The sequence below is a fragment of the Pseudomonas sp. ML2-2023-3 genome, from assembly GCF_037055275.1.
In the GTDB taxonomy this organism is placed as follows: domain Bacteria; phylum Pseudomonadota; class Gammaproteobacteria; order Pseudomonadales; family Pseudomonadaceae; genus Aquipseudomonas.
In genome coordinates this window covers 3057539-3115209 of record NZ_CP146343.1, presented here as the reverse complement: position 1 = coordinate 3115209, position 57671 = coordinate 3057539, and the positions used below count along the sequence as shown (strand labels likewise).

Sequence of the window (57671 nt, the reverse complement as noted above, 5' to 3'; positions counted from 1 at the left end):
TCATTTTCAGGCCTGTGGGCAGTCTTAAAAAACTGGAGTTTGCCGGATTACCGAGCAATAGTTCTATTTTCTTACCCAACAATGAACATTTTCGTACAAAGAGGCACATTCAAATGCTGGGCAAGGCTATCCTTGCTGCAGCGAGACCCACGCTTACATTTTTTATCGAGATCATGATTATGTCCGCTACACCCTCCACCATCCTGGTGGTCGAAGACGACGCCATTGTTCGGATGCTGATCGTAGACGTGCTCCAAGAACTGGACTTCAGCGTGCTTGAAGCAGACGGCAGCGAGCAGGCCATGGAACTGCTGGAGAATGCGGCCCAGCCCATTGACCTGCTGATGACCGACGTCGGGTTGCCGGGCATGGACGGCCGGGAGCTGGCAGCCAAGGCCCGCCAAATGCGCGAGAAAATGCCCATCCTGTTTGCCAGCGGCTATGCCGAAACCCTTGAGGTCGCAGAAGGCATGGCGGTGATTGGCAAACCTTTCTCCATTGATCAGTTGCGCGACAAAGTCAAAAGCCTGCTGACCGCCTGACGTGTAGTCGCTGCCGCAGGCTGCGAGGGCTGCGTAGCGGCCCCGCTTTTTGAAGGTCCTGCGGCCCTTATCGCAGCCTGCGGCAGCGACTACACCCCCCCCTTTAAATTGACGACTCTCCTGGGCTGTGGTTTCCTACACATCTTGTATCAGGTGCCCTTCACAGGGTGAAACGGGAAACCGGTGCGTCAGGCGTTAGTCCTGGCAAGTCCGGCGCTGCCCCCGCAACGGTAAGCGAGAGAAACATCAAATCCACTGTGCCGAGTGCATGGGAAGGAGATGTTTGCAGGCTCAACCCTTGAGCCCCTCGCAAGCCCGGAGACCGGCCTGGTTATTTTTCAATAACAAACCCGCGGTGGGCGGGCGCTGTTAAACCCTGCGGGCTTCGTTCGCGGGGTTTTCTTGCGCTTTGCTGCCCGTCGTCCGACCTGAGGCAAGCGCCATGTCTATCAGCACCAGCCGTACCCATTCCGCCGCGACCACTGCCACCCAAAGCCAACGCATTGTGGCGGCTGTCGGTGCTGCGGTACTGGGGGCTTTTCTCGTTTACTTCGCCGGGTTCTCCCATATCGATGCGGTTCACAATGCGGCCCATGACACCCGTCACAGCTCCGCCTTCCCGTGCCATTGAGACTGCCTGCCATGATTAAGCGTATCGCCCAAACCGCAGGCTTCACCGGCTTGCTGGCCGCCCTGCTGCTGACCCTGCTGCAAAGCCTGTGGGTGTCGCCACTCATTTTGCAGGCCGAAACCTACGAAAAACCTGCTGCCACTGAAGTGCACGAGCATGCCGACATGGCCATGCCAGCCCACGAGCACGACGCCGAGGCCTGGGAGCCGGAAGATGGCTGGCAGCGCGTGCTGTCTACCACGGGCGGCAATCTGGTGGTTGCTGTGGGTTTTGCCTTGATGCTGGCCGGCCTTTACACCTTGCGTGCCCCGACGCGCACTTCCCAGGGCCTGCTCTGGGGCCTTGCCGGTTATGCGGTGTTCTGCCTGGCGCCGACCCTGGGCCTGCCACCCGAGTTGCCGGGCACTGCAGCGGCAGATTTGCTGCAGCGTCAAATCTGGTGGGTCAGCACCGCAGCTTCGACCGCAGTGGCCATCGCACTGATGGTATTTGGCAAGCACTGGGCGCTGAAAGTGCTGGGCGTGGCGATTCTGGTGGTTCCGCATATTTTTGGCGCACCCCAGCCACTGGTGCATTCAAGCCTGGCCCCGGCCGAGCTGGAGTCGCAGTTCAAGATTGCTTCGCAACTGACCAACTTCGCCTTTTGGCTGGCCCTGGGCGTGATCAGCGCCTGGCTGTTTCGCCGCAAGTCTGAAGGCCAGTACTCGGCATGACGGCAACCGGCACAGCGCCAATCCTGGTGATTGGCCTGGGCTGTCGCCAGGATTGCACCGCGGCAGAGCTGTTGAGTCTGATCGAACGCTCTCTGGCCCGGGCCGGGATCCCGCTGAATGCGGTCCGTGCCCTGGCCAGTGTCGATCTCAAGCGCCAGGAACCCGGACTGCTGCAACTGGCAGCTCGACTGGAACTGGAGCTTGAGGTCTTCAGTGCGCAACAGCTTGCCCCGTACGCCCCTCAGCTGAGTCACCGGTCGAACCTTGTGTTCGAGAAAACCGGGTGTTTCGGGATTGCCGAAAGTGCTGCGCTGGCCCTGGCCGAGCGGTTCGCCGGCGCACCCGCTACCTTGCTGATTACGCGACAAAAATCACCCGGCGCCACCTTTGCGTTGGCCTGTTTCGAGCAAAACCCGCGATAATCCCCCGCCTCACTATGAGCGTTGTTCAAGAACAGCTCTATCTCAACCCCTTCAAGAGACTGCCATGACTGTTTATTTCATCGGCGCCGGACCCGGCGATCCTGAGCTGATTACCGTCAAGGGCCAGCGCCTGATTCGCAGTTGCCCGGTGATCATTTACGCGGGTTCGCTGGTCCCCGAGGCCGTGCTGCAAGGCCATCAGGCTGAGCAGGTGATCAACAGTGCGCAACTGCACCTTGAGCAGATCATCACCCTGATCAAGGCCGCCGACGCCAAAGGCCAGGACGTGGCCCGCGTACATTCCGGCGACCCCAGCTTGTACGGGGCCATTGGCGAACAGATCCGCTGCTTGCGTGAGCTGGGCATTGCCTTTGAGATCATTCCGGGAGTGACTGCCACCGCGGCCTGTGCGGCCATTCTGGGGGCCGAACTGACGTTGCCCGATATTTCGCAAACCGTGATTCTGACCCGTTACGCCGAAAAAACCGTTATGCCAGCCGGAGAAGAACTGGCCAGCCTGGCGCAGCACAAGGCGACCATGGCCATTCATCTGGGGGTCAAGAACCTTGAAAACATCGTTGCCGAACTGATCCCGCACTACGGCAGTGATTGCCCGATTGCCGTGATTCATCGCGCCAGCTGGCCTGACCAGGACTGGGTGCAAGGGACGCTTGCAGACATCGCGATCAAGGTCCAGGCCAAGGGATTCAGGCGTACGGCGCTGATCCTGGTGGGCCGGGTGCTGGCCAGTGACAGTTTTGGGGACTCGTCGCTGTACCGTGCGGGGCATGCGCATCTGTATCGGCCTTGAACGCTCTCCCCCTGTGGGAGCGGGCTTGCTCGCGATACGGACGGCGTGGCCTGTCAGGTAGATCCCATTAGGTTCTGCTGCGCCCGCACAATCCGAATCGCGCAGCCATAAAAAAACGGTGCTCACGGGGCACCGTTTTTTCTTCAGCTTCGCAGCGAACGCCCTGTTAGTAGTAGGCGTTTTCTTTCTGCGAGTGGTCGGTCACGTCACGTACGCCCTTGAGCTCCGGCACACGCTCAAGCAGGGTGCGCTCGATGCCTTCACGCAACGTCACGTCCGCCTGGCCGCAGCCCTGGCAACCGCCACCGAACTTGAGCACCGCGATACCGTCTTCAACCACTTCAATCAGGCTGACCTGACCGCCGTGGCTGGCCAAACCGGGATTGATCTCGGTTTGCAGGTAGTAGTTGATGCGCTCGTTGATCGGGCTGTCGGCATTGACCATCGGCACTTTGGCGTTTGGCGCCTTGATGGTCAGCTGACCACCCATGCGATCGGTGGCGTAGTCCACCACGGCATCGTCAAGGAAGGGTTCGCTGAACGAATCGATCCAGGCCGTGAAGCTTTTAAGGCCGATGGCGGTATCTTCAGATTTGACTTCAGCCGGCTTGCAGTAAGCAATGCAGGTTTCGGCGTACTGGGTACCGGGTTGGGTGATAAAGACGCGGATGCCGATACCCGGGGTGTTCTGCTTTGACAGCAGATCAGCCAGGTAATCGTGGGCAGCGTCGGTAATCGTTATGGCGCTCATGGAATCTCCTCGCAGACATGGGACGCAGTTTACGCCAATCGGCGCGCCTGACAAAGTCCTAGTGTTTTTGTCAGGAAAGCCACACCCCATGTATCAAATTCTAGTGGCTGATTACAGGTTTTCGTAGCGGTTCATATCCAGCACACCGGCCTCTACCGGGTCGGTTTCGCTGATGTACTGGCCAATATCGTGAAAGTACTGCCAGAACTGTGGATGGCTACGGCGAATCCCCCAGCGCTCGACAATGGTGTCAAAGGTCTCTTGATCCTTGCATTGCTCCATCGCTTCAACAAAGGCCTCAACCTGCCCCGTCGGGATATTGAACATGAAGTTCGGGTAGCTGCTGAGCACCCCGGGGTAGATGGCCAGGGTGTCCAGCCCAGGCTCCAGCCGGTATTCCTCGCCCAGCATGAAGGCCACGTTGGTGTGCGCGCGATTGCGCAGCATGCTGTACATCTCGCGCTTGCCGTCACGTCCCTCGATCCGCAGCATGCTGGCTTCTGGCAATTGACTGATGACCGACAGCCCCGCCGCAGGGCGCGAGGTCAGACGGCTCAGTGCCTGCTCGGCGTATTTGAACTCTTGCGGGATGTCGGGGCGTGAACAGTAAGCACCGACGCAACGGTTGATCGGGTCGGGCCGTGCATTCAGGGTGCCGGCGCGTTCAATCAGCTTGAGCGCAAAGTCACGCTTGGGGTCGGCCGGATCGAGCTTCATGCCGCTCGGCGTGCCGGTGTCGATCTTCTGGTAGTCCATCCACATCTTCAGCTTGCCGCTGTTCTGATACCAGCTGCTCAAGATGCCCGAACGGGCGTCGGCCGGCATCAAGCGCAGGAAGTTGACCTCGGCGCCGTTGCGGATCAAGTCAAAGTACAAGCGTGTCTGGGCCTGATGGGAAACGTTGCCGAACACATCGAAGTTGACCGCCAACTGGTAGTAGGTGCGCTCCAGCAACGGGTAGTCGAACAGCCACAGGGTTTGCGGGATTTCGCCGATCAGGCCCTTGCTGACACTGGCGCTGTCGAAGTGACGGAAAACGGTCAACAAGGCGTTGTCGTTGCCTGCCCACAGGGTCGACCAGCTCGGTGGCGGCATGTCGGCATAGGCTTGCTGGCGCAACTTCTCATAGTCATTGCGCTTGTTGCGATAGCGGTGCCACAACGAAATAACACTGCCAACGTCGTCGATCTGGCCGGGCATTGCCAGCAACGGCGTCGCTTCGCCACGATAGGCGGCGTCGGTGACATAGCGGTCATGGGCAGGCTCCTGGAACACGGTCCAGAAGTTGTCGCGAATCACGTCAGTCGCAATCTGCCCACGGCACACCGGCCCACGAATAAAGGTGCGTACGAAATACTCGGCGTTGTCGAGCATGAACTGGTAACGCGCCACCGCCGGAATCGCTTCAAAGACTTCGAACGGGTTGGCCCGACCTCGAGGCCCGTAGCCCGGCAAGCTGGTGGCATGCCAGTCACCGCTGTAGAACAGCTCTTTGACCCGCGCCAGCTTGTGCTCGCCCATCGGATAGATGATATGGGTTTTGTGCACGATCACGCCCTGAACGGGTATCAACCGATAGTAAAACGTGGTGCCGGGGTCGTCGTTCGGGCGGCGGGTAGCAATCAGGTCAACCGGCTGACCGCTTGGGGTGCGCGAACGCACCCACTGGAAGAAGTGCCCTGGCACGCCGTTGTCGAAGTAGGTATGGGCCAGAAACAAATGCTCGTACAACCAGCGCGCCACCAGGGCTTCGGTTGAACCTGGACGGTTGAGCAATTCTTCCCATTCGCTGATCTGTGCCGCTTCGACCGCAGTCGGCTTGATTGCGTGCTGGTCAACCTTCGCGCCCTGGGCCAGCCAGGTTTGTACGGTGTGGTATTGCTGGTTGGTCAATCCGGTCACGGCCAGCGGCATGCCTTCTTTTGGATGGCGTTGGGCGTAAGCGTCGAACTCCCCCGGCGCCGGACAGACGTTTTCGCGGTTGATGCCCAGGACAATTTCCTCGGGCAATTTGGCATTTGGGGTCAACGGGGTGCTGTGGCCCAGCTCCAGCATGCGCGCCATCAAGGACGCCTGCGCGCCCTGGGCATCGACTACCGGGTAGAACCCTTTAAGCCTCCACTCCTGCGGGCCATCGGCATCGAAGAAAATCCGCGTCGGGGCAACGGCATCGACACGATCTCCTTTATAGACCGGCACCTTGCTGGCACCGCGGGTCGCACCCTCCGCGCTGCCCAGGTTCAACTGGCAGGCTGCGTCGTTGCACGCGTGGCAGGCAACGCACTTTTCGGTGAGGATCGGCTGAATATCCCTGGTGTAGGAAATGACCGGACTAACCAACGGGGCCTGTGCCAACGCTGTACTGCACGCCACCAGCGTCACGGCGCTGGCGAGTAGGCGAAAAAACATGTGCCAGTGTCCTGATATCAAAAATATGTCGCGATTCTACCTGTCGCCGCCCTGCCACAACATGAATGAAATTCATGTAAATCAGCGGGCGCTCAAATCCCACGCAGGTTTGTTATGATTTCCCATCTTTTGCATGGCTCTAACAGGTAGTCCTATGTCTGACCGCAGCGCTCGTCTCCAAGCACTTCAGCAAGCCCTCAAAGAGCGCATTCTGATTCTCGATGGCGGCATGGGCACTATGATCCAAAGCTACCGCCTAGAGGAACACGACTATCGTGGCACACGCTTCGCCGACTGGCCGAGCGACGTCAAAGGCAACAACGACCTTTTGATCCTCAGCCGCCCCGATGTGATCGGAGCCATTGAAAAGGCGTATCTGGACTCTGGTGCCGACATTCTCGAAACCAACACGTTCAACGCCACCCAGGTTTCACAGGCCGACTACGGCATGCAGGCGCTGGCCTACGAACTAAACGTAGAAGGCGCACGCCTTGCGCGCAAGGTGGCCGACGCCAAGACCCTGGAGACCCCGGACAAACCACGCTTTGTTGCAGGCGTGCTCGGCCCTACCAGCCGTACCTGCTCGCTGTCGCCGGATGTCAACAACCCGGGTTATCGCAACGTCACCTTCGATGAACTGGTGGAGAACTACACCGAGGCCACCAGAGGCCTGATCGAAGGCGGCTGCGACCTGATCCTGATCGAGACCATTTTCGACACGCTCAATGCCAAAGCCGCGATTTTCGCCGTACAGGGCGTGTTCGAAGAGCTGGGAGTCGAGTTGCCGATCATGATTTCCGGCACCATCACCGACGCCTCTGGCCGTACCCTGTCGGGCCAGACCACCGAAGCGTTCTGGAACTCCGTGAGCCATGCCAAACCGATCTCGGTCGGTTTGAACTGCGCCCTGGGCGCCAGCGAGTTGCGTCCTTATCTCGAAGAGCTGTCGAACAAGGCCAGCACCTACGTCTCGGCTCACCCGAACGCGGGCCTGCCCAACGAGTTCGGCGAGTACGACGAACTGCCGAGCGAAACAGCCAAGGTCATTGAAGAGTTCGCTCAAAGCGGCTTCCTGAACATTGTCGGCGGTTGCTGCGGCACCACGCCGGGCCATATCCAGGCCATCGCCAATGCCGTGGCCGGTTACGCCCCGCGCCAGATTCCGGACATTCCCAAGGCCTGCCGCCTCTCCGGGCTGGAGCCGTTCACCATCGACCGCAGCTCGTTGTTCGTCAACGTCGGTGAACGTACCAACATCACAGGTTCCGCCCGCTTCGCCCGCCTGATCCGCGAAGACAACTACACCGAAGCCCTGGAAGTGGCGCTGCAACAGGTTGAGGCCGGTGCGCAGATCATCGACATCAACATGGACGAGGGCATGCTGGATTCGAAGAAGGCCATGGTGACCTTCCTCAACCTGATCGCTGGCGAGCCGGACATCTCTCGCGTACCGATCATGATCGATTCTTCCAAGTGGGAAGTGATCGAGGCGGGCCTCAAGTGCATCCAGGGCAAGGGCATCGTCAACTCGATCAGCATGAAAGAAGGCGTCGAGCAGTTCAAACATCACGCCAAACTGTGCAAGCGCTATGGCGCCGCCGTGGTGGTGATGGCCTTCGACGAAGCGGGCCAGGCCGACACCGAAGCCCGTAAAAAGGAAATCTGCAAACGTTCCTACGACATTCTGGTCAATGAAGTGGGCTTCCCGCCGGAAGACATCATCTTCGACCCGAACATCTTCGCCGTGGCCACCGGCATTGAAGAACACAACAACTACGCTGTGGACTTCATCAACGCGTGCGCCTATATCCGCGACGAGCTGCCCTATGCACTGACGTCGGGCGGCGTGTCCAACGTGTCGTTCTCGTTCCGTGGCAACAACCCGGTACGTGAAGCGATCCACTCGGTGTTTTTGCTGTACGCGATCCGTAATGGCCTGACCATGGGTATCGTCAACGCCGGCCAACTGGAGATCTACGACCAGATCCCGACTGAACTGCGCGACGCGGTAGAAGACGTGGTGCTCAACCGCACCCCCGATGCCACCGACAACCTGCTGGCCATTGCCGACAAGTACAAGGGCGATGGCAGCGTCAAGGAAGCCGAAACTGAAGAGTGGCGCAGCTGGGACGTGAACAAGCGTCTGGAGCACGCACTGGTCAAGGGCATCACCACCCATATCGTTGAAGACACTGAAGAGTCGCGCCTGTCCTTCAAGCGCCCGATCGAAGTGATCGAAGGCCCGTTGATGTCGGGCATGAACATCGTCGGCGACCTGTTTGGCGCGGGCAAGATGTTCCTGCCCCAGGTGGTTAAATCCGCCCGCGTGATGAAACAGGCCGTGGCGCATTTGATCCCGTTTATCGAGCTGGAAAAAGGCGACAAGCCGGAAGCCAAGGGCAAGATCCTGATGGCGACCGTGAAAGGTGACGTACACGATATCGGCAAGAACATCGTCGGCGTGGTGCTGGGCTGCAACGGCTACGACATCGTTGACCTTGGCGTGATGGTGCCCGCGGAGAAAATCCTTCAGGTGGCCAAGGAGCAGAAGTGCGACATCATCGGTCTCTCGGGACTGATCACGCCGTCACTGGACGAGATGGTGCATGTTGCCCGTGAAATGCAGCGCCAGAACTTCCATCTGCCCCTGATGATCGGCGGCGCCACGACGTCCAAGGCACACACCGCGGTCAAGATCGAACCCAAGTATCAGAACGATGCGGTGATCTATGTCACTGACGCCTCCCGCGCCGTGGGTGTGGCCACGCAGTTGCTGTCCAAAGAGCTGAAACCGGCCTTTGTCCAGAAGACCCGCGAAGAGTACGTTGAAGTGCGCGAGCGCACCGCCAACCGCAGCGCCCGCACCGAGCGCTTGAGCTACCCCGCCGCCATCGCCAAGAAACCACAGTTCGACTGGGCTGGCTACCAGCCGGTCAAGCCGACCTTTACCGGTGCCAAGGTGCTGGACAACATCGATCTCAAGGTCTTGGCCGAGTACATCGACTGGACGCCGTTCTTCATCTCCTGGGACCTGGCGGGCAAGTTCCCGCGCATTCTGACCGACGATGTGGTCGGCGAAGCGGCAACGGCACTATACGCCGACGCCCAGGAAATGCTTGCCAAGCTGATCGACGAAAAGCTGATCAGCGCCCGTGCTGTGTTCGGTTTCTGGCCGGCCAATCAGGTCAACGATGACGACCTGGAGCTGTACGGCGACGATGGCCAGCCATTGGCCAAACTCCATCACCTGCGCCAGCAGATCATCAAGACCGACGGCAAGCCGAACTTCTCCCTGGCCGACTTCGTCGCACCCAAAGACAGCGGCGTGACCGACTACGTGGGCGGCTTTATCACCACCGCCGGGATCGGCGCCGAAGAGGTGGCCAAGGCTTACCAGGACGCGGGCGACGATTACAACTCGATCATGGTCAAGGCCCTGGCCGACCGTCTGGCCGAAGCCTGCGCCGAGTGGCTGCACCAGCAGGTGCGGACAAACTACTGGGGCTACGCCAAGGATGAAAAGCTCGGCAATGAAGAGCTGATCAAGGAGCAATACAGCGGTATCCGCCCTGCCCCCGGCTACCCGGCGTGCCCGGATCACACCGAAAAAGGCACCTTGTTCCAGTTGCTCGACCCCGAAGCCGAAGAAATGCGCGCAGGCAAAAGCGGGGTGTTCCTCACCGAACACTACGCCATGTTCCCGGCGGCAGCGGTCAGTGGCTGGTACTTCGCTCACCCGCAAGCGCAATACTTTGCCGTGGGCAAGGTCGACAAGGACCAGATCGCCAGCTACACGGCACGCAAGGGTCAGGACCTGAGCGTGACCGAACGCTGGCTGGCACCCAACCTGGGCTATGACAACTGAGTCACCCGGCGACAGACAGCTCCCGCCGGGGCTGTCTGTCACATCGGCACACTCTCGCCGCGCTCACGCTGCGACAGGCGCATCAGTAACGCCCGTCGCTCGCTCGCCTTCTTATGCCCCATGGCTTCGATTTCGCGACTGTAGGCTTCGCCCAATTCCGGGTGAAGATCCTGCAGGGCTTCGGCCTCCAGCTCAAAGCGCTGCTCCAGCGCCGAGAAGTCCGCTTCGTAGGTGCGCTTCAGGTAGTTGACCCAGTAATCCTGGGCGATCAGTTGCTCCATATAGGCCGGACTGTCCTGGGCGGCAAGCACCCTGGTGAACGCCGTTTCGATATCGTCTGCAGTCACCTGCGCCGCGTTCCTGTACAGCATGTCCCTGGGCTGGCTGGGCAGGTCCAGGCGACCGGCCAGGCTGATGCGATAGGCCAGGCGAATTTCCGCAGGATCAATATCAGGATGCAGGCTGATGGCCGCAGCGGCTATTTCTTCCACTTGCCCCAAGCGGAACAGGCTGGTGGCCAGGCGCAGCAGCACCTTGCCTTCTTCGCCCGGCAGCACGGCATGCAGCGCATTGAACTCATGGACTTTCACTTCCAGATCGCTGAACAGCAGAATGCGTCCATCCCCGCAGGTCATGGGTGAATGGGCGATGACAAACACGTCGCGGCACAGAGCCGGATCGGAATCGGCCGCCTGTAAAACATCCCAGACCCGTCGCGTCAGATCAGCCTTGTCCTGAATAAAGTCGCGGGTGTACTTCAACTGCGCGAGCAAATGAAACAACCCTTCGCTGCCCTCCCGGGCACGCAGGTCGGCCCAGATGGCATGCTTTGGCGAAAGATCGGGCACAGTGTCAAACCAGCGTTCCTTTTGCAGATTCTCTGGCTCCGAGCCCGGGTGCACCAGATCCTCATCCGACACATCGGAGGAGCTGGCCGCTGTGTCCGTGTCCTCCAGCGCCAGCTCAATGTCCTCACGGGTAAAACCAAGGCTGTTGCCCGAAAACTCCATGTAGTCCCTCAGCGTGCTGTAACTGACGCTGGACAGCAGGTTATCGGACAGGTTGGTGTGGGCCATCAGCCCGTCGTTATTGCCTTCGAACAGCTCCGAGGGGATGTAGTCAATGTGGTTATTGCTCAGGTCCAGGGCGCCAAGGGCTGGGCTGGTGAGCGCACACACAGGCCAGCGCTCCAGGTTATTGCCGCGCAAATTGAGGGTTTGCAGTTGGTTCAGGCCGGTAAGGTCAAAACTGTCGAGGCCGTTATAACTCAGGTCCAGCCACTGCAAATGGGCCAGCGATTGCAATTGGCGCTGCAGGTGCTCGCCGCTTTCAAGCAGGTTGTAGGAAGCCTCAAGGCGGGTCAGGTTGTCCAGTGAACCCAGTGCTTCGGGCAAGCGGGTCAGCCTGTTGTTGTTAAGCCGCAAGGTATTCAAGGCCGGGAACTCACTGATAAACCCGGAACTGCCGTGTGCACCAAGCCTTACGCCACTGAGGTCAAGGGTGGTGACATGATCCAGCGAGGCATTCAACGGTGCGATATCACCCAGGCACAGATCCGAGAAATCCAGGCTATGGATATTGCCCACGTCATCCGTGGCAGAAGCACCCCGCACATGACGCCACGCATGCAGCACCCTGTCAGCCGCCCGCCTGCGGTCGATCGCACTCACCCAGCGCCCTCCCTCTCGACGACCAGGGACATCAATCCAGGTGTTGAGACGCTGGATCAGCCCATCGTACTGATGATTCCACTGTGCCAGCCGAGCCTCGATGTCCAGCGCACCCAGCCCTTGGGTTCGCCATTGCTCGATGCACGCGATGGCGTCCGCAAGCCCCATGTCAGGATGGATCCTGAGCAGCAAGGCACCAGGATCGGTCAGCGGCTGATCAGGGTCGAGCGCCGGAGCGGCCACGAGCAACAGATCCGGGTTGTCGGATACGTCCTCGGGAAAAAACTCGGGCGTGCCACCGGTTTTGCCTGATGCCAGCAAAAAGGGGCTGATATCCCCGGCGCTCTCGCGCCCGGTACGGCGTGCATAGGCCAGCAAATCGGCACAGCTGGCAGGGGTTAACCGGCATCCGCGCAGGTGTGTGCCGAGCATCAATTGATCATGCCCCTGCAATGCCGCTCGAGGGACTTCGCTGATGGCGCTGCGGTTCAGGTTCAATTGGCGCAACAGCGGTAACTGCAACGCCCCCGTGGGCCGCAACCTGATCCCCGAGTCACTGAGGTCAAGTGACTCGAGCCGGGTCAGGGTACTGACGTCCAGGGCTATGATGCGATTGCCCTGCAAGTTCAGTTTCTGCAACTCGGTCAAATGGTTCAGCCGGCCCTGCATCGTGGGGCTGAGCGTCAATTCGTTAAACGCCAGGTTGAGGTCAGTGATCTGCCTCAGTTCACCGAGGGCCGCGGGCAATGAGGTCAGATTGCTGCGGCTCAGGGTCAAGGTCTTGACGTGGGGGAACACGCCCAGAAAGCGGTCCAGCTCATCGTGGGGAACTCTCAGGTTACTCATGTCCAGACTATGCACATGACCAAAACCGTTCGCGGGCAGTGCTGGCAAGTCATGCACCCCGCCTCCCGACAGATCAAGAGAACCGCTTCTTGAAGCCTGCCGCCACGAGGGGCCCGGGCTGGCTTCTTGTACCTCCAGACGGGCAGCAACACCCTGGCTCCAGCACTGCTGAAGCCTGTCGGCCACTTGCCTGCGAAAAAACATGTCGGCGGTGGGTGGCTGCTTGTCTATCCACCGGTCTATCGCCACAGTGAGTGCATCCTGCTCTGCATGCAGCGCATTCACTCGCACCAGCAGGTCAGGCAACGCCTGGTACCGGCCTGCGTATTGAGTCAGCACCGTGTCGCGAAAATGCACATCCTGGGGTACAAAACGCTTGATACATCCCCGGCAGTAATCCGCTATCCACTGCTGCGCATCCATCGGATGCGCCGGGTTGTCACGCACGTACTCGTAGGCCCTCATCACCGTCGCCGGGTCAATGCCAGGCCAGTTCAGGTGCATACCCCGCCAGAGCCGCAAATGCCCGGAAAATAAAGGCTCAGGCAAGGTCTTGAGGGTGGTGCCTGACAGATCAAGGGTTTCGAGATGCTCAAGGTCGAGCAGGCCGCCGGGCCAGTGTCCGAGGTTCCCGTGTACCCGCAATGCCCTCAACCCGGGCCAGCCACTGACGTCCAGGGTATCCAGCGCCCCCACCAGGGACAGGCGCTCGATCTGGGTGACAGCGCGCAGTTGTTCGATAAAGGCCCGGGAGAAACCCTGCCATCGGGCCTCAAGGGAAAGATCCGTGATCCAGGACAGTTGCGCCAAGCCTTGGGGCACCGCCAACAGTTCTGCATGCTCAACATTCACCTCAAGGCGCTGCACGCCGGGAAAACGCCGCACAAAGCCCATGCCGGGCTCACTCATCAGCAAGTCGGCATCCAGCTTCAGCGTCCTGACATGGGAGAAATCGGCTTGCAGTGCCGGCAGGCCAGTGATCCAGTCCAGGTCGAATTCCAGATTGAGGTAAGACGAAGGCTCACCGTTGCGGTAGAGCCCCTCGCGCCAACACGCGACCAGGCGGTCGCTGACGTGCTGGCGCATGGCCTGATGGAGCGGCTCTCTGGCAGCAACCTTCCATTGCTGCAGTGTCTGGCGCAACCCGTCCAGTTCGCGCTGCCGGGTCATGAGAAAGTGATATACCTGCTGATCTGACTGACCTTCTCGCAGGCGGTTACTGACATAGCTGATCACCTCCTCATCGGTCATGTTCGGATAAACCTCGCGCATGCGGGCAATCAGCGACGCTGACACCTCCCCCGCTTGAGCCCTGCCCGACAGGGGGTAGCCGATCCGGCTGTTGATTTTTTGCAGCCGGGGCCTGGACCTCGGGACGTGGAGATTCAGACAGCGGGCCATTTCATCGCGGTGCGCGGTCCCATAGTCCCCCAGTGCTCGTTGCAGTTCGGCGCCCTGAGTCGCCAGGGGTATGGCCGACAAATGCTCCCGGCAATACAGGGCCAGCCGGGCCGTGTCCCGTGTCGCCTGAGCCGGTAAGTACAGGCCCGCCAATGCCCGGTTAAGACGGCTTTGCTGGGCCAGGGTGCGCGCCAGATCGTCCATTGCCGGTGGCACCTGACGGGTCTCGCCCATACGGGCCAACTCGCGATACCCGGTCTGTTCCAGCAGTTCCTGGGCCACCCGCTCGGAAAGCATGGGATAGCGACGGCGCAGCCAGTCGACATCCGGATTGTGCTGCTTGCCCGGGCCGCCCATTTGGGCCCCGCCGGCAAACTGCTCCAGGGTGTCCATCAACATGGCCGGGACAGGCAGGCCATCGACATGGATCTTGCGCAGCGCATCGTCACTGATGCCGCATACATCGCCAATCTGGCCTAGGGTCCGGTCATCAAACCTGTCAGTCTCGTGCCCCAGCCGACGCAGCAAAGTTTCGCGCGACCACTGCAAGGGCCGCTCATGATGGTGCCGCCAGGCACCGCCATGGTTATGTTCGAGCAACGGTTGATAGGCCGCGTTGTCCGCCGGGTGCTTGACCCGCCAGGCATTGAGCGCCGGGTCGAACACCTGCTCATAGAAGTACCGGTCGATCTGCACATAGGTCTTGCCATCGACCCGATACTGGCCCAACGCATTGGGCCTGACGTGTGGCTGAAACAACGGATCACATCGATAAGGCACAAGGTCCGGATTCCACAGCCTGGCCTCACCCCCGGGCAGGACGATTTGCGTGAGATGGTCGACCCACTTCGCCAGGCTACCGTCTGCCACCTTGCCGAACGCATAACCGCCGCCGCTCATGGTCGCGGCCAGCGCCACGTTGATGGCCACTGCCTGCAGGCTCGCCCAGGCACCGTCAACATCGCCAGCTGTCCAGGCTTCGACGCCGTGATAGACCTGCGCGCCCATTTGCAACGCCATGACCGCCATCATCACCTCGCCTGCGCCGGGGATAAAAAACGCGGCCACATTCACTGCATCCATCCCCAGGCCCAGCCAGTAATCCAGACGCTCTTGCAGCAGCTTGCTGTCGGCATCGGCGGTTGGCACCGCGAGCTTGCGCGCATTGGCTTTCAACCGTTCCAGGTGCAGGCTGTACAGCCCGTTAAACAACTGGCCGGGGGGCGTATCCAGGTAGACCTGGCCAAGCTTGAGGTCGACTTCATCCACATAGACCGCAGGCTCAATCCCCTTGGGGTCAGCCGCGCGCTTGTACAGCTGGTGGTTGAGCCGCGAGAGAAATGCCTGGGCCTCGCCCTGGGGCATCAGGTTGGCAAACAACCGCTGATACTGCGGTGTGCGCAGGTTCAGGCCCAGCTCATACTGGAAGGCTTCCAGGGACGGGTATTGCTTGAGTGGCGCCACCGGATCACCGGGGATATAGACCACCAGGGGTTCCATATCGGGTTTTTTCATCACCGGCACCTGGAACCCAAAGCCGCTGTCCTGCCACTCGGTCACCGGTAGAGTTGAGCGCCAGGGACCGATCAGCAACACCTCGGCCACGGTCAATCCATACAACTGCAATTGACTGAAGACCACCGGCTTGCCATTTAGCCTGGGCTGCGGGTCGTCTTCGAGCACGCCGCGCAACATGTCATAGGCCGTTGCTGACACCTGCTTTTGCATCAAAGCGGTATGCAAGCGCACAGCCAGCAGCTCTTTTTGTGCGCGGATCATCTGGCGCCGCACCAAAGGTGCCCGACCAGGGACATCAAACACCGCGCCCAGATGCGCCTGATACTGCTGCCCCAGATCCAGGGCCCGGCAGATCTGCGAGAACACCTGGGGGGACATGTCCAGTTTTTCCCGATAGCTGAAGCCAGGCACGGGCTTGAGATTGTCCAGCGTCTCCTCAAACAGGCTGACCACAGGCCCGGTACCGTGCAGTAACCCGTCAGCGACCGTGGCATAGATGTCCGGGGGTTGCGCCGCATTCGTCATGCCCAGGGGCAAAGCCCCTGCCGGGGCCAGTGCACTGACCTGCCCTTTGACCACCAGGGAAAACGCCTCATTGCCTTCAAAGTTCATCAACGCGGCTTGCAACAGGCTTTGATGTTGCACCGGCTGATTGCGTCGCAGATAAAACAGCCGGTTCCTGTTGATATCCATCCCCTGGCTGGAGGCACTGTGACTGTGCAGCGCCTCCTTGAGCCTGGGCTCGGCAAACTGGGTGATGCCTTGCAGGTCCTTGAGGGTTTTGGCCAATTCGACATAGGCCCGTTGGCTGCGGTCCTGACTGACCATCAGCGCCTGGCGCAACCAGGACGGTGCATTCGTGAACCAGGGCGGTGGCTCGACCGCAGACACCTGGCCCTTCCACAAACCCGGTTCAAGACGCTTGATATCGGCCACATGGCTGTGTTTGATCCAGCCCGGCAGCTGGCGTTTGATAAAAGCCGCGTGCGGCCCCAGCCCATTGCGTATGTATAGATTGTCCATAGTGGGAACTTCCAGAGACTCGTTTGAATGAGCCTCACTACTACGAAAGTTCCAAATCGGCGGGTGGTAGTCCGTTAGCGCACCGGGAAATACCCGCTCCCAGCCCCAGGTCTTGGCTACGCTGTATCGAGCGGGTGCGAACAACAGAGGAGAGGCAAATGGACGATCCTGCGGACAACAAGCCACCGACCTTCTGGCAAATGCTGCACAGCGTGATGGCCGCTGCGTTTGGCGTACAGAGCGGAAAAAACCGGACCCGGGATTTCACCCACGGCAAACCCGCCCATTTTTTGCTGTTGGGCCTGTTATTTACCGCGGTGTTTGCCTTGATCCTGTTCGGGATCGTCAAGCTGGTGCTGCATCTGGCGGGGGTATAACGAACCCGGACTTCATCACCCATCCCGCGTGTAGTCGCTGACGAGTGGAACGAGGCTGCGATCGATCGCGAAGCGGTCGCAAAACCGGTACACGCGGTTTGCCTGATTAACCGTGGAAGCTGATTTAAAACTGCTACGTCGGGGTGCCGCCTCACGCCGATCGCAGCCTCGCACGGCTCGTCAGCGACTACAGGGCGGCTACTGATGACTCACCCAAAACACCGCCGTGGCAACCACCAGAATGATCAGGAAAAAAATAGCCCACGCATCAACCTTGCTGTCGTTTTTGCGCGCTTTCACGGGAGTACTCATCGCATCGCCTCTTTTCGGTTTTATGGGTGATTGCTTGAAGACTTCTGCTCAGTTAAGTCCAGCAATGCCCCGACCACAAGTAAGGGATTGAGAATCAACCTCTTATAGTCGTTTTGGTTCTTTGCATATGCTTAAACATCACTTTTGCGCATAACTACAAACTGGTATCGTGCCCCGCTCCGTGGGGAGTGCGCGGCCGTGCGCGCAGATAAGCTGTTAGCAGCCTGAGAACAGGACCTATATGTACGTATATGACGAGTACGATCAGCGGATCATCGAGGACCGCGTAAAGCAGTTCCGGGATCAGACCCGACGCTATCTGGCAGGTGAGCTGAGCGAAGAAGAGTTCCGCCCCCTGCGCCTGCAAAATGGCCTTTATGTTCAACGTTTTGCCCCGATGCTGCGAGTTGCGGTGCCGTATGGTCAACTGACTTCGCGCCAGGCGCGAATGATGGCCAAAATCGCTCGCGACTATGACAAGGGCTATGCCCACATCAGTACCCGCCAGAACGTGCAGTTCAACTGGCCCGCGCTGGAAGATATTCCGGACATTCTGGAAGAGCTGGCAACCGTGCAGATGCACGCCATTCAGACCAGCGGTAACTGCCTGCGCAACGTCACCACCGACCAGTTCGCCGGTGTCGCTGCCGATGAACTGATCGATTCGCGCCCTTGGTGCGAAATCGTGCGTCAGTGGACGACCTTCCACCCGGAATTCGCCTACCTGCCACGCAAATTCAAAATTGCAATCAACGGCTCGACATCCGACCGTGCTGCAATCGAAGTCCATGACATTGGTCTTGAGCCCGTATTCAACGAAGCCGGCGATCTGGGCTTTCGCGTACTCGTGGGTGGCGGCCTGGGCCGTACGCCGGTCATCGGCGCGTTCATCAACGAGTTCTTGCCGTGGCAAGACCTGCTGAGCTACCTCGAAGCCATCCTGCGGGTTTACAACCGCTATGGCCGTCGTGACAACAAGTACAAGGCGCGGATCAAGATTCTGGTCAAGGCCCTGACGCCTGAAGTGTTTGCAGAGCGCGTTGAAGCCGAAATGGTTCACCTGCGCGGTGGCTCGAATACCCTGACCGAAGCTGAAGTACAGCGTATCGCCAAGCACTTCGTGGACCCGGACTACAAAGCCCTGCCTGACTTCGGCGCTGAACTGGCCGAACTCGACAAGCAGCACCCGGGCTTCGCCCGTTGGCGTACCCGCAATACCCTGGCCCATAAAAAGCCGGGTTATGTCGCTGTTACCCTGTCGCTGAAGCCTACCGGCGTCGCACCGGGCGATGTGACCGACAAACAGTGGGACGCAATCGCCGACATGGCCGACCGCTTCAGCTTTGGCCAGCTGCGCACCTCCCACGAACAGAACATCATTCTTGCCGATGTGGAAGAGAACCAGTTGTTCACCATGTGGGGCGAGTTGCGCGAAAATGGCTTTGCCACGCCGAACATTGGCTTGCTGACCGACATGATCTGCTGCCCGGGCGGCGATTTCTGCTCCCTGGCCAACGCCAAGTCGATCCCGATCGCCGAATCGATCCAGCGTCGTTTCGAAGACCTGGACTACCTGTTCGACATCGGCGAGCTGGACCTGAACATCTCCGGTTGCATGAACGCCTGTGGTCACCACCACGTCGGTCACATCGGGATTCTGGGTGTCGACAAGAAAGGCGCCGAGTTCTATCAGGTGTCCCTGGGTGGCAGCGCCAGCCGTGACGCAAGTCTGGGCAAAATCCTCGGTCCTTCGTTCGCACAAGACGCCATGCCGGATGTGATTGAAAAGCTGATCGACGTCTATGTTGAAAAACGTACCGAAGACGAGCGCTTCATCGACACCTATCAACGTATCGGCATTGACCCTTTCAAGGAGCGCGTCTATGCAGCGAATCATTAAGAACAATCAGGTCATCGACGAAACCTGGCACTTGCTGCCCAAGGAAACCACCTTTGACGAAATCTCCAACTGCGACGATCTCATCGTCCCGTTGGTGATGTGGCGCGAGCACGGCCATGCACTCAAGGCCCGTGATGGCGGCCTGGGTGTGTGGCTGGACAGCGATGAAGAAGCCGAGGAACTGGGCGAAGACGTGGCGCATTTTCAGGTCATTGCCCTGAACTTCCCGGCCTTCACCGATGGTCGCAGCTACTCCAATGCCCGCTTGCTGCGTGACCGTTATGGTTACAAAGGCGAATTGCGCGCCATTGGCGATGTGCTGCGCGACCAGTTGTTCTATCTGCATCGCTGCGGTTTTGACGCGTTCGCCATTCGCGCCGATAAAGACCCGTACGAAGCACTGGAAGGCTTGAAGGATTTTTCGGTGACCTACCAGTCGTCGAGCGACGAGCCGATGCCGCTGTTCCGCCGTCGTTAAGTGTGTGGCTGGCCTTGGGTTCACCCAAGGCCAGCCCATCTTCAAGGTTTATTCAGGCGCCGCGCCAGGCTAAACCTGCATAAACGGATGTTCTGCTATTTCTTCCCGGGTCAATCGGCTGATGATGACCTCTCTCGCTTGGCGACGACTTTCCCCTACCTCCCCTGTTTGCTCAACATAGTCCTGACTGGACATGCTCTCGCGCCCGACATATAGCGACTGCATGCGCTCATGCAATGGAGAATCCGCTGACTGAAACACCGCAGGGTACTTCTTCTCCAGAAACGCTTCCCAGAACGCCTGTTTTTCAATGAAGGCAATCCGCTTGGCCAGCGTGTCCTCACTCAACACATAGTATTTTGCAGCCTCCAGTTCCTCCGGGGTTACGTTGGCCAACCGTTCAAAGATCATGCTCCTGGGCCGTGCGGGCAAACCAAGTTCCTCGGCTAACCTGACCTGATAAAACATCTGTACTTCCAACGGTTCGATCCGTTCGAGCCGAAGCTGCAAGTCAACAGGGCTGAGCCTCTGCGCCAACTGCATGGCTTGCGGCGTTGCCAGCCGATAAGCAATACCTTGCTGCTCCTGCGGGGTCATGTCCGCCAGGGGCTGATCCAGCTCAACCGTACCCGCAGCATCAACCAGGCGCTGCAACTGCTGGACGTAATTTCGCTGATCGGTATGGACCTGGGCAATTCGCGATTCAATGACCCCTTGCACATGGGTGTCCAGCAACTCGATGCGAAACAGCCCATAACTCAGTCGCAGGAGTTTTTCTTCGGCATTGGCTGCGCCTTGAGCCGTCATGATCTGGTGTCGAAGTTCCAGGTCCGCAAAGATCATCGGAATGCCATCGGCACAGGTATTCGGATTGGCCGATACGTCAAATAACTGCTCTCGCAACTCACTGTTGCCGTGCATTCCGTCAAGCATGCTCCAAACGCGCGTCGTTAAATTTTCACGCCCGCGCAAATACTGGGATGACGCGCTGAGGTCCTCCAGGACGCGGAAAAAATCAGTCGAGCGACCAATGCCTCTCAGATCACTCCAGACGCCAAGTTGTTCGGCCGTAGGCTCTGGCGCCCAATGAAAAATCCCGCGTACGGGTTCGACATGTTGACGACGTGGCCTGATGCCAAAGGTGATGCCGTGCTCGCGCCGGTAATTTTCCAGGCGGCGCAAAGAGTCCGCACTCAACGGGTTGTCATGCAAGAACGTGACTCGATTAACCGCAGCCCTGCCGGCAGTCAGCACCTCTGGCGGTATGCGACTGATGCTGTTGTCACGCAGATCAAGGGTTTGCAGGCGCCTGAGTGACAGCACACCCTCAGGCCAGGTTTGCAGGCCGGTATAGCGCAGCTTGAGTTGTTCAAGATCCACCATGCGCTGAACAGAGATGCGCCTGCCCAGAGGGTTGCCCACCAGATCAAGGGATTTGAGCCTGGTCAGCCCCGACAGCAGGGTGGCTGCACTCTCGTTTAACACAATCTGATTGCCACGCAGATTCAGTTCGAGCAGTTCAGGCATGCTGGAAAGCGCCGCAGGCAGTTCGGCAAGCTGGCTGTTGACCAGGGACACTATTCGCAGATGAGGGAACTGCTCCAGAAACCTGTCGGGGAATTGACCGTTTGGCGAGTTGTGCAAGCGCAATGAGCTGACATGGCTGAAATCCGCCGACAGATCCGGCAGGCAATCAACCGGCCATGCATTGAGATCCAGGACATACCCGCTGTGCCCTTCCAGATGCACACTCTCGCCCAGCCTGCGCCAGGTGCGAATCAGGGTCTGGCTGATCCCGCGCTTGACCTGGGCCGATACCTGCACCCGCGGCCCCACCGTCGGCTGGCTCCACACCGTGCTGCCCACCCAATGGTCAAGATCGTTGCGCAGTGTCTGCAACTGCGCCTTGAGCTGGGTCAGGGCCTGGGCAGCCAATTGCGGACTAAGCCTCAATCGGTACAAAAACTGCCCCACCTGTGCCTCGCTCATGGTCGGGAACAGTTCTCTGGCCAGGTCCTTGAGCTGCCTGGGGCTTTGCTCTTCCAGCAAGCGTCCCGAGCGCCCGCCCAGGGTGTATCCCACACGGCCATCAGCCAGGCGCAACGGAGATCTGAACCAGGGTTTAATGGGTTGCATACCCATCAACTGGGCACTGCGCGCCCGATTGCGTGCCGCCGCGTCGGCAATCTTGCGACCAAGCACTGCCCCGGCATCGACCACGGGAAGGCCCAGTACGCTGCGCTCCGCAGGCGTCAGCGTATAAGCCACACAGTTCAACAGATCGGCACTGCGATAAGCCCTTCTCTGAACAGTTCCAGAAATCTCGTACTCGCCATCACCCTTGAGAAACTCCCGGGTATTCGTGGCCGTGGCATTGCCCACGGAGTGCAGCACTTCACCGGTACGCTTGTCACGAATCACAAGGCGCAAATACGCGGGCCAGCCCGGAAAATCCGCCAGGGCCAACAAGGCCAGCGAGTTGCTGTCGGCGTTGCGCAAGGCTTCAAAGTAGAGCCCCTCTATCGAGCGATTCAAGCGCACAACCTGGGCGTAACGGCGCGCCTCCTCCAGAACATGCAGCTGCAGACGTTCGCCACTGCCGAGGGCATCAAGTTCTTCAGGGGACAAGTGGCTGATCAACTCTTCCAGCACGGGCACCGGCAAGCCGGGAAACTGTCTTCTAAGCCTGTGTGCCAGCCTTGGCACAACCTCGCCACCGCTGTACAGCCGCGAGAGCAGCTCGGCTTTGCTCACCTGGGCAAGCTCACCCAACATGCGCGAAAGAGCTTGAACCTGCGCCTCCAGCCCCCTGACAGGCTGCCCCAGCAATCTGTCGACTTGACGGGATGACAGGCATTCCAGGGTCACTTTCAACAGATCGCCGTTCCTGACCTGGCTTTCAGCAATTTGCAGTCGCGGATGGGTTTCCACCCGATCAGGGCCATATTCCTCCAGCACCACCCCCTCCCTGTCGACCAGGCGCAGCACTCGATCCGCAGGCCAACCCGGCAATCGGGTCAGCAGTTGCAGTTGCAACGACGCATTGTCTACGGAGCGATTGATGCCCTGTTTCATCTGCTCGATAAAACTCTCGATCATTTCACTTAACCGTACGCGCTTGATGCTGTCCGCCAGCATGGCCGGTGGCGGCAGGTGATCCATGTACAGCTTGCGCAGCAGCCCCTCACCGGTATTGGTCACCTTCAAAATCAGCTCGGCCGTTGCCTGTGACACCCCTTTCACCTCAGGACCGAGGCGGCTGAACAACTGCGCACGCGACCATTGCATGGGGGTCTCCAGTTCATGCACCCATGCCCCGCAACCGTTATGTTCGAGCCGGGGCGTATAGGCCCCGGCGTCCGTGGGATGCTGGATAAAGCCCTGCCGCGCGCCGGCAACCGGCATCACCCGGAACACACGACCTTCAAGCTGGATAAATTGCCTGCCGCCCACGCTGTGCAGCCCTTGCGCATCGGGGACGACTCCGGTCAACGAGACGTCCTTGAACACATAGGGCTCAAGGTCCGGGCGCCACAAACGCAACTGGCCTGTGACCGTGCGCACAGGCACCAGCGCATCCACCACGGGCAATGGACGCAATGTGGATGCAGCCCCGGCAGAACCGGCCGCCAGGGCAACGTTTTGTGCGATATCGAACAAGTGCTCCAGGGCCGCGACGCGATCATTGCGTTGCCAGGCCTTGATCCCGTCATACACATCGACACCCAGCTGAATCACACTGGTTACCAGCAAAATCTCACCCAGAACAGGCACAAACCCCAGCGCCAATGTGAGCAGGCTGAGCCCGGTATTCAGAAAGGTTGCCTGACCTTCCAGGCGGGTCTTGGAATCTTCGTCTTCAGTGGGCACGACCAGCAATCTGGCATCGTCCTTGATTTTCGCCAGTTGCAAACGCCAGGCCACGACACAGGGGGCTTCTGTCTGGGGCAGATGCACGCTCTCGGACATCAGGGCCGGCTCATTGATAATGGGCGGGCGGCGCAGCAACAGCGAATCCCAGGTCACATGCTTCATGTCCGTACGCCGCATGAACTCGGCGCGGTGACGCAGCGGCACCCGTTCAAAGAAGTAACGAGCAAACACCTGGCCCTTCAACCACTCGCGCAATGTCGCCTTGAGCATTTCAAAAGATTCAAATGCGTGAAAAGCCCGATCAGGACTGTTCGGCAGATAAAGTACGCACGCCTGTACTTGCTGCACGGGCTGTTGCTCGGGCCAAAAGACCATCACCCCCGGCACTTCAAAGCCCATGATCTGCAACGTGCTATGGCCAGGCAGCATGCCCGCCAATCGATTCCCGGGGGCCGACAACAGATTGAGCACAAAAGCGTAATGCGCCGTCATGACCTCCCTCTTCATATGCGCCATGTGCAGGGCCGACAAGACTTCGCAGCGTATGTTCCGGCTGAACAACCGATTTAATTTGGAAACTCTGGAATTGACATTCTCCGGCGCCAAGTTGCCATCGACCGGTTCAAACACATCAGCCAAATGCCTCTGGTACTGCATACCCAGGTTCAAGTCGCGGCATATAAGTGCAAAGTGTTGCGGCTTCAGGGTCGCGTGTTCAACCTGCCTTCGGCCAACAACTTCATAAATACAACTATCCGAATCAAAGCCGTCACTGCGGGTTTCTGAAACTTCAAAGTTCTGCAACGCCGCTTGCAAAAAACTGTGGTCAGTGGTGCTGGCTACCAGATCAAGCTCCAGTGACTCGGGGTGCAGGATATCGGGCAAGGTTAACCTGATCAGCGTGTCCACCAGCTTGACTTGCTGACGGGCAAAGAACAGCGTCAGGTTACTCAACAGACGAACATGCTTGATCCCGTAGGCTCTGGGGTTCACCTGGCCCCAGCCGCGACCCGCCAGCGCGGCCTTGAGCAGCGGTTCAGCAAACTGTTCGATGGGTTGCAACCCGGCCAGGACAGCGCCTACCGCGCGCTGGGCCTCCTGGCCCTGGATAAAGCTGTTGCGCAATGCCTCACGCAAGCCGGGGTCTGCCTGAATAAACCAGGGCGCCAACAAGGCAGCTATATAATCACCATGTTGATTATCGGCCCGCGTATTGGCCAGTTGGCTGGCGCGTTCAATAACGGAGTGTTCTGTCTGTGATGCACTAGTGTGTGTCATGGCTCAAGCTCGGCATAGGTGTGATACCGCCAGCTTATAGAGCGCACATTAATAAAGTCCGTTAATTACTTGATCACACTGTTAGCAACTCAGTTAAAAACAGGTTTAAAACAATTAATAATTACCGCACTTAAAAACCAGAACAAGTTCCAAACAAATGGCACTGCTGCAACTGCAACAGTGCCGGGGGTTATTACCAGAAACGCTGTTGAGTCAAACGTGCCCAGAGTGAATCAACCACCTTTTCAGCCGACGTGCTGGCCGCCAGCCCCACTCGCTCCTGCAAGCTTTTACGCTGGGCATAGTGCAGGTGATAAAGCTGGGCATCCCTGGCCCGCTCGGACAGGTACTCGTCGCTGGTCTTGAGCTCATCGACCAGTTGCATGTCGACCGCGGCAACACCCAACCAGACTTCGCCGGTGGCCACTTCATCGATTGCCAGTTGCGGACGATACTTGGCCACAAAGTTCTTGAACAACTGATGGGTAATGTCCAGGTCCTGCTGGAACTTCTCGCGGCCTTTTTCGGTGTTTTCACCAAACACCGTCAGCGTGCGCTTGTACTCGCCTGCCGTCAGCACTTCGTAGTCGATGTCGTGCTTTTTCAACAGACGGTTGACGTTGGGTAACTGCGCAACGACGCCAATGGAGCCGAGAATCGCAAACGGTGCGCTGATAATTTTCTGCCCGATGCACGCCATCATATAACCGCCACTGGCGGCGACTTTATCGATGCAGACAGTCAGCGGGATGCCTGCCTGGCGAATACGCGCCAGTTGCGACGATGCCAGGCCATAGCTGTGCACCATGCCGCCACCGCTTTCCAGGCGCACGACCACTTCATCAGTCGGCTTTGCGAGGGTCAGCAACGCAGTGATTTCGTGACGCAGGCTTTCAGTGGCAGAAGCCTTGATGTCACCGACAAAGTCCAGAACAAAGACCCGAGGTTTGTCATCCGGCTGTTTTTTCTGCTTTTTGTCCGCTTTACCGGTCTGCTTGTGCAGTGCCTTGAGCTGGCTCTTGGACAACAACGACTGCTCAAGACGCTCACGCAGGCCTTTGTAAAAGTCATTGAGCTTGATCACCTGTAATTGCCCGGTGGCCCGGCGCCCCTTGCCACGCAATGCCGCAAGGGTCACGAGGACCACCACTATGGCAACCACCAGGGTCACGGTCTTGGCCAGAAAACTGGCGTACTCGGCAAGAAATTCCACAGCCTCTCCTTAAAACGTCTGCAGCCCTCGGGTCAGGGCTGCGCAATGGCAACCAGCATACCGGCGCCAACCGGGGCCTGCCAGCCGTGAAACGCCTCGCATTCAGTCTCAGGAGGAATTCAAACAAGCGTATGTTTTTTCATTGACAGCCACTTGCCATCCTCCTAACCTCGCCTGACTTTCAGCGGACCGGAATGACGCGGACGTGGGCAGCATCTATTTGATACGACATGGCCAGGCCTCCTTCGGTGCAGACGACTACGACGTGCTGTCACCCCTGGGCGTGCTGCAGGCACAAATTGCCGGTCGGCATCTGGCCGACCTGGGCCTGCGCTTTGACCGTTGCCTGTCAGGCGACCTGTCACGCCAGCAGGACACCGCGCGCCATGCCCTGGCACAGATCAATGCAGCCGGGCTGCCCATCCCTGAACTTGAAACCGACGCCTCATTCAACGAATTCGATGCATTCGCCATACTCGAAGCCCTGCTTCCCGGCTTGCTGCCAGAGGAGCCTGAGGCGCTGGCGATCATGAGCGATGCCGCGTGCAACCCGGCCGAGTTCCAGCGCATCTTTGAACGGATCATCGACCGCTGGCTCAGCGGTAGCTGGGACACCCCCGGTCTGGAAACCTGGATGGGGTTTGTCGAGCGGGTTCAAGCGGGGCTCAACCGCATTCTTGAACTTGCCAAAAGCCAGCAGAACATTGTCGTGTTCACGTCTGCCGGCACCATTACCGCCCTGATCCACAGCCTGACCCGCATTGCGCCCACCGATGCTTTCAAGCTCGGCTGGCAAATTGTCAATACCTCGCTCAGCCAGCTCAAGTTCCATGGCAACGAGGCAACCCTGGCTTCCTTCAACAGTCATGTGCATTTGCAACTGTTGAAGACGCCGTCACTCATCACCTATCGATGAGCGTCGGCAACCGCGGCCCTCGGGCCGCTGTAAACCACCCTATATAAGGATCGAACCATGACTTCTGTAGCTGATGCCGTTCAAGCAATGAAAGCCAAATTCAACCCAGCCGCTGCTGCAGGCCTGGACCTGGTATTTGGTTTTCGCATTGATGAAGACAAACACTTCTCGCTGATCGTCAAAGACAGCACCTGTGAACTGAAGGAAGGCGAAAACCCGGACGCCCAGGTCACTCTGGTCATGGACGGCGAAACCCTGGAAGGCATCGTCAGCGGCGAAACCGACGGCATGCAAGCTTTCATGGGCGGCAAGCTGCGCGCTGAAGGCGACATGATGCTGGCCATGAAGCTGAGCGAACTGTTCCCGGCCTAAGCCACCGGCAACACCCAGAACCGAAGCCCACGCGCTTCGGTTTTTTTTGTCCTGTGCTTCACTCAGGCAATGGTTATCAAGGGAGCTGATCCCCCATTAACACCCGTGCCTATTAAGGCTGCGCCTGCCCTGGTTGCCCATTAAATTAACGAATGTTGTCAGGCCACAAATATAAGCAGAAGAGATAAACATGGCGCTTACCGACTCGTCCACCCGCATCCGCCCTGGCGAAGAACTCGACGCCAACCGCATTGATCCTTACCTCAAGGCCCAGATCCCGGACCTTGAGGGGACACCCACGATCAGCCAGTTCCCCGGCGGTGCTTCCAACCTGACCTACCTGATTGACTACCCGGGCAAAGAGCTGGTGCTGCGCCGCCCGCCCTTTGGGCACAAAGCCAAGTCTGCCCACGACATGGGCCGCGAGTTTCGCATCCTTATTCAGCTCAAGGACGCCTTCCCCTACTGCCCCAAGGCCTATGCCCATTGCACCGACGAAAACCTGATCGGCTCCGAGTTCTATGTCATGGAGCGGGTCAAGGGCATCATCCTGCGCTCTGATCTGCCCCAGGAACTGGCATTGGATGCCGACGCCACCCGAACACTGTGCAAGCGTTTTATCGACACGCTGGTCGAATTGCATCGCGTTGATTACAACGCCTGTGGCCTGGGTGATCTGGGTAAGCCCCAGGGCTACGTGCAACGTCAGATCAGCGGCTGGAGCGAGCGCTACGAAAAAGCCCTGACCCCCGATGCGCCGCGCTGGGAGGCGGTCAAGGACTGGTTGCAGACCAACATGCCAGCCGATCACCCGACCCCAGGCATCATCCACAACGACTACCGCTTCGATAACGTGATCCTCGATCCCGCCGACCCGATGCAGATCATCGGCGTGCTGGACTGGGAACTGACCACCCTGGGTGATCCGCTGATGGACCTGGGCAACACCCTCGCCTACTGGATTGAAGCCGACGACCCGGCCCCGATCCAACAAATGCGGCGCCAGCCGAGCAACGCCCCCGGTATGTTGACCCGCCGCGAGTTCGTTGATTACTACGCTGAGCGCTCGGGAATCGAGATCGACAACTACGATTTCTACTACACCTACGGCCTGTTCCGTCTGGCGGGTATCGTCCAGCAGATCTACTACCGCTACTTCCACGGCCAGACCCGGGACAAACGTTTCGCGCAATTCGTACAGATGAACGCCCTGCTTGAGCACATGAGCCTCAACGTCATTGGCCGCTCCAGCCTCTAAGCCCGAGATCACAAGGAATCAGCATGTCCAGGACTCAACTGTTCGACCTTGATGGAAAAATCGCTTTTGTTTCCGGTGCCAGCCGCGGTATCGGCGAGGCCATTGCCCGGCTGCTGGCCCAGCAAGGTGCCCACGTCATTGTCTCCAGCCGCAAACTCGAAGGCTGCCAGCCTGTAGCCGACGGAATCATCGCCGATGGCGGCAAGGCAACAGCCATTGCCTGCCATATCGGCGAAATGGAACACATCACCCGCACCTTTGCGCGCATCCGCGAAGATTTTGGGCGCATCGATATCCTGGTCAACAACGCCGCCACCAACCCGCAGTTCTGCCACGTACTGGACACCGACCCGGTGGCCTTCCAGAAAACCGTCGACGTGAACATTCGGGGTTATTTCTTCATGTCGGTCGAGGCCGGCAAGCTGATGCGCGAGCACGGCGGTGGCAGCATCATCAACGTGGCCTCGATCAACGGCGTCACACCGGGTGAGTTCCAGGGGGTGTACTCGATGACCAAGGCCGCGGTGATCAACATGACCAAAGTGTTTGCCAAGGAATGTGCCGCCTACGGTATCCGCTGCAACGCACTGCTGCCGGGCCTGACCGACACCAAATTTGCTTCGGCACTGGTCAGCAATGACGCCATCCTCAAGTCAGTCCTGCAACATATCCCGCTCAAACGCGTTGCCGCCCCCAGTGAAATGGCCGGTGCAGTGCTGTACCTGGCCAGCGATGCCTCGAGCTACACCACCGGGGTTTCGCTGAATGTGGATGGCGGGTTTCTGTCCTGACCCCTGTGGGAGCCGGCTTGCTCGCGATGGCATCCACCCAGCTTGCCTGCCAGAACGCAGCGCCTGCATCGCAGGCAAGCCAGGCTCCCACAGGTTGTGTCACTCAACGCTGATACCGGTCGCCCAATCCCTTATGACGCATGTTTACCGCCATCAGGCAGCGCTCCGCCTCTTGCACCATCTCGTCGATCAGGTCCTGGCAGCTTTTCAGATCGCCAATCGCCGCCGCCACTTGCCCGCACGGCAGAATCCCTTCATCCGGTACGCCATCCACCATCGAGCGCTGCAGCAGTACCGGCTGGTTGGCCGCCATCACGGTTTGCGACAGGGCACCGGGGTCTTCCTTCACCGACTGGACGAACACGCCAAGCATATGCCCCAGGCTCATGCCGGTCTGTTGCTTCCAGTGCCAGGCACTGCCCAGGGCAATTCGAAGACGGCCAAAGGCGCTGGCCTTTTCCAGACGATTGATGAACGCGTTCTCGATCATCCGGTGGCGCATGCCGTCCACCGCGGTGGTGACGCGGATACGTTGGGGATCGGCGACTTTTACATAGCGCTCCAGGGTGGCAAGGGGCGTGGGCGATTCCTGGGTCATCAGGAAGCGCGTGCCCATTGCAATCCCGGCCGCACCGCTGGCCAGGGCGCCTGCCAGTCCGCGCCCGGTGGAGTAGCCACCCGCCGCAATCACCGGTACCCGCACCGCATCCAGCACTTGCGGCAGCAAAATGGTGCTCGGCACGCCTCCGGTATGCCCGCCGCCTTCGCCGCCCTGCACGGTGATCATGTCCGCGCCCAATTCAACGGCTTTGATCGCGTGCTTGAGCGCGCCCACGGTCGGGATACACAGCACCCCGGCCTTTTTGAAACGGTCGATGGTCTGGCGGTCCGGACCACGCCCATAACTGACAGCGCGCAAGCGGTACTCAATGGCCAGGTCCACGCACTGCGCGGCGTTTTCCTGGAACATATGGAAATTGAGACCGAAGTTACTGCCCCCGGTGGCCTCGATCACCCGCTTGATTTCAGCCTCCAGCTGATCCGCAGCAAGGGTCGCACCCGCCAAAAACCCGAAGGCTCCGGCCCGGGTACTGGCGATCACCAGATTGGCGTCTGCCACCCAGCCCATCGCGGTTTGCACGATGGGGTAGCGACAGCCCAACCCATCGGTCAACGCCGTTTTCAGGTACTCGCTCATCGACCCTCTCCCGCAGCCGTCTTGTTCGCTTCGATCATGGCCTTGGCGTCGTAGCCCCCAAGCTTGTCACCCGACAGCAACTCGTTATGACTATGGGCAAAGTGATGCCAGGCAAACACCGCATCCATCGCCGTGCGCTTGCCTTGCAAATCTTCAACGTGATTGATCGCCTGCTTGGTCAGCGCCAGGCCCATGCGCGGCTGCCTGGCAATCGCCGCTGCCAGCGCATAGGTGCCCGTTTCCAGTGCTTCGCGGGCAAAGAGGCGATTGACCATGCCCATCTGATAGGCACGCTCGGCGCTCATGCGATCCCCGGTGAACAAAAATTCCTTGGCTATTCGCGGATTGAGTTCGTAGGGATGGGCAAAATACTCCACCCCCGGAATGCCCATGCGCACCACCGGATCCTGAAAGAAGGCATCGTCACTGGCCACGATCAAATCGCAGACCCACGCCAGCATCAAACCACCGGCAATGCACGCACCCTGGACCATGGCGATGGTCGGCTTGGGCAATTCGCGCCAGCGCCGACACATGCCCAGGTACACCTCCTGCTCCCGGGCATACAGGTACTCGCCACCCGGTTTGTTGGTGTGATCCCACCACAGGCTGGCGCGGTCGAACTGTTTGTTGATATCGCGCCCGGGGGTGCCGATGTCATGCCCCGCCGAGAAGTGCTTGCCATTGCCGCGCAGCACGATGACCTTCACCGCGTCGTCATTCACGGCGCGGCGAAAGGCATCGTCCAGGGCATAGGTCATCTGCGAGTTTTGCGCATTGTTCACGGTGGGCCGGTTCATGGTCAGCGTGGCAATACCATCGGCCACTCCATAAAGCACCGGCTCTTCGGTTTCATACACAGCGGTATCAGCCCGCTGTACAAATTCGCTGTCGCGGCTCATGTGAGTTCCTTGCCTTCAGGCCTGACGAATGCCGGGCGGATTGCCCTTGAGCGCGGCTGCGCGATAGTCATGGGGGTCCAGGCGGCGGATCAGGGCCAGTTGCTCCGTCGTGGGCGCCACGGTTTGCTTGATATCGGCGGCCTTGAGCAGCGGGAAACCGGTTTTTTCCTGCACTTCTTCAAAGCTCACACCCGGGTGCAGGGAGCGCACCTGCACGGCGCGATCCGGTCCGCCGAAGTCCATCACGCACAGATCGGTCACGATCAGGCGAATGTCCATCAGGTCGCGGCGCATGCCCTCTTCCCAGCGTTCAGGCTTGAAGCCGACACCCGAGACCATGTCCACTTCACCCGACACAAATGCCCGGGTGTTATGGGCCGGAACAAAAAACGAGTTGATATGGTTGATGCTGTTGCCCGGCAAGCCGCGCACCCCCAGCATCGCCACCTTGGGCTTCTGATAGTCGCCAATGCACGACAGGTTGGTCTGGCCCCAGCGATCGATCTGGGTCGGGCCGATCATGGCGTGGCGGCGTCCGCCCCATACGCATTCGAACACCCGCTCAAACGACAGGTAGCCCGAGTAGCGCGGTACATAATCACCACGCGGCCCCAGCGGGATAGGCTCTTCCACCAGGAATGCCTCGCTGTCGGTCATCAACAGTTCAGGGCTGTGGGTCAGTTTGGCCAGGCTCGCCCCCAGGCGCGGAATCACGCCCAGGCCCGAAGCAATCACTTCGCCGTTGCCACGCCAGGCTTCACAGGCAGCCACGATCAACAATTCAGCCAGGGTAAATTCGTTAGTAGCAGTCATGTCCAAGCTCCTTAAAACACGGGCAGCGGCAAAGCGCTCAATCGATCGACACCGCCATTGCTGGCCTGATAGGCACTTTCGCCCGGGGTCACAAACTCGGCTACATAGCCTTCCCAGCCACCTTCCTCGGCGGCACTGGCGCTGTAGCGTTTCAAATGGCTCATGTCCCAGCCGTAATCGGACGGGCACGACGTCGGGTGCGCACCAAAGGGTGCATGCACCACACCGCTGACCAGATAGCGTTCGAAGGTATTGAAGCGGGCCAGGGCAGCATCCAGGCTCAAGCGCTGCTCAATCCGCTCGCACGACACAAAGCACTGCTTGGCGGCACGGGCGAACAGATGGTCGAAATACGGATCGGGACCGGTGACCAGGGTATTGCCCAGGCGGTCGGCAACGTTGACATGCAAGAAGGCGATGTCCAGATTCAGCGCCGGCATCGCCAGCAGCACCTCACCATCGTCATACGGCGACTGCACCTGTTTGATCTCGGGGTTCAGGCGGCTGACATCGGTGGCCAGACCGCATCGGGTCGGCAAAAACGGCAAGCGCATGCCGGCGGCGCGCAGGCCCCATTGCAGCATGCCCTCGTCCAGCTCCATCAGCTCCAGCTCACCGGCCTCGCGAGCCTTGCGAAAATAGGCTTCGAGGGGGATCGCATCGAGGGTGGCAAAGCCGAAAACCAGTTTCTTGACCTTACCGGCAGCGCAGAGCATGCCGACTTCCGGGCCGCCATAGGCCACCACGGTCAGGTCCTTGACGTCCGAGCGCAGGATCTCGCGCACAATCGCCATGGGTTTGCGTCGTGGCCCCCAGCCGCCAAAGCCGATGGTCATGCCGTCACGCAATTGGCCGACCACGTCTGCCGCTGTCATTTGCTTGTTCATCTAGTGCTCCTTACTGCTGCTGGCCGACGGAAAAGTCATGGCCCCACAGACTGACCCGGGTGAATTCAAAAGCGCTGTGTTCCTGCCAATCCACCAGCAAGCCCCCATAGCCGTATTCCAGGTCAAAACCTGAAGGGGTCTTCATGTAAAACGACGTCATGCGGTCGTTCAGATGCTGGCCAAGGGTGGCCGACATCTGCACGTCGTGGGCCAGATGCCGGTCGTGGGCGCGGCCCACTTCGGTCATGGACTCGACCTCGACCATCACATGCACGCAGCCTGATGGCACCGGGTATTCGGCCAGGGCCAGGCTGTGGTGGCGGCTGTTTTTGCAATGCAGAAAGTGAATGCGAATCGGCGGTGCCGAAGGGTCGGGGCGAAAATTGAAAATATCCGACAACTCAAAGCCCAGCACATCCTTGGCAAACGCCAGGGTGGCGTCGAAATTCGGCGCGGGCAGCACCGTGTGCCCCAGGCCCATGTCGCCGGTGATAAAGCCCGGCACGCCTTGAGGCGAGACAAAGGGTTGGCAATCTGAGCGATGGCCCCAGCTCAATTCGTGGCGATTGCCCGAAGGGTCGGTCACGTGCAGCAGCGCTTGTACCCCGCGCTGATCACACTGCTCGACCGTACCGTGGCGCCAGCTCACGTCGGCCTGATCCAGTACCTGGATGGCCGCATTGAATGCCTTTTCGCTGGCCAGTTCCCAACCGGAGGCCAGATAGCGCGACTCGCCGCCAGGCACGATCAGCATGCGAAACGGACGCTCATCCATTTTCACGTACATGCCGCCGCCGGGGGCTTCGCTGACCATCATCCCGAGCACGTCCTCGGCGTAACGCTGCCATTGAACGGGATCTGCAGACTCTGCAACGAAGTAGCTCAAACCACGAATGTCGATCATGTGCCTGCTCCTCAATGCCTGTATTTATTGGCTGAGGGCAGTATGGGAAGGAAGGGGGCGGGGCTCATCGTCCGTTGAGACTAAAGCGTGTCACCACCGAAATGCTGTAGATACTCTGTTGCCAGCCGGACTGTTTAAAGAAATGAGCTTCGCTAAAAAGGTCGGCCTGTAGGCCGCCTCGGCGGGAAGTTGATCTTGTTTTTGCAGTGGTTTTTGATCTACCCGCCCCTCGGGAGGCCGAGAGGAGGTTCTGCGTAGTGGGTCGACCGGCATGGATGCCGGGAGAGCCGTGTTGGGCCATGGATGGCCCGTCACGGCGTGCCCACGGAGCGGGACCGGAACGAGGGACACCTGAGCGAAGCGAGGGCCGTACGCTGGGGCAAGGCCTTTTTGGGTACTTTTGTGGCTGTTTGACAAAAGTGCCTCGCTGTAAGAGCGAAACCAATATTTCAGTTAACCGCGAATGCCGGATATGTACCCCGTGTGCCAGTTGTTTTGCGATGAGCCCGCAGCGATGCCGAGTACATATCCATTCGATGTGTCACGGTTCTCTACGGGTTCCGCCCTTACGGCGGGTCACTTTTTCCAAACGCCGAAAAAGTAACCAAAAAGGCTTGCCCTACCATACGGCCGCCTCGCCCCGGCTCGGTGGTTCCCTCACTCCGGCACTGTCATGGAGGCACGCCGCGACGGGCCATCCATGGCCCATCGCGGCTGGCGCGGCGTCCTGCCGCGCCCCCCCATAACAGCACCTGCGTTCGGCCTTCTGTGATGGGCATTCGCGTGGTCTGGACATACGTGTGGCTCCAGCAAAAGCAAAATGCATCGCAGACGCCACAGGACCTTGCACAAAACGTTTTAGCGCCAAGATACAGGCCGCTGACGAGGAACGAAGGCTGCGACCGCTTCGCAGTCGGTCGCAGCCTCGCGTCGCTCCTCAGCGGCTACAGGTGCCAGCAATCATTACATGTACAAAATCACCAGCTCATTGATCACCGACGGCCGCTCGCTGCCCAGGACATGGGTATTGAGCTCAAGGGTCAGTTGCGTGCCGCTCTTGACCCGCTCCACCCGCTTGACCCGCGCCCGGGCATGAATGGTCGAGCCTGCCGGAACCGGCGCCGGAAAACGCAGTCGGTCAGATCCATAGTTGATCATGTTGCTGAAACCGGTGATCTCGTATCCCAGATTCAGTTTCATCCGCGACTGCAGGATCTGCACCAGCGCACCGTGGGCAATGGTGCCGCCAAACGGGCTTTGCTTGCGCGCACGCTCAGGGTCGGTGTGGATCCAGTAGTCATCCCCGGACAACTGGGCAAACGTGTCAATCAGGGCCTGATCGACCACCACCTGATTGCTCCACGGGCTGAACGTCTCGCTAACCAGCCCCTGCAGCGCCGCCTCGTCATCCAGCGCAATCTGGCGCACGGTGGCGACCGGCTCTTGCGCCGGTTGCTCAACCGCTCGCAACGCCTTGAGGGCATCAGCATCCTTATCGACACCCGTGAAGCGCAGTAGCCGATTACCCTTGCCGTCTATCTCGGCAAACACCGGTTGCAGGCGCATGCCGATCTTCACTTCGGATTCGTCCAGCCCCACCAGATTGGTGTTGATTCGTACACCCTGATCCAGTTCGACCACCGCCAGCATTTGCGGCATCTCATCAGCAAAATCCGGCAAGGTTGCGATACGCGTCACGGTGAAGCTGTACAGCGTCGCCCCACCACTGACTTCACGCCAGGCCAGCGAGTGGGCAAAACACGCCGGGCAATGCCGACGCGGATAAAACACCCAGTCACTGCATTCGTTGCATTGCTGAATCAACAGGCGCTCAGCTTTAAGGCCTTCCCAGAACGGTGCAGAAATTTCGGTCGGAACCGGCAATGGTTTGTTGTTCGACATTGGGTTCATGCTCCCTGAAGTATCAATGCGCCCTGCTCACTCATCACCCCACCGGTGCCTGAGACATACACCGTGTCGCATCGTTCGAGCTGGCGCTCACCCGCCTCGCCCGCAATTTGCGTCACGGCCTCGATCACCTGGCTCATGCCGCCCGCCGAACCGGCCTGGCCAAAGCTGAGCTGACCACCGTGGGTGTTCATCGGGAAATCACCGCGCCAGGTCAAGTCGTGCTCACGCACAAAACTCATGCCTTCACCCTTGGCGCAAAAACCGGCGTCTTCCAGGGTCAGCAAGGCGGTGATGGTGTAGCAATCGTAAATTTGCGCCGCATCCACATCCGCAGGCTTGAGCCCCGCCATGTCGAAAGCCCGGCGCGAGGCCGGCCCGATCGGGGTGTGCAGCATGTCCTGGGCATAGGAAGGCGACTTGAACGCCAGGTGCTCGCCAAAGCCGGTGATCCAGGACGGCCGTTTACGGGCACGGGCAGCCACTTCCCTGGAAGCGATGATCATTGCCGCACCACCCGCCACGGGCATGACGATTTCCAGCACGTGCAACGGGTCGGCGACCTTTTTGCTGGCCAGCACTTGCTCGATGGTCAGCGGCTGACCGTAAAACATGGCCTGGGGGTTGAACTGCGCATTGGTGCGCTGATCCACCGCGATTTTGGCCATCGCCCGAGGGTCGTAGCCATATTGCGCGGCATACCGTTGAGCGATCATCGCGTAACCGGTGTTCTGGCCCATGTGACCGTAAGGCAGATCGAACTCGGCTTCGGGAGCACCAAACGCGGTGCTGTGGCCACCAAAGCGCATGGCCCGGGCCATCCAGCTCGCGTCTTCATCCGGCCCCATTGGCGCCATGCGTGCAGGCAATACACACAGCACCGCCTGGCACAGACCCAGTTCGATGGCTGCTGCTGCCCGCCAGACCATGCCGACCGAAGTACAGCCGCCAAGGTCGACAACTTCGGCAAAGTTGAGGCGCAAGCCCAGGTATTCAGCGGCCATGGCCGGGACAAATACCGAAGCTTCATGAAATTGCGGGCCATTGATCACCAGCCCGTCGAGGTCCGATGCCTGCAATCCGGCATCGCGTAACGCCTGGGCCGCCAGATCGGCAACCTGCTCCAGGTGGAACATGCGCGGCGCCGTGGCGTATTTCTCAGGTTTGTACTGTGCGCTGCCCACAATGGCCGCGTGACCTTTAAGACCCATGGTTATCTCTCTTTAGTCAGTTCATCCAACTTTGTAGTCGCTGCCGAAGGCTGCGATGAGGACCTAAGGGCCTTCAAGGAAACGGGTTGCAAGGCAACCCTTCGCAGCCTGCGGCAGCGACTACAGGGGCGTGTTTTAGAAGGTGTATTTCATCGAGAACGTGGCGTAGTCACGGTCTGCCAGCGGGCGGTACATCGGGTCTGGCGAGCCCAGGTAGCCGATGTACTTGAGCGACACTTCCAGGTTGCTCAGGTACTTGAAGGTCGTGCCTGCGCTCAGGCGACGATCCCCGGCCACCCCGGAAATAGTCCCCGACATCGGTGCAGCACCGCTGAATACATCCGAGTAGGTAAACGGAACCTCAAGGTCCCAGCCCTGGAACACCCCCGGATAACTGAACGAGGCGCCCACGGTGTATGCGCTCGATGAGCGGGTGCGCCATGCAGTACCGGCCTTGTAGGTGTAATCATTGGACGGCTGAACAGACGGCACCAAAGACGGCAACAGCCCCACACCTTCTAGGTTCGGCGCGGCCGAGGTCGCATCGGCGTGGTCAGCACGCACGGTGACGATTTCACCGGTCAACGTGGTTTGGCTGGCCCAGGGACGGTCACCCAGAATTCGCATCGCCGACAACTGGAATTGTTGCCCCTTGCCCTTGGCAGGCACCGGCCCCAGCCCGGTATTGACCATCACCGGCGCACCGTCTCGATACGACCACTCCGCCCCCAGCTGCACGTCGCCCAGCTTGGTGGTGGCACTGATACCGGTCAGCTTGATGTCTTCAAAGTATTTGACCCGGTAGCCGCTGGCCCTGTAGGCCAGAGCACCAGGACCTACTGGAGTCGGGTCCCAGCCAATCAGCGCGGTGGCCGGGTTTTTGTCGTGGTACACCACATGGAACAGTGACAGTTCAAGGTCAGTGACCGGGCGGTAACGGACCTGAGCGCCCCACTGACCGCTGTTACGGGGCTCATCAGTCCCCTGATAAAGCACCTTGTTGTTGCCCATGAACAAAAATTCGCGGCCCGGGCCAATCACATCGGAGGTCGACAGGAAGCTGCCCACCGGCGGCAATTCAGTCCCCTTCCACTCGTACTGCACATAGCCGCCCAGGGTAAATTGCGGGTTGATCCGGTAGGACGCCGAGAACTGCCCCACCGGCAGCAACACCTCTTTGACCTCAACCCCCGGCTGCGCCGCCTTGACCGCATCGGACGGGTTTTGCACGCCGTTCACGCCCGGGTAGTAAAGGCTCTCGCCCCACGACTCGATGTGCCGACCGGCCTTGACGTCGAGCATGGTGTCATTCTCAAAACGCCAGCCGCCGAACACGTAGGCGTCGAGTAATTTAGTGCGACCGCCGCTGTAGTAACGGGTGTCGCTGGTGAACTCGTCATTGCTGCCGAACTTGTTGACGGTGGCCGGTGAGTCGTTGTCGTTTTTACGGTGGTACACATCGTCATAAAAGGTACTGGCCCGCACGACCGCACCGTAGTTGTCCTTGCGCAGAATCATCTCGCCCAGCGCGCCCACACGGTTGGTGGTGAGGCTGTGCTGCTCGAAGTTGCGGTTCGGGTCATCGACGTTACTCCCCATAAGCCTGTCGCTGGGATTAGCCAGGCGCATGCCGATGCCGTAGCTGGTGGTCACCGTCCAGTCAATCGTGGTGCCGTCATCGAACTCAATGGTTTCCCCAGCCCACAAGGGGCTGGACACCAGTGCCACGGCGACGGCCAGGCCACTGACCTGATAGCGGTGCGGGCGCAGCCCTTGACATTTATTGTTGTTTTTATTGATCACTCTGCCTCTCCTGGTTGACGACTCGTTGGCCGCCTCGATGGGTTCAAGCGTCATTGCGTTGTGCTCAAAGCAACTCAAGCGGGTCGAACTTCACGACTCCTGTCCGGGCCTGTCGATAACGATGCAGCCCTCCTTGCTCCTCACGAACGAGCGCCCCCTCGGCCATAAGGTAATTGGCGTGAGCCAACGTCTCTCCAAGCGCCATCAGCTCGTCAAAACGACCTGACAGCTTTTTAAACAACACCGCCATCATCTCCAGCGCCGTACGCGGTTGGGCGCAGGCCTCAAGCAACTGCTGCAAATGTCTGAGATGGTGATCACGCAACTGATCCAGTCGCAGATGCAGATTGAAAAACGGCCGCTCATGGGCCGGCAGCACCAGCACGCTGTCGGGGATCACACGCAGCCGTTCGATCGAGTCCAGCCAGTCACGCAATGGATTGGCTTCAGGTTCGGGGACATACACCGCAATGGTCGAAGTGATACGGGGCAACACCTGGTCGCCCGAAATCAGCAAACCATCGTCCGCGGCGTACAGGCACGCATGCTCCGGTGAGTGCCCGTTGCCCATCACCACTTCCCAGCGGCGCCCGCCGATGGTGAGCTGGCTGCCCTGGCTCAAACGGGTAAACCCCGCGACCAGTTGTGGACGAAAGTGTTCGCCCTGGATCAGCGGCAGCAACGAGGTGGTGCGCTCTGCACTGAACCCGGCCTTTTGATAGAAATCGAGAAACGCCCAGTCCGGCTCGGCGGCCTTGGGCGGGCCGTGATGCAGCGCCTGGAACTCACCTTGAGTCATCAAAACCGGGCAGCGAAAACGCTCGGCCAACCAGCCAACCACGCCGGTGTGATCGCTGTGAAAATGGGTGCAGATCACCGCCTTGAGTGGCAAGCCCTCAAGCACGTCAACGAACACCTGTTCCCAGACGGCGCGGCACTGATCGCTGTTGAGGCCAGTATCAACCGCCACCCAGCCGTCACCGTGGCGCAGCAAGTACAGGTTGATGTGATCAAGCCCGAAAGGCAGAGGCATGCGCAGCCAGAGCACGCCCTCGGCAACTTCCTGCACCTGACCGCTGGCTGGAGCCAGGGGCCAGGGGTAACGCAGACCATCACGCCATTCATGGCCCCGGGCGTCGAATTCACTCATGGCTGCTGCCTGCAAAAGGCAGCAAACCCGCGCGAGCCAGTGCTTGCAGCGAGTACGGCTGATAGGTACCGGCACTGTCATCACGCACAAACAGCGGATCGTCAAACAAGCCCGGTCCGTAGCCCTGGCGCTGCAGATCGACCTTGCGCAACTTGAAGGTACTGGTCAGGTCTGCCGCCGCCGAAACCCGCACAAACATCGGCGCCGCATAGCGTGGCAAACGCGCTTGGGTCAGTTCGAAGAAAGCCTGAGGATCGAAGGCATGCCCGGGCTGCATCAAAATGGCTGCCATCCCGGCGCGACCTTCGTGTTCGGGTACCTGCACGCCGTACACGTTGATCAGCTCAAGACCTGGCATGTCACTGAGCGTGTCCGCCACTTCCAGGGTCGAAACGTTTTCGCTTTTCCAGCGAAATGTGTCGCCAATACGGTCGACGAAATAGAAATAGCCGTCGTCGTCATAGCGCAACAGATCCCCCGAACTCCAGTAGGCGTCCCCGGTTTGAAACACATTGCGGCGGATCTTGCTCTCGCTGGCAGCTGCGCTGGTATACCCCTCAAAACGCCCGCCGCCAATCTGCGGGTGGTCAACGATAAAGCCCATTGCCTCACCTATTTCTCCAGGTTGGCACAGCTGATAAAAACCGTTTTCGTCCCGGGGATGGCTGTCGCTTTCGACGTCGTAGCGCACCAGGCGCAGGTTGGTGCGGCTCCAGTCCGGCACGCGCCCGCAAGAGCCCACGTAGTTGTCGACGTTGATCAGGTTGGCGTTGGCCTCGGTGGCGCCCCAGCCTTCGAAGACCTGTACGGGGCCGAAACGCTCCAGCCAGCGCTGCCACGACTCAGGCGTGAGGCCTGCACCGAGCATGTAACGCAAACTGTGCTCACGTTCACCGGCCACCACAGGCTGGTTGAGCAGGTAACGGCAGATCTCGCCGATGTACTGGAACACGGTGATCCCGTTGCGGCGTACATCAGGCCAGAACTCGCGCACGCTGAACTTGCGCCGCACCACGATGCTCGCACCTGCGCACAGCGCCGTAGACGTCACCGAAGTGGCCGCCGCGCCGTGGTAAAGCGGCAGGCAGCAATAAAACACATCGTCACAGGTGGCGCCCAGGGTGACTTCCATCACGTCACCCGAGGACATCCAGCGCATGTGGCTGTAACGCGCGGCCTTGGGCAGCCCCGTGGTGCCTGAGGTAAAAATCAGCAGCGTGGTGGTTTCAGCCGTGATCGCAGCACGCACTTCACGCGTAAACGCAGTGCCTGGAGCCGCGGCAATCTGCTCGCCAAACTGGCGGTCAACACAGCCCAAATCACCGTCAAACGGATTTGACGGGTCTGCGACCAACCACAGCGGCACGTCAGGCAAACCTTCAGTGCCCAGCAGGTTGGCCACGCACTCTTCACCGACCACGACAGCCTTGGCTGCGGTGGATTGCAAGGCATGCACCAGCGGCTTGCCGTTGACCTGGGTATTGATAAACGCCACCACGACACCGAGTTTGACCAGCCCGAACCAGCTGAAGAAAAACTGCGGGCGATTCTCCATGGCAATGGCGCACACGTCGCCGGGGCGCAGGCCCTTGGCATAAAACACGTGCGCCATGCGATCGGCTTGTGCATTCACGGTGGCGTAACTGAAGCGCTGCTCGCCGTCGATCAAAAACACCCGTTCAGGGATAGCCAGCGCCTGGGCCTCAAGGCGGTCAGCCAGGGTGTACAGGTCTGCCGGTTTGATCCGGGCACTGGCCGCAGAACGCACATCCAGTAGCGCCTGGGTGTGCTCCCGGGGCACGGGCCGTTGCCTGGACGCTGTTAGCGCGCTGATGCGTGACATGTCGTTCATGGCGCCACCGCCTCGACCCGCGGGTAATCGCTGTAGCCTTCAGGGCCTGGGGAGTACAAGGTCTTGCGATCGAAACGGGCCAGCGGCAGCCCCTTGCGCAGACGCTCCACCAGATCCGGATTGGCAATAAAGTGACGGGCAAACGACACCGCATCCCCCTGCCCGGCCTGCAGTGCAGCCTCGGCCGACTCACCGTCAAAACCGTCATTGAGGATCAGGCCGTTGCTGCAATGACGCTGGGCCAGGGCAAAGGCATCCAGCTCAGTCAGGGGCGAACGCATGATATGCACGTACGCCAGGCCCATAGGCTCGGCGGCCTTGCACAGCGCCACGGCGGTGGCCAACGGGTCTGCGTCATCGATGTCATTGAACGGATTGCCCGGGCACAAGCGCAGCGCCACACGCCCGGCACCAATGGCCGAAGCCATTGCCGCCAGCACCTGTGCCGGGAAGCGCACACGGTTCTCGACGCTGCCACCGTACTCGTCTTCACGCAGGTTGCTGCCCGACGCCATGAACTGCATCGGCAGATAACCGCTGGTGCAGTGCAACTCGACCCCGTCAAATCCGGCTTGGCGTGCATTCAAAGCAGCCTGGCGGTATTCCTCGATCACCAGGGCGATATCCTGCAGCGACATGGCCTGGGGCTCGTCGGTATCGACCATCCCGGCGGTGTCGGTAAACAACTGGGTGCGTGCGCGCAAGGCCGACGGCGCAACCGTCGCGGCCCCGGCCGGTTTGTTGTGAGCGCTGGAAGCGCGGCCTACGTGCATCAGTTGCAGCACGATCAGACCGCCTTCGGCGTGTACCGCGTCGGTCACGGCCTTCCAGGCAGCGATCTGCCCGGCGTTATAAATCGCTGGCGTACGGCAATAGCCCAGGCCGCTGGCTGAAGGCGCAGTGCCTTCGGCGACGATCAACCCGGCAGACGCACGCTGGCGGTAGTACTCGACCATCTCGGCAGTGGGTACGCCATGCTGGTCAGCACGGCTGCGGGTCATCGGTGCCATGACGATACGGTTGGCCAGTTCAAGCTCACCGAGGCGCACAGGTTCAAACAAAATGCTCATGGTCAGTCCTCAGCGCACGCGAATTTTCGGTGCGCCAGCCCCTCGGCGCAGGGTGGCAAGAAAGTGTTCGACCGGGGCTGCTGTCGCTACCTGGGGCAGTTGGTCCTTGTCAGGACGATGGGCCCAGAACTCGGTCCAGGACGGGAACAGGTCGTGGAAAGTACCGGCATAGGGTTCGCGCCCCGGCCAACGCATTTTTTGCGTGCCGATCGGCGGTTTGTTGAGGTCACTGGCGTACCAGTAGCACGGCAGGCGACGGCGGAAATACCAGCGCCCCTGCATCCGCTCGTAGTCATCCCAATACAGCATTTGCATGGTGACCCACTCGGGGCCGGTCTCGTGTTCGTTCTTGGAATACACCACGCCCACGGCGTGATCAGGGTCGGTGAACTCGATGAGGTGCTGACCAAGGTGATGGGAGGTGCCATGAAACTGGTCACGCAGGGTGTCATCGACCCAGGCTTTGAGGTGCGCACGCCCGGTTTTTTCGCGACCGACACGGATGTCTTCGGCAAACAGATTGACGTGGGCATCGAGGTCGCGCATGTCCAGCGACAACGAGTATTTGCCGGCCAACTGGCGAATTTCCTCAATCGACTCCAGCCGATCAAGACGGGCAAGCAAGGCGTTCTGTTCCATAAAAGGGTCCTTATTCCAATACCGTGTACAGCTCGCTACTGCGCCCGCCATCGACCGGCAAACAGGCGCCGGTGACATACGAGGCTTCATCGCTGGCCAAAAACAGAATGGCGTTGGCCACTTCTACGGGTTGGCCGACGCGCTTGAGCGGGATCAGTTTTTCGGTATTGGTGCGGGTCTTGTCGTCGGTGAGCATGCCGGCCGTGGCGGGTGTCTCGACCACGCCCGGGCTGACCACGTTGCAGCGAATGTTGTGGCTCGCGCCCTCACTGGCGGCGGCGCGACTGAAATTGATCACGGCGGCCTTGGCGGCGGAATAGCCCGCCATCCAGGGCGTACCGAACTGACCGCAGATCGAGGCCAGATTGATGATCGAGCCGCTGCCCTGAGCGCGCATCAGACCCAGTGCCGTGCGCGTCCCCCAGAAGGTGCCGTCCACGGTGGTTGCAAAGTTGGAATGCCAGTCAGCCGTCGAAGTGCTGTCAATCGCGCCCCAGCTGTAGGCCATCGCGTTGTTGACCAGAATATCCAGTCGACCGTGGCGCTGCGCCGCCTCACTGATGGCTGCGACATAGGCTGCTTCATTGCTGACATCGGCCACCGCGCACTCGGCGCGACCGCCGCTGTCACGGATCTGTGCGGCGACCGCTTGCAGCGGCTCGATGCGACGCCCGCAGAGCACCACCAGGGCGCCCTCTTCGGCAAACCGCAGTGCGGTAGCAGCACCAATGCCGGAACCGGCGCCGGTGATAAATGCAATCTTGTCGTGTAAACGAGTACCCATGATCTGCTCTCCCATTGCTGCGCCCGGCGTTTAGATAAACGCCATGCCGCCGTTGACCGCGAGGTTCTGGCCGGTAATGAATGCCGCGTCATCACTGGCCAGGAAGGCCGCAACGCGAGCGATTTCATCGGTTTCACCCATGCGGCCCAGAGGGATGGCCTTGAGCATGCTTTGCATCCAGTCTTCCGGGATATCGGCCATCATCGGGGTGTTGGTGGGACCGGGAACGATGGTGTTGACGCGAATGCCATTGCCTGCCAGTTCCCGGGCCATGCTGCGGGTCAGCCCCATCACACCGGCCTTGGCCGCGCAGTAATGGCTGGGACCTTCACCGGTCAGGGCCGAGGTGCTGGAGATATTGATCACCACGCCGGGGGTGGCGGCCTGCAGCATCAGTTTTACCGCTTCACGGCTGCAGAAAAACGTACCGGTAAGGTTGACGCCGATGACACGCTGCCAGTTCTCGTCCGGTGTTTGCGCGAAAGCGTCAATCGAACCGATGCCCGCGTTATTGACCAGCACGTCGAGGCTGCCGAAATGCGCGTGAACGGCGGCCATTGCGGTGGCAACCGAATCGCTGTCGGCCACGTTGCAACTGACGGCAAGCGCGTTTTCGCCTAGCCCTTCAATGCTTTGGCGCGCGGCTTCCAGATTGATGTCAGCTGCGACAACCTTTGCGCCCTGCTCGGCAAAATGACGAACGATTGCCCGTCCCATGCCTTGACCAGCGCCCGTTACAAACGCCACTTTATTCAGCAATTTCATAGAGTTCTCCCGCCTGCCCGATTCCGGCCGCCCTGAAGCCGGGGCGGTGTATGGGAGCAATCATTGACTGGAGAAAAAAGCTGAACATCGTCCGATGGGACTAAGCAGCACTCAGACCGTGCTGGCGCATTACCCGCCATGTAGTCGCTGACGAGTAGAACGAGGCTGCGATCTGTTTGGTGCGCCACTGCGACGTAGCGACCGCAAAACTTGGCCCCACAGCTTTTCCTGATTCATCTCAACATCCGGATTTACGACGGCTTCGCCGCCGGACGCAGCCTCGCACGGCTCGTCAGCGGCTACACATTTCACCGCCAACCCGCCAACCCGCCTTGTAGTCGCTGACGAGTAGAACGAGGCTGCGATCTGTTTTGTGCGCCACTACGACGTAGCGACCGCAAAACCTGACCCCCCGGCTTTTCCTGACGCACCGCAACATCCGGATTTACGACGGCTTCGCCGCCGGACGCAGCCTCGCGGCGCTCGTCAGCGACTACAAGATGACCGGCTGGTCTGAATGGACGATGTACCCGCCAGGCACTTTATGGAATAACGGATTCACTAGAACAAAAAACCGGGAGAGCCCGTCGTGTCCATACCCTTGCGCCCCACCTGGCGAACTCATTACGCATTAGGCGTTTTGGCTGCCATCTATGTCTTCAACTACATCGACCGGCTGCTGATGGCCATTTTGATCGAGCCGGTAAAAGCAGAATTCGGCATTTCTGACACCGGTATCGGCCTGCTTTCAGGTGTGACCTTTGCGGTCTTTTACACCCTCTTCGGCTTTCCTCTGGGGCGGCTCTCTGACCGTATCGGACGCAAGAAAGTCATCGCCTTCAGCTGTATCGCCTGGAGCGTCATGACCATTTTCTGCGGCTTCGCAGCCAGTTTTGCGATGCTGGTGGTGGCCCGGATCGGGGTGGCGATCGGTGAAGCCGGTGGCACCGCTCCATCAATGGCAATGGTCTCGGACCTGTATCCGCCCGAACGCCGCTCCACCGCCTTGTCAGTACTGATGCTGGGCTCAAGCCTGGGGGCCATTTTCGGGCTGGGGCTGGGGGGCTGGATCGCGCAGCATTACGGCTGGCGTTTTGCATTTGTGGTGATCGGCGCACCGGGGATTTTTCTCGGGCTGCTGTTGCTGCTCACCGTACGGGCGCCAAAACCCGCGATGCTGGTCAACCCCAGTCAGGTGGCGCAGGCCAATTGGGCCGTCACGGTGCGCGAGCTGTTCCAGACCCCGTCCTTCCTCTGGATTGTGCTCACCGGCGGCTCTGCGGCCATTGCCGGTTATGCCATCGGCACCTGGAGCCCCAGCTTTCTGATCCGCTCTCACGGTCTGAGCCTGCAGGACGCCGGGCTGCTGGCCGGGGTGGCGGGCGGTGCCGGGGCCACCTTTGGCACCCTCACCTGCGGTATTTTGTGTGACCGCCTGGCCCGTCGTGACAAGGGCTGGCAGATCGGGGTGCCGCTGCTGGGCACGCTGATCAGCATACCGTTCGCGCTGGCTTACTTCCTGTGGCCGGTTGGTACCGCATTTTATGTGGGCAGCACGCCTGTACCGACCGCCTTTATTTTCTACAGCGTGTTCAGCTTTTTCGGCACATGGTGGGCGACACCCTGCCTGGGGGCCATTTCCCATCTGTTCCCGGCTACCCGACTGGCCCAGGCCACCGCGATTTTCGTGATGTCCATGACCCTGCTCGGGGTGGGCGTCGGCCCGCTGCTGATCGGCATGCTCAGTGACGGCTTCGCCCATCGCCTGGGCAACGAAGGCCTGCGCTATGCCTTGGCCTCCTGTGTCTCGTTGCTGGTGCTGGCTTCGTGTTTTCTGGCCCTGGCCTTGCCGCGCTATCGCAACCATCTGATGAACAAGACCCCGACCCCAGCATCGCTGGCTGACGCGGCCACAGCCTGACTTTTGGAGATTGAGTGATGACAGAACAAGACCTTCCCCTGCCCATCGGCCACTTTGTGACACTGGACAGCGGCCTGCGCCTGCACTTTCTCGATGAAGGCAGCGGCCCGGTAGTGGTGTGGCTGCATGGCAGCGGACCGGGCGCCAGCGGCTACAGCAATTTCAAAGGCAACTACCCGCAGTTTGTCGCCGCAGGTTTTCGCAATCTGGTGCTGGATTTGCCGGGGTTCGGCCGCTCCGACAAGCCTGAGGGCGCCCAGTACAACCTTGAGTTCTTCGTCAGCGCCCTGTCGGGGTTTCTCAAGGCGGTGGGGGTCAAGCGGGCGACCCTGCTCGGCAACTCCCTGGGCGGGGCCATTGCCCTGGGCCTGGCGCTGGCAGAACCCGAGCGCGTCGAGAAACTTGTCCTGATGGCTCCCGGCGGTGTTGAAGACCGCGAAACCTACTTCAAGATGGTCGGCATTCAACGCATGGTCGAACTGTACAACGCAGGCCCTCTGGGCATCGAGCAAATGCGCCGGATCATGAGCCTGCAACTGTTCGACAGCTCGCAGCTGGAAGACAGCCTCTTGGCCGAACGTGTGGCCGTGGCCGTGCACCAGCCGCGCAATCTGTTTACCACCATGATGGTGCCGAACATGACCGAGCGCCTTGAAGAGCTGCAAGCACCGATCCTGGGTTTCTGGGGCACCGATGACAACTTCAACCCTGCCAGTGGCGCGCTCAAAGTGCTGAACCACGCGCCCAATGCGCGCTTTATCATGCTCAACCAGTGCGGCCACTGGGTGCAGGTGGAACATCGCGAACTCTTCAACAAGGCTTGCCTGGAATTTTTACGCGGCTGAACACCATCATCGTGTACACCCCATGACTGACGGCTGCCTGCGGGCGGCCGTCCCTTCTTCAAACACCCGCTCGGGCTGAACGAATAATGACAAAATACCCTCAGTTGCTGGCACCCGGTCGCATTGGCTCTCTTGAGCTGCGCAACCGCATCATCATGGCGCCCATGGGCTCCAACTTCGCCGAAGCCGATGGTCATTGCGGCGAACGGATTCAAGCCTATTACGAAGCCCGCGCCCGAGGCGGCGCCGGACTGCTGATCATGGGCGTGTGCTCGGTGGCGTTCCCGGCCGGGACCGCCGAGCCGTTCCAGGTCGGCGTGTCCAGCGATGACTTCATCCCCGGTTTAAGCCGCCTCGCCGAGCGCGTCCACCAGCACGGCGCAAAAATCGCCATGCAACTTCAGCACGCGGGCAAGACCTCGGTGCGCGACATGGCTGAAGGTCGGCAACTGTGGGTGCCTTCGGTGCCGCCTGTGCTGCAAAGCGACATGATGGCCGCACTCACACCTGAAGAACTGGCCAACTTTGTCAGTTCCATGAAGCGGCGCGCCGAAGGCTCACCGATCAGGGTGATGGACAGCGCTGATATCGCACACATGATCGACTGGTTTGCCTTGGCTGCCGACCGGGCCAAACGCGCCGGTTTCGACGGTGTGGAGCTGCACGCGGCCCACGGCTATATCATTGCCGGTTTCCTTTCCGATTATTACAACCAGCGCGAAGACGAGTACGGCGGCTCCCTGGAAAACCGTGCCCGGCTGCTGCTGGAAATCATCGCGGCAGTACGTGCCAAAGTGGGCAATGAGTTTGCTGTCTGGCTGCGGCTGGACGCAGAAGAGCTGCACACCCCCGGCGGCATCACGCTGGACGACGCCAAGGCTGTGGCGCGCATGGCCGAGGCCGCCGGGGTCGATGCGGTCAGTGTGTCCGCCAGTGCCCGCATCACCAGCGGCGTGGTGTTTACCGAAGCGCCCCTGGTACAAAAGCCCAACGGATTCATGGAGTGGACGGGCGCACTCAAACGCTGCGTGCAAGTGCCGGTGATTGCCGTAGGGCGGATCGAACCTGAGGCCGGTGAAGCTGCCCTGAAACGGGGCGACTGCGACTTCATTGCCATGGCCCGCAAACTGCTGGCCGATCCGGAACTGCCGAACAAACTGCTCAACGATCAGGAAACCAGCATCCGCCCGTGCATTTACTGCTACGTGTGTGTCAGCCAGATTTTCATCAACGAGCGGGTAAAGTGTGCGGTCAACCCCATGACCGGCCATGAGTTCGAATATGTCATCAGTCCCACCCCAACGCCAAAGCATCTGGTGGTGGTCGGTGCCGGGCCTGCCGGGATGGAAGCCGCCCGCATCGCTGCCCTGCGCGGACATCGCGTGACCCTGCTCGAACGCAGCGACCGCCTGGGCGGTACGCTGTTTTTTGCGGGCCTGGCCTATGCCGAGAACGCCCGTTTGCTGGACAACCTCAAGGTTCAGGTACAGCAATCATCCATCGATGTGCGCCTGAACACCCAGGCCAGCCCTGCCCTGCTCCGCGACCTGGGCGCGGATCAAGTGCTGGTGGCCGTTGGCGCCGAACGCGCGGCACCGGCGATCCCCGGAGCCGATCAGGACCACGTTTGGAGTGGCGACGAATTGCGCCGCCTGATGACCGGCGACCGGGCTGACGAGATTGCCCGGCGCAAACTGTCCTTTACCCAGCGTGCGCTGATGAAAGCCGGCAGCCTGACCGGGGTGACCGACAGCCGTGAAGCCATGGAAAAACTGTCACGGGTGTGGATGCCGCTGGGCAAGCGCGTGACCATCATCGGTGGCGGGCTGGTGGGCCTGGAACTGGCGGAGTTCCTGATCGCTCGGGGACGCCAGGTCACCGTGCTGGAAAGCGGCACCCATCTGGGCCGCGAACTGGCCATCGTGCGTCGCTGGCGGGTGCTGCATGAAATTCGCGTGCATGGCGGCGAGATGATTACCGGAGCCTGCGTAACGGCCATTGAAGGCCATGCCGTGCTTTATCAACTGGCGGATGGCAGCAGTGCCCGCAGCGAGGCCGATTCGGTGGTACTGGCGATCGGCGCGCAGCCCAACACCGGCTTGCTCGACGAATTGACCCGTGCGGGCTTGAGCGCCACCAGCATTGGCGATTGCCGGAGCATTGGCTACATCGAGGGTGCCATCAGTGCCGGACACAAGGCCGGGCGCGAGGCCTAGGGACAGGCCGCACCGTCGGCATCGCAGTCAAGCCAGCTCCCTCATACCCTCACTGTGGGAGCGGGCTTGCTCGCGATGGCATCACCTTGACCTACCTGAAAGGCCCCGCCGCTCTCAAGCAGGCAGTCAAACATGGCCTGGGCTGGCGCTGACAACTCATGGCCGGGTTTGGTCAACACGCCTATGGCACGTTCCACCACGGGCTCATGCAAGGTGATGCAGCACGCGCCAAGTTCACGCATCTGCTCGGCGCACAGCGCCGGTACCACGCTGACGCCCAGCCCGCTGGCGACCATCCGCCCGACCGTGGCCAGTTGATGACTTTCAAATGCCACCGGCAACTTCATCTGCCGCGCCTGCAGGTGCTCCTCCAGCATCACCCGCACGGCAGAAGGCCGTTGCAGGGTAATAAAGGGCTCTTGCAGCAGGGTCTTCCAGTCAATCAGCGAGTGCCCGGCCAACCCGGAATCACGGGGCACCACCGCGACAAAACGGTCGAGGTACAACGGGGTAAACGTCAGCGACGAACCGGGCGCCGGTTCGAAAGCCACACCCAGTTCCACCAGGCGATCGCGCACCATCTCCAGCACTTGCTCGTTGATGACGTCGTTCACCGTGACGTTGACCTTGGGGTAGCGCACGCGAAAACCCTTGAGGATCGACGGTAACTGATTGCCCGAGAACGACGGGATCGCCGCCAGGGTCACACGGCCACGTTGCAGGGTGAAGCGCTGGCGCAGTTCATCCTCGGCGTTGTCCCAGTCAGCGATCAGGCGTCGGGCCAACGGCAACAACGACTCGCCTTCGGGTGTCAGTGCCATATGGCGCGTGGTGCGGCTGAACAGGCGACCACCCAGCCCCTCCTCCAGCGCCTTGATGGTCAGGCTCAAGGCCGACTGCGATAAATGCAGGCGCTCACAGGCCACGGCAAAACTCAGGCTCTGGGCCACGGCAAGAAAGGCGCGGATCTGTTTCACGGTCATGGTTTTGCCTCACGCGTATTAATTTATTTTATCTATCAATCCACCTTAAAAATCAACTTAACAAATCAATTACATCCGGTAACACTCGCTTCATACGGCTAACAACAGCCCACTAAAAACAAGAGAGGTGCGTATGGCAGGTTTCGACAAGCGTGTGGGCTCCTACGAGGAGGCTCTGGCCGGACTCAAGGACGGCATGACCGTTATCTCTGGCGGCTTTGGCCTGTGTGGCATCCCCGAAAACCTGATCAACGAGATCAAGCGTCAGGGCATCCGCGACCTGACCGTGGTTTCGAACAACTGTGGCGTTGACGGCTTCGGTCTGGGCGTGCTGCTCGAAGACCGCCAGATCAGCAAAGTGATCGCCTCGTACGTGGGTGAAAACGCCCTGTTCGAGAAGCAGCTGCTGAGCGGTGAAATCGAGGTCGAACTGACGCCCCAAGGCACCCTGGCCGAAAAAATGCGCGCTGGCGGTGCCGGCATTCCGGCATTTTTTACCGCAACCGGCGTCGGCACTCCGGTTGCCGACGGCAAGGAAACCCGCGAGTTCAAGGGTCGCGCCTACCTGATGGAAGAGTCCATCACGGGCGATTTCGCCATTGTCAAAGGCTGGAAAGCCGACCACTTCGGCAATGTGATCTACCGCCACACCGCGCAGAACTTCAATCCGCTGGCCGCCACTGCCGGCAGGATTACCGTGGTTGAAGTCGAAGAAATCGTCGAGCCCGGCGAGCTGGACCCGACCCAGATCCACACCCCGGGCATCTACGTCGACCGGATCATTTGCGGCACCTTCGAAAAACGCATCGAACAGCTCACCGAGCGTTCCTGATCCCCAGCCCAACTCCTGAACCCGAGCACGGAGAACAACCATGGCTCTTTCCCGCGAACAAATGGCTCAGCGCGTCGCCCGCGAAATGCAGGACGGCTTCTATGTAAACCTGGGCATCGGCATCCCGACCCTGGTCGCCAACTACATTCCCGAAGGCATGGAAGTCATGCTGCAATCGGAAAACGGCCTGCTAGGCATGGGTGCATTCCCCCGCGTCGGTGAAGCGGACGCCGACATGATCAACGCCGGCAAGCAAACCGTCACCGCGCGCACCGGGGCGTCGATTTTCTCCTCGGCAGAGTCGTTCGCGATGATTCGCGGCGGCCATATCGACCTCACCGTACTCGGTGCCTTTGAAGTCGACGTACACGGCAACATCGCCTCCTGGATGATCCCCGGCAAGCTGGTCAAGGGCATGGGCGGCGCGATGGACCTGGTGGCCGGCGCGGAAAACATCATCGTCACCATGACCCACGCGTCCAAGGACGGAGAGTCCAAGCTGTTATCCCGTTGCAGTCTGCCTTTGACCGGCGCGGGTTGCATCAAGCGTGTCTTGACCGACCTTGCCTACCTGGAAATAGACAACGGTGCATTCATCCTCAAGGAACGCGCACCCGGCGTCAGCGTCGACGAAATCGTTCGCAAAACCGCAGGCAAGCTGATCGTCCCGGACCACGTCCCGGAAATGCAATTCGTCTGAACCGTTCACTCAAGAGCAACGCTGCTCAAGTGTGGGAGCGGGATTGCTCGCGAGGGTCTTAAGAGCACCGCATTAACTCAGTAAAGACGCGTCATCGTTAACGACCATCGCGAGCAAGCCCGCTCCCACAGAGCCAAAAAAAACCTGAGTGAACAGCATTGCCAGTCACAGCGTTTTTTTGATGACCCGGGTCTGCTCAGGGGCAATCACCTGTCCCTGGGCGCTGATGGGCTGCATCAACCCCAGCGGCTGCCCTGTGGCTGTATCCACGAGTTGCGAGCGGGCCTCGTGCGGCTCGAACGCATGCTGCTCTGCCCATTGGCGCAAAGCCACGACCACCGGGAACAACCCCTCACCCTTCGCCGTCAAGACGTACTCCTGATACGAGGTCCCGTCAGAAGCTGGCTGTACCTGCAGAATACCGGCCTCGACCAGCCCCTTTAGACGCTGGGTCAGCACGCTGCGCGCCACCCCCAGACCATTCTGGAAGTCTCCAAATCGCCTGACCCCATCGAACGCGTCGCGCACGATCAATAGCGACCAGCGATCGCCAATCAAGTCCACAGTCCGTGCCACCGGACACGTTGGGGCTGGATCCATGTGCTGCCTTGCCATGCTCGCTCCTTTGTTTGCCCTGGAAATCCGGGTGACTTCCCGCATCAAGTTTCATTTTAAGACTGGCTGGCCTAGAATGAAACCAGTCTTATTTCGAGACTAGATTGCCGAGAGGTTTACCCGTGCCCAACAATCAACTCTATCCCGTTACTGCATCGGTCCCGCTGCGCACACCGCGAGGGCTGGTCGGGGTGTTTGCCTGCGCCAGCGGGCTGAGTGTGGCGAACGTTTATTACGCCCAGCCGTTGCTTGACCAGGTGGCCGAAGATTTTGCCATCAGCCCTGGCGCGGTCGGCGGTGTGATTACCGCCACTCAGGTCGGCAGTGTGCTGGCCTTGCTGCTGATCGTGCCCTTGGGCGACCAGGTAAATCGCCGGACCTTGATGCTGGCCCAGATCGGCGCACTGATCGCCGGGCTTTTTTGCGTGGCCATGACCCACTCCCCCTTGATCATGCTGCTGGCCATGCTCGGGATAGGCCTGCTGGGAACCGCCATGACCCAGGGCCTGATCGCCTTCGCCGCCACCGCGTCCTTGCCGCAAGAACGCGGTCGGGTGGTGGGCACGGTCCAGGGCGGGGTTGTGATTGGCCTGTTGCTGTCGCGGCTGGCAGCCGGGCTGATTGCGGACCTGGCCGGGTGGCGCTGGGTTTATCTGGGTTCAGCACTGGTGATGATGGCGCTCGGCTTGATCCTCTACAAAGTCTTGCCGTCACAGCGACCGTCAGCCACACCCACTGGATATGCGCGGCTGGTGCTCTCGATGTTTACATTGCTCAGGGAAGATCCCGTGCTGCAAATCCGCGGCATGCTCGCCTTGTTCATTTTTGCGGTGCTGGGGATTTTCTGGAGTGCGCTGGTGTTTCTCCTGACCCAAGCGCCCTACGGGTTTTCGCACACAACCATCGGCACATTTGGCCTGGTGGGCGTAGTGGGTGCACTGGCGGCCACCCGCGCCGGAGTCTGGGCGGATAAAGGGCTGGGGCAATGGACAACCGGCATATCCCTGGGATTGCTGATACTGGCCTGGGTTGCACTCTGGCTTACGAGTTACTCGATGGTTTGGCTGGTTGTCGGCGTCGTGATCCTCGACCTCGGTGCCCAGGCCATTCATGTCACCAACCAGAGCATGATTTTCAACACACACCCCGATGCACACAGTCGTGTCGTGGGCTGCTACATGCTGTTTTATGCCATTGGCAGCGGGTTTGGCGCACTGGCGTCCACGGCCCTATACGCGGCATGGGGCTGGACCGGCGTGTGCCTGCTCGGCGCCGGTGTCAGCCTGACGGCCCTCGTATTCTGGGCCGTCACACTGAACCAGATGCCGAGCACTGTTCAGCACACGGGAACAGTCACCCGGCACACCGGATAACTACGCCGAACGGCTGTCAGTGGGGAGGCGGTTCCTCACGGACATCCGGGATCGTCAGAATCTTTTTCAACAGTTCTGCGGTTTCCACCCGACTGGTTTTCCTGAACTCGACCGTGATGCTTTCGGTGCCCATGTCAGGCCCCTGCTCGACCACCACCTGCTTGAGACGGCCAGCATCGGCACCGAGAAAGTCCTCAAGGCTCTGGCGATTCAGCACCCCGATCGGCGCTACCAGCTTGATGACATGCACTTTTATGTAATCGCGATACCGGTGCTCAATCGGCCCGATGGTAATCAGGATAAGCAGAATCAGAAGGGTTGCTGCCACCCCCAGCAAATACAGCCCGCCACCGATGGTCATGCCGATGGCCGCGACCGCCCACAGGCTTGCGGCCGTTGTCAGCCCCTTGATCACTTCACCGCGCATCATGATCGAGCCGGCACCGAGAAAGCCGATACCGGTGACGATCTGCGCGGCGATCCGCGAGGGATCGAGTTGCGTACCCTGCTGGGTCAGCGCCTGTTGAAAACCAAAGGCCGATACGATCATAAATAGACACGCCCCGGTCGCCACCAGCATATGGGTGCGCAAACCTGCGGTCCAAAACTGATGCTCCCGTTGCAAACCAATCATGCTGCCCAACACCGAGGCCAACAGCAGACGCGCGATCATTTCCCATTCTGAAATCATTCAAGTCCCTCAAGCCAGAGCTTCTGCCTGCGCAGTCAAGCCAACAGCATAGCCAAGGTTCAGCCGTGTGCAGCGCCGCCATGCATCAACGCTATTTGACCAGGCGCACTTCCCTGGATGGCCGGTAGCCGAAATAGGCGCTGTAACACTTGCTGAAATGGCTGGGCGACACGAACCCGCAGGCCACCAGCACATCCACCTGTGACAGCTCGGTGTGTTGCAGCAGGCGACGGGCTTCGGTGATGCGCAGCTCGAGGTAATAGCGCTGCGGCGTGGTGCCCAACTGCTCCTTGAACAGGCGCTCCAGCTGGCGACGGGAACGGCCGACATAGATCGCCAGTTGTTCCAGCTCCAGGGGTTCCTCAAGGTTGGCGTCCATCAGCATGACCACTTCACGCAGTGGGGCGCTCACGCAGATGTTCTGCGCAGGCTTGATCCGCCGATAGCGGGACTCTTCGAACGCCAAGATATCCTCGATCCCCTCCACCAGCGCCTTGTCATGCAAGCCCTTGATCCAGCCCAGCGCCATCTGGAACGCCCCCGCAGGGCTGGAGGCCGTCAGGCGGTCACGGTCAATGACGTACGGCTCGCTGGTGACCTGGGCTGCCTTGGCCACTTCGGCCAGTGCGGGCCGGTGTTCGGGGTGGATAGCGCAACGGTAACCGTCCAGCAGCCCGGCACTGGCCAGAAACCAGGCACCGTTCCATAACCCGCCAAGAGTAATGCCCGCGCTGGAAGCGGCCCTGAGCAGACTGACCAGTTCGTCGCTGATGTGGAGTTCGGTTCTGTAGCCACCGCAAATGACCAGCAGGTCCAGTTCATCGATCATCCCCGGATCAATGCGCGCATCGGGGCGGATCACCAGGCCCAGATCGCTGATGACCTCACCGTCGCTCAAGCCATAGGTGCGCGATGTAAACAAACCGGCTCGCAGCAGGTTGGCGGTGATGAGGGTGTCCAGCGCCTGGGTAAATGCGGGCAGTGAAAAATGCTCAAGCAGCACAAAACCCGTGCGGACCACCGGGCCAGCCTCGGCGGGGCTGTCGTTGAGATAGCGAAGGTTCTTGCCCTTCATGCCAGTGCTGAATTGACGTCGCTCGATCAAGGTTCGATCCATTTCTTATGCCGTGATAATGCCCAATGCTACCCCCCGGCAGGCTAAAAAGCTCCTCCTGCCATGGGGCACAGCTGCCGTACTTGTGCACAAAACCTGTAGTCGCTGCCGAAGGCTGCGATCGGGCCCGAAGGGCTCGCGCTGTGCAAAAGCCGAAGGTCCTTCGGACCTTATCGCAGCCTGCGGCAGCGACTACAGGTTTTGTGCCCCCACGCCCCAACAGCGGCTTATGGTGTAGAGGAACAACTAAACTGCTACAAATCATGTAGCCAACTCACTCGGAACTTGTAGTCCTTTACGTAGGCTGCGATAAGCTCCGCCAGTGGTTCAATCAACAGCAATCAGGAATTATCAATATGTACGGGGTTTTTGCATGAAGTGGCTCAAGGGCATCATTCTGGGCGCGATCCTGCTTGCAGTCGGCGCTGTAGCGCTGGGGCTGTTTTACTTTCTGCCTCAACACGATGTGGTGATGGTCACCGGGGTTGAAGTCAAACGGGTCGATCACAATGGCGTCATCAACGCTGAAAATCCGGCTGACGGCCCGACCCGCGATGTGTACTTCATCAACACCGAAGACCCGGTGACCAAGGAAGTCATGGTTTATCGCAACGAGGATACCGGCTGGTCCTTCCCCTGGTATTTCAAGTTCGACTCCGCTGACATCCAGGCCAAGGCCCAGGGATACTCCCGCGATGCCGAGCAGCTGGCACTGATTCGATATTACGGATGGCGCATCAAGATCTTCTCGGTGTTCCCGAACATCACCGCGATCGAAGCCACCAAGACCCGCGATGAACCCTTCCCCTGGTTCAACACGGTGTTCTTCAGCGTAATGGCACTGGTGGTGCTGTTTATTGCCGTGTTTGTAAAACGCCGCGTCAAACGCCGCCCGCAAATGCCGGTGAGCTGATCAATGCGCCCCTGCCGGGGCGCATTTCCTTTCCATCGTGCCCGCCCCCTAGGCCTGACGCTGCGCCCTGTGCTCGTCTTCACCGTCGGCATCGCGCTCGTGATCGAGCACGGCCTGGGCCAGGTCTTCAGTGACGCGCATCTCCACGCCCACCGCCGACATCTGTGCCGCTGCAGTGAACGGTGCGGCCGTGACAGGCTCCGAACGCTTGC

The 57671-nt window shown here is 60.0% G+C and carries 45 protein-coding genes and 1 riboswitch (2 of these 46 running past the window's edge); of the genes, 20 read left to right on the top strand and 25 right to left on the bottom strand.

Annotated features, from left to right (window positions below; genetic code table 11):
* Positions 1-4, bottom strand: partial view of a response regulator gene (locus tag V6P94_RS14325; RefSeq protein ID WP_133076869.1) — the start only. 3473 nt of this gene lie to the left of the window's left edge; 4 of the gene's 3477 nt are visible here — the first part of the coding sequence; the start codon lies at positions 2-4; its stop codon lies beyond the left edge, outside the window.
* 175 nt (positions 5-179) lie between these two features.
* Here V6P94_RS14325 and V6P94_RS14320 point away from each other — a divergent pair, with 175 nt between their 5' ends.
* The 5 genes from V6P94_RS14320 (at position 180) to cobM (ending at position 3119) form a co-directional block, all read left to right on the top strand.
* Positions 180-542: a response regulator gene (locus V6P94_RS14320; protein ID WP_338647212.1), complete on the top strand. Its 363-nt coding sequence runs from the start codon at positions 180-182 to the stop codon at positions 540-542.
* A 134-nt stretch (positions 543-676) separates the two neighbouring features.
* Positions 677-888, top strand: a riboswitch (cobalamin riboswitch).
* 96 nt (positions 889-984) lie between these two features.
* The gene (locus V6P94_RS14315) at positions 985-1173 is read left to right on the top strand and encodes a CbtB-domain containing protein (RefSeq protein WP_019827274.1); all 189 of its coding nucleotides are present in this window, start codon (positions 985-987) and stop codon (positions 1171-1173) included.
* 11 nt (positions 1174-1184) lie between these two features.
* Positions 1185-1886, top strand: coding sequence for a CbtA family protein (locus V6P94_RS14310; protein ID WP_133076871.1), 702 nt, complete (start codon positions 1185-1187; stop codon positions 1884-1886).
* Positions 1883-2308, top strand: a complete 426-nt coding sequence (locus V6P94_RS14305; protein WP_133076872.1) for a cobalamin biosynthesis protein — start codon at positions 1883-1885, stop codon at positions 2306-2308. The genes V6P94_RS14310 and V6P94_RS14305 overlap by 4 nt, the downstream gene beginning before the upstream one ends.
* A gap of 64 nt (positions 2309-2372) precedes the next feature.
* Positions 2373-3119, top strand: a complete 747-nt coding sequence (gene cobM / locus V6P94_RS14300; protein WP_133076873.1) for a precorrin-4 C(11)-methyltransferase — start codon at positions 2373-2375, stop codon at positions 3117-3119.
* Between the two features lie 166 nt (positions 3120-3285).
* Here cobM and nfuA read toward each other — a convergent pair whose 3' ends face one another.
* Complete coding sequence (gene nfuA / locus V6P94_RS14295) at positions 3286-3870, bottom strand: Fe-S biogenesis protein NfuA (RefSeq protein ID WP_019827280.1); 585 nt, start codon at positions 3868-3870, stop codon at positions 3286-3288.
* A 111-nt stretch (positions 3871-3981) separates the two neighbouring features.
* Positions 3982-6279, bottom strand: coding sequence for a fatty acid cis/trans isomerase (locus V6P94_RS14290; RefSeq protein ID WP_338647205.1), 2298 nt, complete (start codon positions 6277-6279; stop codon positions 3982-3984).
* A 154-nt stretch (positions 6280-6433) separates the two neighbouring features.
* Between V6P94_RS14290 and metH the strand changes: the two genes are divergently transcribed.
* A complete protein-coding gene (gene metH / locus V6P94_RS14285) occupies positions 6434-10144 on the top strand; it encodes a methionine synthase (RefSeq protein ID WP_326397957.1) in 3711 nt (1236 codons plus the stop codon).
* Positions 10145-10182: 38 nt separating this feature from the next.
* Here metH and V6P94_RS14280 read toward each other — a convergent pair whose 3' ends face one another.
* Complete coding sequence (locus V6P94_RS14280; protein ID WP_338647200.1) at positions 10183-16602, bottom strand: NEL-type E3 ubiquitin ligase domain-containing protein; 6420 nt, start codon at positions 16600-16602, stop codon at positions 10183-10185.
* 158 nt (positions 16603-16760) lie between these two features.
* Here V6P94_RS14280 and V6P94_RS14275 point away from each other — a divergent pair, with 158 nt between their 5' ends.
* From V6P94_RS14275 to V6P94_RS14265, 3 genes are all read left to right on the top strand, one after another.
* Positions 16761-16979 (top strand): DUF2970 domain-containing protein, encoded by a 219-nt coding sequence (locus V6P94_RS14275; protein WP_133076877.1) that lies wholly within the window; start codon positions 16761-16763, stop codon positions 16977-16979.
* 553 nt (positions 16980-17532) lie between these two features.
* Positions 17533-19191, top strand: a complete 1659-nt coding sequence (locus V6P94_RS14270) for a nitrite/sulfite reductase (protein ID WP_133076878.1) — start codon at positions 17533-17535, stop codon at positions 19189-19191.
* Complete coding sequence (locus V6P94_RS14265; protein WP_133076879.1) at positions 19175-19669, top strand: DUF934 domain-containing protein; 495 nt, start codon at positions 19175-19177, stop codon at positions 19667-19669. The genes V6P94_RS14270 and V6P94_RS14265 overlap by 17 nt, the downstream gene beginning before the upstream one ends.
* A gap of 69 nt (positions 19670-19738) precedes the next feature.
* Here the strand turns inward: V6P94_RS14265 and V6P94_RS14260 are convergent, their stop codons facing one another.
* Both V6P94_RS14260 and sohB read right to left on the bottom strand, forming a co-directional pair.
* Positions 19739-24820 carry an NEL-type E3 ubiquitin ligase domain-containing protein gene (locus tag V6P94_RS14260; protein ID WP_338647196.1) on the bottom strand — a complete coding sequence of 1694 codons (5082 nt, stop codon included), beginning with the start codon at positions 24818-24820 and terminating at the stop codon, positions 19739-19741.
* Between the two features lie 193 nt (positions 24821-25013).
* Positions 25014-26033 (bottom strand): protease SohB, encoded by a 1020-nt coding sequence (gene sohB, locus V6P94_RS14255; protein WP_133076881.1) that lies wholly within the window; start codon positions 26031-26033, stop codon positions 25014-25016.
* Positions 26034-26238: 205 nt separating this feature from the next.
* Between sohB and V6P94_RS14250 the strand changes: the two genes are divergently transcribed.
* The 4 genes from V6P94_RS14250 to V6P94_RS14235 all read left to right on the top strand — a co-directional run bounded on the left by V6P94_RS14250 (position 26239) and on the right by V6P94_RS14235 (position 29370).
* Positions 26239-26949: a histidine phosphatase family protein gene (locus tag V6P94_RS14250; RefSeq protein ID WP_133076882.1), complete on the top strand. Its 711-nt coding sequence runs from the start codon at positions 26239-26241 to the stop codon at positions 26947-26949.
* A gap of 57 nt (positions 26950-27006) precedes the next feature.
* Positions 27007-27321 (top strand): SCP2 sterol-binding domain-containing protein, encoded by a 315-nt coding sequence (locus V6P94_RS14245; RefSeq protein ID WP_095000408.1) that lies wholly within the window; start codon positions 27007-27009, stop codon positions 27319-27321.
* A gap of 190 nt (positions 27322-27511) precedes the next feature.
* Positions 27512-28579: a phosphotransferase family protein gene (locus tag V6P94_RS14240; RefSeq protein ID WP_133076883.1), complete on the top strand. Its 1068-nt coding sequence runs from the start codon at positions 27512-27514 to the stop codon at positions 28577-28579.
* A gap of 23 nt (positions 28580-28602) precedes the next feature.
* Positions 28603-29370 (top strand): SDR family oxidoreductase, encoded by a 768-nt coding sequence (locus V6P94_RS14235; protein ID WP_326397961.1) that lies wholly within the window; start codon positions 28603-28605, stop codon positions 29368-29370.
* A 103-nt stretch (positions 29371-29473) separates the two neighbouring features.
* Here V6P94_RS14235 and V6P94_RS14230 read toward each other — a convergent pair whose 3' ends face one another.
* From V6P94_RS14230 to V6P94_RS14165, 14 genes are all read right to left on the bottom strand, one after another.
* Positions 29474-30568, bottom strand: coding sequence for a nitronate monooxygenase family protein (locus V6P94_RS14230; protein ID WP_133076884.1), 1095 nt, complete (start codon positions 30566-30568; stop codon positions 29474-29476).
* Positions 30565-31470 (bottom strand): enoyl-CoA hydratase, encoded by a 906-nt coding sequence (locus tag V6P94_RS14225; protein ID WP_133076885.1) that lies wholly within the window; start codon positions 31468-31470, stop codon positions 30565-30567. Before V6P94_RS14225 ends, V6P94_RS14230 begins: the two co-directional genes overlap by 4 nt.
* Before the next feature lie 15 nt (positions 31471-31485).
* The gene (locus V6P94_RS14220) at positions 31486-32283 is read right to left on the bottom strand and encodes a CoA-transferase subunit beta (RefSeq protein WP_133076886.1); all 798 of its coding nucleotides are present in this window, start codon (positions 32281-32283) and stop codon (positions 31486-31488) included.
* An 11-nt stretch (positions 32284-32294) separates the two neighbouring features.
* Positions 32295-33170, bottom strand: a complete 876-nt coding sequence (locus V6P94_RS14215) for a CoA transferase subunit A (RefSeq protein WP_133076887.1) — start codon at positions 33168-33170, stop codon at positions 32295-32297.
* Between the two features lie 10 nt (positions 33171-33180).
* Positions 33181-34074, bottom strand: coding sequence for a VOC family protein (locus tag V6P94_RS14210; protein ID WP_326397962.1), 894 nt, complete (start codon positions 34072-34074; stop codon positions 33181-33183).
* Between the two features lie 963 nt (positions 34075-35037).
* Positions 35038-35976: an OB-fold domain-containing protein gene (locus tag V6P94_RS14205; RefSeq protein WP_326397963.1), complete on the bottom strand. Its 939-nt coding sequence runs from the start codon at positions 35974-35976 to the stop codon at positions 35038-35040.
* A gap of 5 nt (positions 35977-35981) precedes the next feature.
* Positions 35982-37193, bottom strand: coding sequence for a thiolase family protein (locus tag V6P94_RS14200; RefSeq protein ID WP_133076891.1), 1212 nt, complete (start codon positions 37191-37193; stop codon positions 35982-35984).
* A gap of 135 nt (positions 37194-37328) precedes the next feature.
* Entirely contained in the window at positions 37329-38996 is a 1668-nt protein-coding gene (locus tag V6P94_RS14195; RefSeq protein ID WP_133076892.1) for a DUF1302 domain-containing protein, read from the bottom strand.
* Between the two features lie 64 nt (positions 38997-39060).
* A complete protein-coding gene (locus V6P94_RS14190; protein ID WP_133076893.1) occupies positions 39061-40146 on the bottom strand; it encodes an MBL fold metallo-hydrolase in 1086 nt (361 codons plus the stop codon).
* Complete coding sequence (locus V6P94_RS14185; RefSeq protein WP_133076894.1) at positions 40139-41998, bottom strand: long-chain-acyl-CoA synthetase; 1860 nt, start codon at positions 41996-41998, stop codon at positions 40139-40141. The genes V6P94_RS14190 and V6P94_RS14185 overlap by 8 nt, the downstream gene beginning before the upstream one ends.
* Positions 41995-43068, bottom strand: a complete 1074-nt coding sequence (locus V6P94_RS14180) for an alkene reductase (RefSeq protein ID WP_133076895.1) — start codon at positions 43066-43068, stop codon at positions 41995-41997. Before V6P94_RS14180 ends, V6P94_RS14185 begins: the two co-directional genes overlap by 4 nt.
* A 9-nt stretch (positions 43069-43077) precedes the next feature.
* Positions 43078-43707: a nuclear transport factor 2 family protein gene (locus tag V6P94_RS14175; RefSeq protein WP_019826411.1), complete on the bottom strand. Its 630-nt coding sequence runs from the start codon at positions 43705-43707 to the stop codon at positions 43078-43080.
* 10 nt (positions 43708-43717) lie between these two features.
* The gene (locus V6P94_RS14170) at positions 43718-44491 is read right to left on the bottom strand and encodes an SDR family NAD(P)-dependent oxidoreductase (RefSeq protein ID WP_133076896.1); all 774 of its coding nucleotides are present in this window, start codon (positions 44489-44491) and stop codon (positions 43718-43720) included.
* Between the two features lie 30 nt (positions 44492-44521).
* Positions 44522-45256, bottom strand: coding sequence for an SDR family NAD(P)-dependent oxidoreductase (locus V6P94_RS14165; protein WP_133076897.1), 735 nt, complete (start codon positions 45254-45256; stop codon positions 44522-44524).
* Positions 45257-45845: 589 nt separating this feature from the next.
* Between V6P94_RS14165 and V6P94_RS14160 the strand changes: the two genes are divergently transcribed.
* The 3 genes from V6P94_RS14160 (at position 45846) to V6P94_RS14150 (ending at position 50238) form a co-directional block, all read left to right on the top strand.
* Positions 45846-47177: an MFS transporter gene (locus V6P94_RS14160; RefSeq protein ID WP_133076898.1), complete on the top strand. Its 1332-nt coding sequence runs from the start codon at positions 45846-45848 to the stop codon at positions 47175-47177.
* A 17-nt stretch (positions 47178-47194) separates the two neighbouring features.
* Complete coding sequence (locus V6P94_RS14155) at positions 47195-48022, top strand: alpha/beta fold hydrolase (protein ID WP_133076899.1); 828 nt, start codon at positions 47195-47197, stop codon at positions 48020-48022.
* 86 nt (positions 48023-48108) lie between these two features.
* Positions 48109-50238: an FAD-dependent oxidoreductase gene (locus V6P94_RS14150; protein WP_338647180.1), complete on the top strand. Its 2130-nt coding sequence runs from the start codon at positions 48109-48111 to the stop codon at positions 50236-50238.
* Between the two features lie 41 nt (positions 50239-50279).
* On the opposite strand, the gene V6P94_RS14145 is transcribed toward V6P94_RS14150, so the two are convergent.
* Positions 50280-51221, bottom strand: coding sequence for a LysR family transcriptional regulator (locus V6P94_RS14145; RefSeq protein WP_338647178.1), 942 nt, complete (start codon positions 51219-51221; stop codon positions 50280-50282).
* 133 nt (positions 51222-51354) lie between these two features.
* Between V6P94_RS14145 and V6P94_RS14140 the strand changes: the two genes are divergently transcribed.
* Positions 51355-52053, top strand: a complete 699-nt coding sequence (locus tag V6P94_RS14140; protein WP_133076902.1) for a CoA transferase subunit A — start codon at positions 51355-51357, stop codon at positions 52051-52053.
* Between the two features lie 40 nt (positions 52054-52093).
* Positions 52094-52753 (top strand): CoA transferase subunit B, encoded by a 660-nt coding sequence (locus V6P94_RS14135; protein ID WP_133076903.1) that lies wholly within the window; start codon positions 52094-52096, stop codon positions 52751-52753.
* A 165-nt stretch (positions 52754-52918) separates the two neighbouring features.
* Here V6P94_RS14135 and V6P94_RS14130 read toward each other — a convergent pair whose 3' ends face one another.
* The gene (locus V6P94_RS14130; protein ID WP_133076904.1) at positions 52919-53368 is read right to left on the bottom strand and encodes a helix-turn-helix domain-containing protein; all 450 of its coding nucleotides are present in this window, start codon (positions 53366-53368) and stop codon (positions 52919-52921) included.
* A 122-nt stretch (positions 53369-53490) separates the two neighbouring features.
* On the opposite strand from V6P94_RS14130, the gene V6P94_RS14125 reads away from it, so the two are divergent.
* Positions 53491-54741: an MFS transporter gene (locus V6P94_RS14125; protein ID WP_133076905.1), complete on the top strand. Its 1251-nt coding sequence runs from the start codon at positions 53491-53493 to the stop codon at positions 54739-54741.
* Positions 54742-54757: 16 nt separating this feature from the next.
* Here V6P94_RS14125 and V6P94_RS14120 read toward each other — a convergent pair whose 3' ends face one another.
* Together V6P94_RS14120 and V6P94_RS14115 are read right to left on the bottom strand one after the other, a co-directional pair.
* On the bottom strand, positions 54758-55432 hold the full coding sequence (locus tag V6P94_RS14120) for an MgtC/SapB family protein (protein ID WP_133076906.1): 675 nt from the start codon (positions 55430-55432) through the stop codon (positions 54758-54760).
* 91 nt (positions 55433-55523) lie between these two features.
* Complete coding sequence (locus V6P94_RS14115) at positions 55524-56549, bottom strand: helix-turn-helix domain-containing protein (protein ID WP_133076907.1); 1026 nt, start codon at positions 56547-56549, stop codon at positions 55524-55526.
* A gap of 370 nt (positions 56550-56919) precedes the next feature.
* Here V6P94_RS14115 and V6P94_RS14110 point away from each other — a divergent pair, with 370 nt between their 5' ends.
* A complete protein-coding gene (locus tag V6P94_RS14110) occupies positions 56920-57459 on the top strand; it encodes a DUF1523 family protein (protein WP_133076908.1) in 540 nt (179 codons plus the stop codon).
* A 48-nt stretch (positions 57460-57507) separates the two neighbouring features.
* Here V6P94_RS14110 and V6P94_RS14105 read toward each other — a convergent pair whose 3' ends face one another.
* Positions 57508-57671, bottom strand: the final stretch of a protein-coding gene (locus V6P94_RS14105; protein ID WP_133076909.1) for an MFS transporter. The gene runs 1129 nt beyond the window's last position; only the last 164 of its 1293 coding nucleotides appear in the window; the start codon falls outside the window, past its right edge — the gene reads right to left on this strand; its stop codon occupies positions 57508-57510.

What these genes read in the sequence shown, in the direction of transcription:
- V6P94_RS14320 (WP_338647212.1), top strand. Translation starts at nt 180, where the DNA reads ATGTCCGCTACACCCTCCACCATCCTGGTGGTCGAAGACGACGCCATT.
- V6P94_RS14315 (WP_019827274.1), top strand. Translation starts at nt 985, where the DNA reads ATGTCTATCAGCACCAGCCGTACCCATTCCGCCGCGACCACTGCCACC.
- V6P94_RS14310 (WP_133076871.1), top strand. Translation starts at nt 1,185, where the DNA reads ATGATTAAGCGTATCGCCCAAACCGCAGGCTTCACCGGCTTGCTGGCC.
- V6P94_RS14305 (WP_133076872.1), top strand. Translation starts at nt 1,883, where the DNA reads ATGACGGCAACCGGCACAGCGCCAATCCTGGTGATTGGCCTGGGCTGT.
- cobM (WP_133076873.1), top strand. Translation starts at nt 2,373, where the DNA reads ATGACTGTTTATTTCATCGGCGCCGGACCCGGCGATCCTGAGCTGATT.
- nfuA (WP_019827280.1), bottom strand. Translation starts at nt 3,870, where the DNA reads ATGAGCGCCATAACGATTACCGACGCTGCCCACGATTACCTGGCTGAT.
- V6P94_RS14290 (WP_338647205.1), bottom strand. Translation starts at nt 6,279, where the DNA reads ATGTTTTTTCGCCTACTCGCCAGCGCCGTGACGCTGGTGGCGTGCAGT.
- metH (WP_326397957.1), top strand. Translation starts at nt 6,434, where the DNA reads ATGTCTGACCGCAGCGCTCGTCTCCAAGCACTTCAGCAAGCCCTCAAA.
- V6P94_RS14280 (WP_338647200.1), bottom strand. Translation starts at nt 16,602, where the DNA reads ATGGACAATCTATACATACGCAATGGGCTGGGGCCGCACGCGGCTTTT.
- V6P94_RS14275 (WP_133076877.1), top strand. Translation starts at nt 16,761, where the DNA reads ATGGACGATCCTGCGGACAACAAGCCACCGACCTTCTGGCAAATGCTG.
- V6P94_RS14270 (WP_133076878.1), top strand. Translation starts at nt 17,533, where the DNA reads ATGTACGTATATGACGAGTACGATCAGCGGATCATCGAGGACCGCGTA.
- V6P94_RS14265 (WP_133076879.1), top strand. Translation starts at nt 19,175, where the DNA reads ATGCAGCGAATCATTAAGAACAATCAGGTCATCGACGAAACCTGGCAC.
- V6P94_RS14260 (WP_338647196.1), bottom strand. Translation starts at nt 24,820, where the DNA reads ATGACACACACTAGTGCATCACAGACAGAACACTCCGTTATTGAACGC.
- V6P94_RS14245 (WP_095000408.1), top strand. Translation starts at nt 27,007, where the DNA reads ATGACTTCTGTAGCTGATGCCGTTCAAGCAATGAAAGCCAAATTCAAC.
- V6P94_RS14240 (WP_133076883.1), top strand. Translation starts at nt 27,512, where the DNA reads ATGGCGCTTACCGACTCGTCCACCCGCATCCGCCCTGGCGAAGAACTC.
- V6P94_RS14235 (WP_326397961.1), top strand. Translation starts at nt 28,603, where the DNA reads ATGTCCAGGACTCAACTGTTCGACCTTGATGGAAAAATCGCTTTTGTT.
- V6P94_RS14230 (WP_133076884.1), bottom strand. Translation starts at nt 30,568, where the DNA reads ATGAGCGAGTACCTGAAAACGGCGTTGACCGATGGGTTGGGCTGTCGC.
- V6P94_RS14225 (WP_133076885.1), bottom strand. Translation starts at nt 31,470, where the DNA reads ATGAGCCGCGACAGCGAATTTGTACAGCGGGCTGATACCGCTGTGTAT.
- V6P94_RS14220 (WP_133076886.1), bottom strand. Translation starts at nt 32,283, where the DNA reads ATGACTGCTACTAACGAATTTACCCTGGCTGAATTGTTGATCGTGGCT.
- V6P94_RS14215 (WP_133076887.1), bottom strand. Translation starts at nt 33,170, where the DNA reads ATGAACAAGCAAATGACAGCGGCAGACGTGGTCGGCCAATTGCGTGAC.
- V6P94_RS14210 (WP_326397962.1), bottom strand. Translation starts at nt 34,074, where the DNA reads ATGATCGACATTCGTGGTTTGAGCTACTTCGTTGCAGAGTCTGCAGAT.
- V6P94_RS14205 (WP_326397963.1), bottom strand. Translation starts at nt 35,976, where the DNA reads ATGTCGAACAACAAACCATTGCCGGTTCCGACCGAAATTTCTGCACCG.
- V6P94_RS14200 (WP_133076891.1), bottom strand. Translation starts at nt 37,193, where the DNA reads ATGGGTCTTAAAGGTCACGCGGCCATTGTGGGCAGCGCACAGTACAAA.
- V6P94_RS14190 (WP_133076893.1), bottom strand. Translation starts at nt 40,146, where the DNA reads ATGAGTGAATTCGACGCCCGGGGCCATGAATGGCGTGATGGTCTGCGT.
- V6P94_RS14185 (WP_133076894.1), bottom strand. Translation starts at nt 41,998, where the DNA reads ATGAACGACATGTCACGCATCAGCGCGCTAACAGCGTCCAGGCAACGG.
- V6P94_RS14180 (WP_133076895.1), bottom strand. Translation starts at nt 43,068, where the DNA reads ATGAGCATTTTGTTTGAACCTGTGCGCCTCGGTGAGCTTGAACTGGCC.
- V6P94_RS14175 (WP_019826411.1), bottom strand. Translation starts at nt 43,707, where the DNA reads ATGGAACAGAACGCCTTGCTTGCCCGTCTTGATCGGCTGGAGTCGATT.
- V6P94_RS14170 (WP_133076896.1), bottom strand. Translation starts at nt 44,491, where the DNA reads ATGGGTACTCGTTTACACGACAAGATTGCATTTATCACCGGCGCCGGT.
- V6P94_RS14165 (WP_133076897.1), bottom strand. Translation starts at nt 45,256, where the DNA reads ATGAAATTGCTGAATAAAGTGGCGTTTGTAACGGGCGCTGGTCAAGGC.
- V6P94_RS14155 (WP_133076899.1), top strand. Translation starts at nt 47,195, where the DNA reads ATGACAGAACAAGACCTTCCCCTGCCCATCGGCCACTTTGTGACACTG.
- V6P94_RS14150 (WP_338647180.1), top strand. Translation starts at nt 48,109, where the DNA reads ATGACAAAATACCCTCAGTTGCTGGCACCCGGTCGCATTGGCTCTCTT.
- V6P94_RS14145 (WP_338647178.1), bottom strand. Translation starts at nt 51,221, where the DNA reads ATGACCGTGAAACAGATCCGCGCCTTTCTTGCCGTGGCCCAGAGCCTG.
- V6P94_RS14140 (WP_133076902.1), top strand. Translation starts at nt 51,355, where the DNA reads ATGGCAGGTTTCGACAAGCGTGTGGGCTCCTACGAGGAGGCTCTGGCC.
- V6P94_RS14135 (WP_133076903.1), top strand. Translation starts at nt 52,094, where the DNA reads ATGGCTCTTTCCCGCGAACAAATGGCTCAGCGCGTCGCCCGCGAAATG.
- V6P94_RS14130 (WP_133076904.1), bottom strand. Translation starts at nt 53,368, where the DNA reads ATGGCAAGGCAGCACATGGATCCAGCCCCAACGTGTCCGGTGGCACGG.
- V6P94_RS14120 (WP_133076906.1), bottom strand. Translation starts at nt 55,432, where the DNA reads ATGATTTCAGAATGGGAAATGATCGCGCGTCTGCTGTTGGCCTCGGTG.
- V6P94_RS14115 (WP_133076907.1), bottom strand. Translation starts at nt 56,549, where the DNA reads ATGGATCGAACCTTGATCGAGCGACGTCAATTCAGCACTGGCATGAAG.
- V6P94_RS14110 (WP_133076908.1), top strand. Translation starts at nt 56,920, where the DNA reads ATGAAGTGGCTCAAGGGCATCATTCTGGGCGCGATCCTGCTTGCAGTC.